Origin of the sequence: Streptococcus rupicaprae, from assembly GCF_040545225.1 — a bacterium.
GTDB lineage: Bacteria > Bacillota > Bacilli > Lactobacillales > Streptococcaceae > Streptococcus > Streptococcus rupicaprae.
In genome coordinates, this window is the sequence record NZ_JBEPLO010000007.1 from 57672 (window position 1) to 100614 (window position 42943).

Sequence of the window (42943 nt, forward strand, 5' to 3'; positions counted from 1 at the left end):
AGAGGAAATCATGAGCAGGGCCCGGGAAAGAGGACCTAGATTTGCTTAGTTCCTTTGTTGTAACCTTTAAAACATTAAATAATCAGAAAACTTTAATAAATGGTTGCGCTTTTTTCTATTTTTTGTTATGGTTAGAGAGAAGCAGAACAAAAAGGAGCCATAGTGATTCGAAAATATCCATTCATTCTAACGATTATCTTAATAGGTCTAATAATATGTTCCTTAACAATAGGAGTTTCTGAAGACTTTTCCTGGTGGAGCTTATTCAAGGGCGAGTCTGCTAGCTGGCTAATTTTCACTGCTTCCCGCCTTCCTAGGACCCTCAGTATCCTCCTTGCAGGATCTGCCATGGCTGTAGCAGGACTTTTGATGCAGGCGGTTATGCAGAATAATTTTGCAGCGCCCTCGACAGTTGGAACAATCGAAGGAGCTCAGCTGGGAATATTGATCAGTCTGTTTTTATTTCCGTCAGCTACTTTAGTGCAGAAGATGACCTTGGCCTTTGTGAGTTCGATCTTCCTCACCTTCTTATTCTTGAGATTAACTAGGGCTTTGCGCCTACAAGAACGGTGGTTACTGCCTTTGATTGGCCTTGTCTATAGTGGGATAATCGGCTCATTTGCGGGGATCATGGCTTACCATTACAACCTGGTTCAATCGTTTTCATCTTGGTTGCAGGGATCATTTTCAATGATACAGAAGAATCAATACGAATGGCTTTTTTTCAATCTCCTGATTTTGATCTTGGTGTGGCGTCTATCGGCCAGTTTTACCCTGATGGGACTTGGAGAAGCCTCCAGTCAAGTGCTTGGTTTGGATTATCGTAAATACGAATGGCTCTCTATTTCTTTGGTGGCGCTAACGACGAGTGTGACGGTTATTACGGTTGGTTCGCTACCTTTTTTGGGAGTCATTGTGCCCAATATCGTTAGAATCTATAAGGGAGACCATCTTGAGCAGACTCATCTTTCGGTAGCACTCATTGGTGCAATTCTGGTGCTTGTCTGCGATTGTTTGGCACGCTGGCTGATCGCTCCTTATGAGCTTCCAGTCAGTTTGATTTTGGGAATTATCGGTAGCGGTACCTTCGTTCTCCTGTTATTATGGAAGGGACGTTTTTATGAACAAAATGACTAATTCATCTCAAAAACGAATCCTTTTGCTAATGACTCTAGTGATCTTAGGAATTGTTCTTTATTATGCTCCGATTAGCCAAGTCTTAACCCCATATGCACTGAAGGCAAGGACGCAAAAATTAGTGGCCTACCTCTTGGTAGCTGTGGGCGTTGGTTTTAGTAGCATTAGTTTTCAAACAATCACAGGCAATCGCCTCTTAACACCGGGGATTCTGGGGCTGGAATCGTTCTATGTCCTCTTGCAGACGCTCCTCTATTGGTTTTCCTGGCGTTTATTTGGGCAATTAACCCTCCATCCCATCCTGTCTTTTCTGGCCTTGATCGCAATCCAGTCTGGTCTCTTTCTTCTTCTGCAACCGGCTTTTACTTACCTATCCAAGCAGGGGGTATTGTTACTTCTTTTGGTTTGCATGTCATTGGGAACCTTGTTTCGGAGTTTGTCAACCTTTTTGCAGGTGACTATGGATCCCAATGAGTACGACCAATTGCAAGCCCGATTATTTCCGAGTTTCCAACGCGCCAATATGGCGATTTTAAGCATTAGTGCCATTATTTTAATCCTTGTCCTGGTTCTTATCTGGAAAAAAGCGGCCATTCTTGATGTCTGGCATTTAGGACGAGACAATGCGGTGCTGCTTGGAATTGATGTGCAAAGAGAAGAGAGAAGCCTACTCTGTCTGATTGTCCTGATTGTAGCGGTTCTGACGGCCTTGGTTGGCCCTTTGACCTATATTGGATTTTTGATATCCAATATCAGCTACCAAATCAGTCGGACCTATCGCCATCAGGAATTATTTATCCTTTCTAGTTTGATAGGTTTTTTGGTTTTGTTAGTGGGGCAATTCATTGTCGAGCGTTTATTTGGCTATCGGCTCAATATCAGTATGGTGATTGAACTGTTGGGCGGTTTGCTCTTCTTTTACTTGATTTTTAGGGAGAAAAAAAGCTTATGAAGTTAGAGGCTATTTCGAAACGGTTTCGAGACGACCCTATCTTAAAAGAGGTATCGTTAGAAATAACTCCAGGGAGTTTTACGGCCTTTATAGGGCCAAATGGAGCAGGCAAATCAACGCTTGTTAACATCATGAGTCGATTGATCACTAAGGATGGCGGAGCTGTTTGGATCAAGGGGCAGGAGATAGAGCATTGGAATAACAAGGAGTTAGCCAAGGAACTTTCTCTCTTGAAGCAATCTCAACACCTTCAAAGCAAGCTGACTGTTGAAGAATTGGTCGGATTTGGACGCTACCCCTATAGCGGGAACCGGCAGGCTGCTGAGGATCGGGTGAAGATTCAGGAAGCCCTGCGCTACGTGGCCTTAGATGCGATGCAGCAGCGCTATATCCACAGCTTATCTGGCGGACAGTTGCAACGGGCCTTGATCGCCATGGTTTTAGCGCAGGATACGGATTTTATCTTATTGGATGAACCCTTAAATAATTTAGATATGAAGCAGAGCCTAGCCATCATGACCATTCTTCGTAACATGGTAGATCAACTGGGGAAGACAGTGGTCATGGTCATTCACGACATCAATGTGGCTGCTCGCTTTGCTGACGAAATGGTAGCCTTTAAAGAAGGACAAGTCTTTTTCAAAGGGAAGACGCAAGAAGTGATGAAAAAGGAGGTGTTGGATGCCTTATATGATATGTCGGTTACCTTGGTTGAGGTAAATGGAAAACAAGTTTGTGTGTATTGAGAATGAAAGGAAATTAATATGAAACACTATTTTAAATCGATTTTTGGCGCTGTAGCTCTTCTTTTAATTCTTGTGGGGCTGGCAGCCTGTGGGACCAAGACGACACAGCCAGCAAAGGAGAGCGCTGAGGAAGCACCGACAGAAGTAGTGATTGGAGAAGTCCGTGTTCCAGTCAACCCTAAAAAGATTGTCTCCTTTGACTTGGGAGCCGTAGATACCATCCGTGCTCTAGGGAAAGAAGACAGTATTGTCGGTTTGCCGACGCAAGGTCTGCCAGCCTACCTATCTGATTTTTTGGATAGACAGAGTGTAGGAAACATGAAGGAGCCTGACCTGGAGGCTGTGGCAGCCCTAGAGCCTGATTTGATTATCGCCTCTGGCCGGACAGTTGAATACATGGAACAGTTCAAAGAGATTGCCCCAACGATTGTTTTTGAAACAGACAATGCCAATTATTGGTCGTCGGTCAAGGAAAATATTGCCAGTTTAGCGGCGATTTTCGGGGAAGAAGCTGTGAAAGATGCAGAGAAACAATTGGCAGATTTGGACCAGCAAATTCAAGAGCTAGCTGCAGCCAATCAAGCGTCGAATAAAAAAGCCCTCGCCATGATTTTAAACGAAGGGAATATGGCCATCAATGGAGCAAATTCTCGCTTTGCCTTCTTGTATCACACTCTTGGCTTCCATCCAACGGATGCTAAAATTGAAGAATCACGTCATGGCCAGGAAATTAGTTTTGAAGGGATCAATGAAATCAATCCAGACCTGATTTTTGTCCTGAATAGAACCGTCGCAATCGGAGGGGATAACTCAAGTAACGAAGCGCTTTTGAGGAATGAATTGATCCAGTCAACAAATGCTGGTCAAAATGATGGAATCATCACTTTAACATCAGACCTGTGGTATCTAAGCGGAGGAGGCTTAGAATCCATCCAGCTGATGGTTGATGATGTGAAAGACTATGCCAAGTAGTTCTGTTTTTCTGAAAAAGTGTGAAAACTTGAACATTGATTTAAAATTCAGCTAGCCTTTTTCTAAAAATAATGGTAAAATAGGGGTGTATGGGAATTAAGCCCAAAAAATAAAGGAGGCTACACAATGCCATTAGTTTCAGCAGCAGAATTTGTCAAAGCAGCTCGTGAAAACGGCTATGCGGTCGGCGGATTTAACACAAACAACCTTGAGTGGACTCAGGCTATCTTGCGTGCAGCAGAAGCCAAACAAGCTCCAATCCTTATCCAAACCTCTATGGGTGCGGCCAAATACATGGGCGGTTACAAGGTTGCTCGTAACTTGATCGCCAACTTGATCGAGTCTATGAACATCACTGTACCAGTTGCTATCCACCTTGACCACGGCCACTACGAAGACTCACTTGAGTGTATCGAAGCTGGTTACACGTCTATCATGTTTGACGGTTCACACTTGCCAGTGGAAGAAAACCTTGAGAAAGCTCGCGAAGTGGTTGCCCTTGCTCATGCTAAAGGTATCTCAGTTGAGGCTGAAGTGGGTACCATCGGTGGTGAAGAAGACGGTATCGTTGGTAAGGGCGAATTGGCACCAATCGAAGACGCTATCGCTATGGTTGAAACAGGAATCGACTTCTTGGCAGCTGGTATCGGTAACATCCACGGTCCATACCCAGCAAACTGGGAAGGTCTTGACCTTGATCACTTGAAGAAATTGACAGAAGCTGTTCCAGGTTTCCCAATCGTTCTTCACGGTGGTTCAGGTATCCCTGATGAGCAAATCCAAGAAGCAATCCGTCTTGGTGTTGCAAAAGTAAACGTGAACACAGAAGGTCAAATCGCCTTCGCAGAAGCTACTTTGAAATTTGCTTCTGAGTACGCTGCAGACAAGGCTGGTTACGACGCGAAGAAACTCTTCGACCCACGTAAGTTCTTGGCACCTGGTATCAAGGCTGTTCAAGACGCCATCGAAGAGCGTATCGATGTCTTCGGTTCAGCCAACAAGGCATAATTTATACAGAAAAGAGTTCCTTAGTGGAGCTCTTTTTCCTGTTCATTTTTTCTATTCTGTCAGTTCTGAGAGTTAGCTGACTAGCGAGCAAATAAAGTATCATAATTTAGGAAAGCAGTCTTCGGATTGCTTTTTCGTTTCAAGACTTGTCATCCTTACGGATTTTCTGCCAACCAAAGTCTGAATTTGAGCACCTAAAGCTTTAATCATTTAGGAAGCGCTAGTTTTAATAAGAACAGTTTGATTGGAGGGGAGAGAATGGGTCCTTAGGGAACATAGCTAAAGGAGGTGGTTTGAGCAGGACTTGGATCAGGGGGCTGAACCTTTTTGTAGGCGTTTTCTTATAGTTAGGTTGGTTTTTCTCGTAAAATATTGATAAAACCCACTTGCTAAATAAGTGGGAATCTGATATACTGTGTAAGTATGTGGTGCTAGCACATCCTTATATAGACTACGTAGGAGGAAATACAAAATGGCTAAAGTATGTTATTTTACAGGTCGTAAGACTGTATCAGGCAACAATCGTTCACACGCCATGAACCAAACCAAACGTACAGTGAAACCAAACCTTCAAAAAGTGACTGTCCTTATCGATGGTAAACCTAAAAAAGTTTGGGCTTCAGCGCGTGCGCTTAAATCTGGTAAAGTAGAACGCATTTAAAAGGCAGCCTTGAGGCTGTTTTTTTGTGCCTTGAAGGTTAGGAATTGTCAGTTTTTTAGAACTCAAGAAACAGCTAAGCCTTTGTGGTCAAGTCTATATTTTGCAGGCTTAATTTTTACACTTGCTTCTAAATATGGTAAAATGAAGTATCAGACTAAATGAGGTAGTAAAAATGACTGTAAAGATTAACACAAAAGATGGTCAAATCGAATTGACAGATGATGTCATTGCGACTGTTGTTGGCTCTGCGACAACAGAAATTTTTGGTGTGGTTGGGATGGCTAGCAAGGCAGCTATTAAGGACAATTTCAATGCTTTGTTGCGCCGTGAAAACTATGCCAAGGGTGTGGTGATCAAGACTGATGAAGAAGGCCGTATTGCAGTTGATGTTTACACGGTGATGAGCTATGGTGTTAAGATTAGTGAGGTTTCTAAGAATATTCAAGAAAGTGTCAAGTTTCACTTACAAAATCATTTAGGGATTTCAGCTGAGACAGTCAATGTCTTTGTTCAAAATATCAAGGTCGTAGGAGAGTAATCGTGTCAAAAATCACAACCAGTTTATTTCAAGAAATGGTTCAGGCGGCATCAACGCGTCTGAACAAACAGGCAGACTATGTTAATTCGTTAAATGTTTTCCCAGTGCCAGATGGTGATACAGGAACCAATATGGGAATGACCATCACCAACGGTGCCAAGGAAGTCGCTAGTAAGCCTGCGTCAACAGTAGGAGAGGTGGGACAAATTCTCTCAAAAGGCCTGTTGATGGGAGCGCGTGGTAACTCAGGTGTGATTACATCTCAGTTATTCCGTGGATTTGGTCAAGCGATTCGTGATAAAGAAGAACTCGATGGTAAAGACTTGGCTCGTGCTTTTCAAAATGGTGTAGAAGTCGCTTATAAGGCGGTTATGAAGCCTGTAGAAGGGACTATTTTGACCGTTTCTCGTGGCGCCGCGACTGCTGCCTTGAAGAAGGCTGAAGAGACAGATGATGCTGTTGAGGTTATGCGGGCAGCGCTTGAAGGAGCCAATCGTGCGCTCAAGAAAACACCTGATCTCTTGCCGGTTTTGAAGGAAGTTGGTGTGGTTGACTCAGGTGGTCAAGGTCTTGTATACATCTACGAGGGCTTCTTGTCTGCCTTGACAGGTGAATACATCGCATCAGAAGACTTCGAAGTAACGCCGGCTGTGATGAGTGAGATGATCAACGCAGAGCACCATAAGGCGGTCGTTGGTCATGTGGCGACAGAAGATATTACCTTTGGCTACTGTACTGAAATTATGGTAGCATTGCGTCAAGGGCCAACCTACATCAAAGAGTTCGACTACGAAGAATTTCAGGGCTATTTGAGTAATTTGGGAGATTCTCTTTTGGTGGTCAATGATGATGAAATCGTTAAGGTCCATGTCCATACCGAGGATCCGGGACTTGTCATGCAAGAAGGTCTTAAATATGGTAGCCTTGTCAAAGTCAAGGTTGATAACATGCGTGAGCAGCATGAAGCCCAAGTAGAGCGTGTAGCTACTCCAGTAGGTCCTCAAAAGGAATATGGAATTATTGCTGTTTCGGCAGGAGATGGACTGGCTGAAATCTTTAAAGCCCAAGGTGTGGACTATGTTATTTCTGGTGGACAGACCATGAATCCGTCCACGGAGGATATTGTCAAGGCGATCGAAGAAGTTAATGCAAAGAACATCATTCTCTTACCAAACAACAAAAATATCCAAATGGCGGCAGAGGCAGCAGCAGAAGTTGCAGAGCAACCAACGGTCGTTGTAGCTTCGCGGACCATTCCGCAAGGGCTAACAAGTCTTTTAGCCTTTGACGATAGTAAGACGCTTGAAGCTAACCATCAAGCCATGACCCAAGCCTTGTCGCAGGTTATTAGTGGCAGTATCACGACTGCTGTGCGTGATACCACCATCGATGGCCTGGAAATTCATGAAAAGGACAACCTGGGGATGGTAGACGGCAAGATTCTTGTGTCTGAGCCGGATATGGCTAAAACTTTAGCGGATACATTTGACCATATGTTAGATGAAGATAGCGAGATTGTGACCATCTATCTTGGCGAAGGGTCAGATCAAGCACTTATTCAGGACTTAGCTGATCAATTACAAGAGAGGTTTGAAGATCTTGAAGTAGAAATTTACCAAGGCGATCAGCCAGTTTACCCTTATTTGTTTAGTGTAGAATAATTTAGGAACTCCTCTCTCTTATTGGGTGAGGAGTTTTTTGTCATTATATGGTAAAAAATAGTTGCATTTTTTCGAAAACATGGTATCATATTAAGAAAGTTTTGGAATTTTTAGAAAATAGAGCAAAGGAGGGAATATGGCGAAAGATAAGCTCAATGAGCCTAAGAAGGGTTCGCAACTGGTTCTTGAAACCTTACAAGGGCTAGGAGTGGATACGATTTTCGGCTATCCAGGTGGTGCTGTTTTACCACTTTATGATGCAATTTATCAATTTGAGGGCATTCAACATGTCTTGTCAAGGCACGAACAAGGATCTCTCCATGAAGCTGAAGGTTATGCTAAATCAACTGGGAAAATTGGCGTTGCCCTGGTAACCTCTGGTCCAGGTGCGACCAATGCTATCACAGGTATTGCGGATGCCATGGCAGACAGTGTCCCCTTGCTTGTCTTTACTGGTCAGGTAGCGACACCAGGAATCGGTAAAGATGCCTTTCAAGAAGCAGATATTGTTGGTCTGACCATGCCGATCACCAAGTACAATTATCAAATTCGCCACACAGAAGATATCCCTAGGGTTATCACAGAGGCGATCCATATTGCGACGACAGGTCGTCCTGGTCCGGTTGTTATTGATATCCCTAAGGATATTCAGGAACGTGAAGTGATAGCAGTGACCAATCCGACGCTTGACTTACCTAGCTACCAGCCGACTATCGAGCCGAATGGCCTGCAACTGAAACGATTGGTAGACCAGCTTACAGCTGCCAAACGCCCAGTCATTTTAGCTGGTGGAGGGGTGGCTTACGCTGGTGGAGCAGATGCCTTGCGTCTCTTTGCGGAGCGGTATCAAATCCCTGTCGTAACCACGCTCTTAGGTTTGGGTGTTATGCCGCATGACCATCCTCTGAATCTGGGCATGGGAGGCATGCACGGCTCTTATGCGGCCAATATGGCACTGACAGAAGCAGACTACATGATTAACTTTGGGTCGCGCTTTGATGATCGTCTGACGGGTAATGTGACGACTTTTGCCAAGGATGCTTTTGTGGCCCATGTCGATATTGATCCAGCAGAGATTTCTAAAATCATTCGGGCGGATATTCCTATTGTGGGTGATGCTAAGAGGGCACTTGAGGGGTTGCTGAAACTAGAAACAGTTGAGGTGGATACGTCTGCTTGGATCAAGCAAGTGACCTTTAACAAGAATCGCGTGAAGCCGTATCATAGGTCCCTAGACTTTATTCAGCCCCAGGAAGTGATCGAAGTGATTGGTCAATTGACCAAGGGTGAGGCGATAGTGGTGACGGATGTCGGTCAGCACCAGATGTGGGCGGCCCAGTATTATCCTTACAAGCACGGGCGTCAGTTGGTCACATCAGGTGGTCTTGGGACCATGGGCTTCGGTATTCCGGCAGCCATCGGAGCTAAATTGGCCAATCCTGATAAGGAAGTGATCCTCTTTGTCGGGGACGGAGGTTTCCAGATGACCAACCAAGAAATGGCCATCTTGAATGGTTACGGTGTGCCAATAAAAATTATCCTGCTCAACAATCACTCCTTGGGAATGGTTCGCCAGTGGCAAGAATCCTTCTACAGTGAGCGTCGAAGCGAGTCAACCTTTGACGCTGAGCCTAATTTCCAGCTCCTGGCTCAGGCTTACGGGGTCAAATCTTACCACTTTAAAGATCCAAAGACCATTGTCAAAGATTTAGAAGTGCTTACGGAGGATGTCCCGATGTTGATAGAGGTTTCGATTTCAAATCGTGAGCGGGTTTATCCGATGGTTCCGAGCGGTAAGAGCAATTTTGAAATGTTGGGGGTGGAATTCAATGCGTAGAATGTTAACAGCAAAACTCCGTAACTCAACAGGTGTTCTCAACCGATTCACAGGTGTCCTTTCTCGTCGCCAGGTCAATATCGAGTCCATCTCAGTCGGTCATACCGAAGACAAAACGATTTCCCGAGTGACGCTCATCATTGATGTGGCAACCTTTGAGGAAGTCGAACAAATCATCAAGCAACTGAATCGTTTGATTGACGTTGTGCGAGTCAGGGATATCACAGACCTTCCGCATTTGGAGCGGGAAGTGATCCTGGTTAAGATTTCGGCGCCTCCTATCAAACGGGCAGAAATCTTGGCTATTATCCAGCCTTTTAGGGCATCGGTAGTGGACGTGGCACCCAAGTCAATCACGATTCAGATGACAGGAGGCTCTGAAAAAATAGAAGCTCTCCTAAGAGTGATCACACCTTATGGTATAAAGAACGTTGCTCGCACAGGGGTGACAGGCTTTACCAGAGACTAGCCAGCACAGGCTTAAAAAGCAGAATTTATTAAAAAGAAAAGAGAAACAATATGGCAGTTCAAATGCAATACGAAAAAGATGTTCAAGTCGCAGCCCTTCAAGGCAAAAAAATCGCCGTAATCGGTTATGGCTCACAAGGCCATGCCCACGCACAAAACTTGCGTGACTCAGGCAATGACGTCATCATCGGTGTACGTGCAGGGAAGTCATTCGATAAAGCAAAAGAAGATGGCTTTGAGGCTTATTCTGTCGCAGAAGCGACTAAGTTGGCAGATGTTATCATGATTTTGGCGCCTGACGAGATTCAAGCGGACACCTACAAAGAAGAAATCGAGCCAAACTTGGAAGCAGGGAACGCTCTAGGCTTTGCTCATGGCTTTAACATTCACTTTGAATTTATCAAGGCGCCTGCTGATGTGGATGTCTTCATGGTAGCGCCAAAAGGACCTGGTCACTTGGTGCGTCGGACTTATGAGGAAGGTTTTGGGGTTCCTGCACTTTATGCAGTTTACCAAGATGCGACAGGAAATGCCAAGAACATTGCGATGGACTGGGCTAAAGGAGTGGGTTCTGCGCGTGTGGGTCTTCTTGAGACTACTTTCAAAGAAGAAACGGAAGAAGATTTGTTTGGTGAGCAAGCGGTTCTCTGTGGTGGTTTGACAGCCTTGATTCAAGCTGGTTTTGAAGTCTTGACAGAAGCTGGTTATGCACCAGAATTGGCTTACTTTGAAACTCTTCATGAGATGAAATTGATTGTGGACTTGATCTACGAAGGTGGCTTCAAGAAAATGCGCCAATCTATTTCAAACACAGCCGAGTTTGGAGACTACGTTTCAGGTCCACGCGTGATCACAGATCAGGTTAAGGAAAACATGAAAGCTGTCCTCGCGGACATCCAATCTGGCAAGTTTGCCAATGACTTTGTCAACGACTATAAGGCTGGTCGTCCTAAGCTTCAAGCTTACCGTGATGCCGCTGAAGGTCTTGAAATTGAAAAAGTAGGTGCTGAATTGCGTAAGGCTATGCCATTCGTTAGTCGCAACGACGACGATAACTTTAAGATTTATAACTAAAAAAGATGCTTGTCAGTTGTTGCCCTTGATCTAGGACCAAATGCTTGATAAGACAAAACTTGCTTAAAAAGACTAGGCCTGGCCTAGTCTTTTTGCGGATTTATTTAATACTCAAAGAAAATCAATCTAGCCTAGGAAAGGAAGTTGATATTAGAACTGGAATTTATCGAAGCGGGTTGAGGGTATCTTCAGTTTTCAAAGAGTATTAGCCTAAGAGAGACAGGATATTTTACACCAAACAAGTGATCTATGTTTCGCCTGTTACAATTCTTTAATTGTTTGTCACCAAATAAACTTGTAGTTGACACAAAGCTCTGTTTAAATAGAATTAGCTAAATGGTTTAAGGAGGACAACCAAATGAAGAAATGTTTTACTTTCTTTCTAACGCTATCTATTTTGTTATGGCTAAAAACCAGTCAGGTGACTGCCGAATCGCAAGGTCAAGATAAGGAGGTTCTGATTCAACGCCTTTATTTGAGTAGGGCTCAAGGAGAAGACGCTATCGACCTTGTCAAGCAGTGGGAGCTCTTTCGTGTGAATGTTGATTTCGTAATCCCCGAGGATATTGCTCAGGGCGGTGGAAAAACGGAGATTGTTTTACCTACAGAGTTAAAATTTGGAAATCTGGGAGATTTTGATGTTCAAGATGAAGAGGGTAACGTTATTGGGAAGGCTCGGATGAATCCAGGGACCAAGACGTTAACAGTAACTTATACAGACCAAATACTCAATCGACCGAGAGCGGAAGGGACATTTTTCTTCTATGCTCAAGTGGACCATCATAAGGATATTCCCTATATGATTCCGGTAGATTTTACAGTAGATGGTCAAAGGCTGTCTGCAGGAGAATTAAATTTTGCAGGCAAGGAAGAGCAGGTGGAAACACGTATCAACAAGTCTGCTTGGCAAGAAGATGCCAATCTCAACCAAGCAACCCATGTTGTGTCCCTCAATCGTAGTCAGGAGTCTATGGAGGATCTTGTCGTTTCTGAACAGTTACAGCATCAAAACATGGTCTACTTGTTAGATAGTTTCAGGGTCTACAAGGGGCAATGGTCTTGGCAGAATCATGAATGGGTGTTGATTGATTCGGTAGATATTACAGATCAGGTTTCACTGAGTACCAGCTCTCAATCGTATGAACTTTCCTTGGGAGATTTATCGCCGGAAGAAGGGGTTAGAATTGTGTACAAAACAGAATTGACTGCACTACCTGAGATTGGTCAGCGTTTGGAAAATCAAGTGCATCTTGATAGAGCTGGCCATCTGAGAGAAACAGTAAATGGCGGTTATACCTATAAAAAGGCCGGTGGCTTTTCTCAACAAATGATTTATGGGTTAAGTATTCAGGTTCGAGATAAACAAGGCCTGCCAGTGACAGGGGAGTTTGTTCAGCTCTTTAGAACAGATACCGGAGAATTTGTGTCTTCTGGTTCTATGGACAAGGAAGGTCACTTGATTTTTAGAGACCTCCCTAAAGCTAACTACACGATTCGTATGACAATCATAAAAGATGGAGAAGCAAAAAAGACAGAGTATTTTATTGGCAAAGAAGAGTTTAGTCAAGAAAATCCTATGCTGAACTATTCTATTATTACGAAGGAATAGAAGTATTTCATTTTTAAGAGTGGGGCAGGCAGTCATGATGAAGCTATTGTGATTGTTTGTCTCACTCTTTTTGCTGAAATTTAAAAGATATAAGGAAATGACTCACGATATTTGAATAAAAGATGAAAAATTCAGACTTTTTTGATATACTAGGAGATATTTTAAAAAAGGATGGGCAGTGATGATTGAAGCAAATGATATTGTAAAAGCCTACCATGTACTGAAGGATGTAGCGGTTGAAACACCTCTTGACTATGACCGCTACTTATCGGAGAAATATGGTGCGACTATTTATTTAAAACGGGAAAATGCGCAGAAGGTTCGCTCCTTTAAACTACGGGGGGCCTATTATGCTATCAGTCAGCTGACAGATGAGCAAAAAGCACTCGGAGTGGTTTGTGCCTCTGCGGGCAATCATGCCCAAGGGGTTGCCTATACCTGTCATGAGATGGGGATACCTGCCACTATTTTCATGCCAGTCCCCACTCCTCAGCAAAAAGTTTCTCAGGTCCAATTTTTTGGAGGAGAAACTGTTACGATTCGCTTAGTAGGCGATACCTTTGATGAATCGGCCCAAGCCGCATTAGCTTATGCTAAAGACAAAGGGATGACCTTTATCGATCCCTTTGATGACGCCCATGTCCAGGCAGGACAAGGGACGGTGGCTTATGAGATCATGGCAGTGGCTGAAGATGAAGGGATCTCCTTTGATCACATTTTTATTCCTGTCGGAGGTGGTGGCTTAATTTCTGGCATGTCGGCCTATTTGAAAGAAACGGCTCCAGAGATAAGGATTGTCGGTGTCGAAGCCAGCGGAGCGGCCTCTATGGCGGCTGCCTTTGTAGCTGGTCGGCCTGTTAAGTTAGAGCAAATCGACAAATTTGCAGACGGGATTGCGGTTCAGCAAGTCGGTCAGTTGACCTACCAGGTAGCCAGACGCTATGTTGACCAACTGGTTGCGGTCGATGAGGGCTTGATCTCTGAGACGGTGATTGACCTTTATTCCAAACAAGGGATTGTGGCAGAGCCTGCTGGAGCAGCAACAATTGCTGCTTTGGAGCTACTACGCGAACAAATCAAGGGGAAAACCATTTGTTGTGTGATTTCAGGGGGGAACAACGATATTAACCGTATGCCTGAAATGGAAGAACGTGCCCTGATTTATGACGGGATTAAGCATTACTTTGTGGTTAATTTCCCTCAGCGTCCTGGAGCTTTGCGGGAATTTGTCAACAATATCCTGGGTGAGCATGACGACATCACCCGATTTGAGTACATCAAGCGGGCTAGCCGTGGCAAGGGGCCGGTCTTGATCGGGATTGCCCTTGGTGACAAGGCAGATTACGACGGCTTTATTGAGCGCTTAAGCTCCTTTGATCCTCACTTTATCAATTTACAGGGCAATGAAACCCTCTACGGCTTACTAGTCTAAGCAAAATATCCCTCTGAATTTAGTTTAGGGGGATTTTTTTGTGAGCAATTTCCTTGCAAATATCACTAACTAAAGATATTATAAAGAAAATGGAGGTTATAAGGATGAAAAAAATTGAACTAGGAATCTCAACCTTTGGGGATACAACTGAGCTAGAAAGCACAGGTCAAGCCATCAGTCATGCCCAGCGTCTACGGGATCTGGTTGAGGAGATTGAGTTGGCTGATCAGGTCGGCTTGGATTTTTATGGCATCGGTGAACACCATCGGGAAGACTTTGCCGTGTCTGCGCCAGAAATTGTCCTGGCTGCGGGTGCTGTCAATACCAAAAAGATTCGCCTGAGCTCAGCGGTTAGTGTCCTGTCTTCGATGGACCCTGTTCGCCTTTACCAGCAGTATGCGACTATCGATGCTTTGTCAAATGGCAGAGCAGAAATTATGGCAGGGCGAGGTTCATTCACAGAGAGCTTCCCACTGTTTGGTTATGACTTGAAGGACTATGAAGAACTGTTCGATGAGAAGTTAGACATGCTCCTGGAAATCAAGAAACAAACCAACCTCACATGGTCAGGCAAGCACACGCAGGCTGTTGAGAATAAGCCTGTCGTGCCAAGAGCGGTCCAGGAAGATTTTCCAATTTGGGTAGCGACAGGGGGCAACCTGGACTCTACTGTGAAAATCGCTGAGAAGGGACTGCCGATCGCCTATGCCATTATCGGTGGCAATCCCTTGGCCTTTGGCCGACTGATCCAAGCTTATCGAGAAATCGGACGCCGTTCGGGGCACCAGCCAGAGCGTCTCAAGGTCGGAGCCCATTCCTGGGGCTGGTTGGCTGAGACGGATGAAAAGGCTGTTGCAGACTATTACCATCCGACCAAGGCCATGTCCGATGGCATCGGCAAGACCCGTCCTTACTGGCGTCCGATGACCTATGATTATTATCTGCAAGCTGTCGGTCCAGATGGGGCCATGTTTGTGGGGAGTGCTGAAACGGTGGCCAATAAGATCATCCGTTTGATAGAAAATCTCGATCTGGACCGCTTCATGATGCACCTGCCAATCGGGTCCATGCCCCATGAGGAAACCTTGAAAGCCATCCGCATTTATGGGGAGGAAGTGGCTCCGAGAGTGAGGGCTTATTTTGAAAAAGGCTAAAAATTTCAGTTTTTTTGGCCATAGAAGGACAAAAAGTACATAAAGTAGATAAAAAACAGATTTTAGACAGAGATCTAATAGAAAATTAAACTATAATTTAGCTATCAAATAGTGAAGGAAGGTTTTTTTCTATGGAGTCACGTAAACTAAGAAAATTATGTAGAGTTGCACTAACAGCTGCGCTCTTGGGTGGGATGGCGATTAACCAAGTGCCGGTCTTAGCTCAGGTGAGTGATGCTGGGACAACGGGTGCTGCGAATGAGATTATTTCAAGGGACCCTAATGCAAAGAGATTGACTGAAGTTCTTAAGAGTAAGGACTTTAAACCTGAAGATGTTAAGTTAGTATTGAAAGACTTGTTGCCTGAAACCTTGGCTTATTACTACGATAAGACAGATATTCTTTCTATTTTAGTTGATTCAGATGATGAGGCTATCAAGCGGTTAAAGCAGCTTTTCTTGGAAGAGATTGGCACACGTTTTCCTAATGTGCTGAAGAAACAACCAGATCAGAAAGCTGATGAACTCCAAAAGCAAGTGTTGGAACAACAAAAGCAGATTGAGGAATTGCAAAATGAGCATCGCGAGTTAATAAAAACTACTGACGAAGAGAATAAGAAGCAAGTCGAAAAGCTTAGCATGGCTTTTGATGAATTGAATCGAATTAAAGCCGAGAATGAAAAGCTTAAAGAAGACTTGGCAGCTAAAGATGGGACACAGAAAGCTAGAGAACTAGAAAACCGTCTCAAAGAAACCGAAAATAAACTAGAGCAAAGTAAGTCAGAACTAGAGGAAGTTAAAAAAGAACTCGCTAAAAAAGAATCAGAAGCTGAACAGCAAAGTAGAGACTTAGAAGCTCTTCGTAAGGAGAAAACAGGCTTAGATCATACGAACAAGGACTTAGAATCAAAAAATAAGAAATTAGAAGAGCGCCTAGAAAAATCTGAACAAGATAGACAAAGCTTACAAGAACAGCGAGAGAAAGCTTTGAGTGAAGCTGAAGCGCTTAAAAAAGAAAAAGAGGACATCGAGGCTGAAAGAAATAATCAGAAGCATCAACTGGAAACCTTAGAACGCCAGAAAGCTGAGCTTGAGAAAGAAAAAGGTGCTATTGCTACTAAGATTGCTGAATTAGAAGAGGCGCTTAAGAAAGCTCCAAATGGCAGCGAGTTACTTGATAATGTCCAACTGAAAGCTGAGAAAGACAGGCTTGAACAAGAGCGTCAAGCGTTGCAAGAAAAAGCAGAAGACCTTGCTGAACAGTTGGAAGCGTCTAAAAACCAAGCAGAAACGCTTAGTCAAGACAAGGCTCGCCTTGAGAAAGAAGCAACTGATAACCAACAACGGTTGACAGAGCTGCAAGAAAAAGAAAAAAGCTTGAGCGCGGAAAAGGCTAGCCTTCAGGAAAGGATTAACACCCTTCAACAGCAACTCGAAAACAAGGTAGTTCCTGAAGAAAAACCTCAAGTCCCTACGCCTAACGCTGAGCTTGACCAGCTTAAGGCTCAACTGGTGACATTGGAAGCGAAACAACAAGCTCTTGAGACCGAGAAGGCTACCCTGCAGCAGCAAGCCCAAGAACAAGCTCAACAATTGACTCGACTACAAGAAGAGCTTGCCAATAAAGTGGCTGAAGTTGAGAAAGCTCAAGGAGACTTGCAAGCAGAAAAGGCAGCGGCTGAAAAAGCCCTAGCTGATAAAGATAGAGCGCTAGAAAACGTGACTCTTGAGCTTCAAAAATCTCAAGCGGCCAATCAACAATTGGGAGAGGACAAGGCTCAACTTGAGCAAGAATTGGCTTCCTTGAGGATGCGTCTTGAAGATGCTAATCAAAAAGTGAACAGTTTGCAACAAGAAAAAGCGGCGTTAGTCGAAAAAGAGCAAGAGCTACTCAAGAAAATAGAAGCCTTGCAGAACGGTATGCTTCCAACACCGAAAGCGGAAAGCACGCCTGTTCCATCTGAGCCAAAAACTCCAAGTCTCCCAGAGAAGCAAGAGAGTGTGCCGACAGAACGGACACAACCAGCTCTTCCAGAGAAAGCAGAAAAAGCCCCTTCAGAAACAGAGACGCCAAGCCTTCCAGAGAAGAAGGAGCATGTGCCGGCAGATCCAAAACAACCAGGTCAACCAGAGAAGAAAGATAATCTTCCTTCTGAGCCGAAGAAGGAGATGCAACCAGATGATCCTCAATCTAAACGGTTGAAACCAAACTATTCACCGCTACCATCCTCTCCTAAGGCAAAAGAAGATAAAACAGTGAAGAAGAGCGAATCGCAACAAGAAAAAGCGCCAGATGTTTCCTTCCCAACCTATCGAAAAGGGATGATGCCTGATGCTAAAGCTTCTTCTAAGCCTGTAGCAAGCCCTAAAAAATCATCAGAAATGGCCAAAAAACAACTACCTCAGACTGGTGATAGCGTTCAAGGCTTCTGGCAATTTGGATTGCTGACAGCGATTGCTGGAATGGTTGTATCATTTCGAAGGAAAAAAAGTGAAGATTAACTAGGCATGAGGTATCAAGGAGGAAGAAAATCACAAAACAATCTTACAGCGTTCGGTCTTAGTGACTTGTGTTTAGAACAGCCATAAGTTGTCGATTTTCTTTCAACCGTCTCATCAATGGTGGCGATAAAATAAATGGATCGGAAAAACTTGTATCTAGTGTCTCAGGATATTTTATCCTTACTTTGGCAGATATAGCTCCATATCTCTTTACATTTTTTTACTTGTTTGCTATACTATACATATAAACTATCAATAGGGGGCTTTGTAGTGGAAGGTTTTATGAGTTTAATTATTTTCGTTGTTCTACTGACTATTCTGTTCTTAGTTTTGCTATCCTGTCTTTATGTAGTCAAACAGCAGACAGTGGCCATTGTTGAACGGTTTGGGAAGTACCAACGAACAGCAACGGCTGGGATTCAGTTCAAGCTACCTTTTGGGATCGATCGCATTGCGGCCCGTATCCAGTTGCGTGTTTTGCAAAATGACATGATTGTAGAGACGAAAACCAACGATAATGTTTTCGTAACAATGAATGTGGCAACTCAGTACCGAGTGGATGAACAAAATGTCACAGACGCCTACTACAAGCTGATGCGGCCTGAAGAACAGATTAAGTCTTACATTGAAGATGCATTGCGTTCATCAGTTCCAAAACTAACCTTGGATGAGTTGTTTGAGAAGAAAGACGAAATCGCTCTTGAAGTTCAAAAACAGGTGGCCGAAGAGATGTCTACCTATGGGTATATCATTGTAAAAACTCTGATTACTCGGGTTGATCCAGACAGTGAAGTTAAGCAGTCCATGAACGAGATCAACGCGGCTCAGCGCAAGCGTGTAGCAGCTCAAGAATTGGCCAATGCTGATAAGATAAAAATCGTGACGGCAGCCGAAGCGGAAGCTGAGAAAGATCGCCTGCATGGGGTTGGTATTGCTGAACAACGTAAGGCCATTGTAGATGGTTTGGCGGATTCTATTCAGGAATTGCGTGATGCAAATGTTTCTTTGGATGAGGAGCAGATTATGTCTATCCTCTTGACTAACCAATACTTAGACACGCTTAATCAGTTTGCTGAAAAAGGAAACCAGGCAATCTTCTTGCCCAACAGTCCACAGGCTGTTGATGATATTCGGACACAAATTTTGTCAGCTTTAAAGGTTAAGTAACCTTAAAATTGGAAAAAAGTGATTGATTCGTCCAACTTTGTATGCTATAATACATAATTAGGAAATTTTAAAAAAAGGAGGCTATCAAGCGTGACTAACTATGAAAAAGTCGAAGCAGTTGTCAACTGGGTGCGTGAGAAGAAATTAACGGGGTACCGTATCAGTAAAGAAACAAACGCACGTGAGATGTCAATTATTGCGTTGGCTCAAGGCCGTGCAAAGATTGACAACATTTCATTTGCAACAGCGCTAGGTTTGATTGATTTTTACGATAAAAATCATGAAAAATACGATGATTAATTAATTATAAAAAGGCTGGAACCAAGGTTTCGGCTTTTTTTGCTACGGAGAACAGTTTTTGCTTGCTTTTTAAGAAGTAAGGGGTTACAATTGATTTGTAGACAAAAATCATTTTTTAGAACTTTGTCAGGAGGTGATTGACGTTTTAAACGAAAAAGAACAGGCAATTCTAGAAGTGATCCGCCAGTATCCCTTCTACTCGCAACAGGAGATTGCTGACCAGCTGGGGATGTCTAGATCTAGTATCGCTAATATGATATCTGATTTGATCAAGCGGAATTATCTTCTAGGTAGGGCCTATGTGATCAATGACGATGCTCCGATTATCTGTATCGGAGGGATGAATGTTGACCGTAAGTTCTATGCCTGCCAAGAGTTGATTTTAAAGACATCTAACCCCGTTCGAAGCGAGGTATCAATAGGGGGTGTAGGACGCAATATTGCTGAAAATTTGGGACGTTTGGGCGAAAATGTCCTCATGCTATCCCGAGCTGGCAATGACCAAGATTGGGAATTGATCAAAAATCAATCGCAGTCCTATATCAATCTAAGGCAGGTGGATATTGACCCAGGTCAGACGACAAGTTCCTATACGGCTGTTATTGATTTGGACGGAGAAATGAGTCTAGCCTTAGCCAATATGGCTATTTGCGATACCATGACGGTATCCTGGCTCCAGCAGTACGAGGACCTGATCAGCCGTGCAAGTCTCTTGGTTGTGGATCTGAATCTTCCCAAGGAAAGTCTGGCTTATCTGATCGCCTTGGCCAAGGAGCGAAAGGTTGCTTTGGCTCTTATTCCTGTGTCGGCTCCCAAGATGGCCCATCTGCCCAAGGATTTGACAGGTGTAGAGTGGTTGATCGTTAACCAAGATGAGAGCGAGTTTTTCTTTGACCGGAAGGTTGGGTCAGAAGCTGATTTTGAGGCACTGGCTGAGTCTTGGCTGGCTTGTGGTGTTGGGCAGGTTCTGGTCACCAGAGGCGCCAAGTCCATGCTCTATGCTAGGGCTGGTGGCGAGAAGCTCATGATTTCGCCCAAGGTCGTTCCCCAGATGGTGGACGCAACAGGAGCAGGTGATTCCCTGTCTGCTGGAGTTCTCTTTGCTTGGTTAAATGGTTATGACCAAAAGGAAACCTTAGAGTTTGGCCTGACCAATGCCTACCACACCATTTTATCTTCGGATACGGTTCGTAAGACCCTATCCCGTCACAGTTTTTTACAAGAAAGAAAGGATTTATTTGATCATGACAATTGAACGTTATTTAGAATTTTCTCCAGAGGTAGCTGAAGCCAAGGCTAGTGGCAAGCCGATTGTGGCCCTGGAATCCACCATTATTTCACACGGCATGCCTTACCCTCAGAACGTTGAGATGGCCAAAACAGTAGAACAGATCATCCGTGACAACGGCGCAGTTCCAGCCACCATTGCTATTATGGATGGGAAATATAAGATTGGTTTATCCGAGGCAGACCTTGAACGTTTGGCTACAGAGGAGAATGTCGCTAAGGTATCCCGTCGTGATTTGGCTGAAATCATTGCGACCAAGCGTATCGGGGCAACAACGGTTGCGACTACTATGATCGGCGCTGCTTTTGCAGGCATCAAATTCTTTGTGACAGGTGGTATCGGTGGTGTCCATCGTGGCTTTGAAGAGACTATGGATGTTTCTGCGGACTTGGACGAATTGGCTCAAACACCAGTTACTGTTATCTGTGCAGGGGCTAAATCGATTCTTGATTTGCCACGTACTTTGGAGTATTTGGAAACCAAGGGTGTTCCAGTGATCGGCTATAAAACCGAAGTTTTACCAGCCTTCTACACAGGGACCAGCCCTTACAGCTTGAACAGCCATACCGATTCTGTCGACACCTTGGCTTCGATTGTTAAGACTAGTGAAGATCTAGGCCTTAATGGAGGTCTTCTGGTAGTTAATCCAATTCCAAAAGAACATGAATTGGAAGCAAGTTATATTGACAGTATCATTGAAAAAGCTGTGGCAGAAGCAGAAGAAAACGGCATTGTCGGCAAGGATATCACTCCGTTCCTGCTTGGGAAAATCGTTGAGTTGACCGACGGCAAGAGTCTGGCGGCTAATATTCAATTGGTTTACAATAATGCTAAGGTAGGAGCTCAAATCGCTAGTAGCTACAATCAGTTGTAGGAAGAATACGTTAAAGACTGGGAGTTTATCGTCCTGGTCTTTTGGTTTTCAGGAAAAACCTGAAATATGCCCTAGAATGAGTAGAACTATCGGGTAGCAATGGAGACCCGCAAGAAAATCTGGTATAATGAACTGATTGGATTAATTTTTGGAGGTTGTGATGTTACTGGAATTGATAAAAGCTGTCTTGTATGGGATTGTCGAAGGGATTACAGAGTGGTTGCCAATATCTTCGACGGGACACTTGATTCTTTTAGAAGAGTGGGTCAAGTTCCGTTCGGCGACGCCAGACTTTATGGAAATGTTCAATGTCGTGATTCAGCTGGGAGCCATTTTAGCTGTCATGGTCATCCGTTTTGATCAACTCAACCCTTTTAAGCCGTCTAAAACAGCGACTCAGGTCCGTTTGACCTGGCAGTTGTGGGCCAAGGTGGTCATCGCCTGTTTGCCTGCTTTGATCATTGGTCTGCCTTTGGATGACTGGTTGGATGCGCATTTTCACAATGTTCCTGTCGTGGCGACGACCTTGATCTTATACGGTCTGGTCTTCATTTGGATAGAACGCTACCGTAAGATGGAGCCTAGGGTAACTAGTGTGGCCAAGATGTCCTACCAGACAGCGCTTATGATCGGTTTCTTTCAAGTTTTGGCCCTCGTTCCAGGGACTAGCCGTTCGGGAGCGACCATTATCGGCGGAATGCTGATGGGAACGAGTCGTCCTGTTGCGACAGAATTTACCTTCTATTTGGGCATTCCTGTCATGTTTGGGGCCAGTCTTCTCAAGGTGGCCAAGTTCCTGTTGTCGGGGACGGCCCTAACTGTAAGTCAATTGGCTGTGCTTGTGGTTGCGATGTTGGTCGCTTTTGGCGTTTCTATCCTTGCCATTCGCTTCTTGACCGATTATGTTAAACGCCATGATTTTACCTTGTTTGGAAAATACCGGATTGTACTGGGGGTCTTTCTCTTAGCCTACTCTGGTATCAAGTTCATCTTGTAAAGACAGCTGCTGGGAACGTGTTGGTTGACTAAAGAGCCGTTTGACAAGTCCTTTAAGCTTTGTTAAAATAATCTCAGCTATATATTGGAGGTAAAGGGGACATGAACAACTAAAAAAACAATCAACGATAAGACCTTATCAAGTTTGTTTTTTAGTGTGTCCTTTTTTGAATTCGCCCTATGGGGTTTCTTTGTGCATGCTTTTAGAACTTTCTACTTGATAGGGTAGGAAGTTTTTTGATACAAGGAGGCCTTATGTTACAACTACGAGATATCACCATCACCCACCTCAAGGACTTGCAGACCCTGATAAAAAACCTCAACCTAGTCGTCAACCCTGGCGACAAGCTGGCCATCATTGGTGAGGAAGGGACAGGCAAGTCTACCCTCATCCAAGCCCTGCTTGACCCCGCCAGCATCCGCTCCTACGCCCAGATGGAGGGCCAGGTCATCAACCGCTTTAATCAAGTTGCCTACCTGCCCCAGCAAGCACCTGCTGACCTGCTGGAGAAGACCGTGACCGACTTTATCTATGCGGATTTGGACTACGACCACTTTGATTTCCAGCTCTTCTGGACGACTGCCGCCCGCTTCGGTTTAGATGTGGAAGGTTTTGAGGAAAAAGGGCAGAGCTTATCTAGCCTGTCTGGCGGTGAAAAAATCAAACTCCAACTCCTCAAGTTGCTAGCGACTGACCCAGACCTGCTAATCTTGGACGAACCCAGCGGGGACTTGGATATGGAGACCCTCATCTGGCTGGAAGACTTTATCCGAGAAACGGACAAGACAGTCATCTTTATCTCCCACGACGAAGCACTTCTGTCCAAAGCTGCCACCAGCATCCTCCACCTGGAGCTCCTGCAAAAGCGCAAAGAGCCCCGCTGGACCGTTTACAAGGGTGACTATGACAGCTACAAGACGGACCGCCAGCACCAGTTTGACAAGGACTTACAAATCGCTAATAAACAACGAGAAGACCAGGCCAAACGCTTGACGGAGAATCAACGGATCCAGCAACGGGTTGAACACCAGTTGAGAAACACTAAAAATGATGTTGCAGGTCGTCTCTTGGCCAAGAAAATGAAAAGCCTCCAGTCACAGGAGAAACGGTTTGAACGAGAAAGCAAGGATTTTACGGCCATTCCTCAGGACATGGACCGCATCAACCTCTTCTTCTCTGGTGTTGAGCCCCTGCCAGCTCAAAAAGTCCTGCTGGCCTGGGAGAGCAAGACCTTGCCAACGAGGCAGATTCTCGATCTGACTTTGCGTGGACAAGATCGGCTGGCCATTATTGGTAAAAATGGTATCGGCAAGACCAGGTTGCTCATGGCCATCCGAGAAGACCTACGCCAGCGTGAGGACATCTCCCTGGGCTACATGCCACAAGATTACCATCAGATTTTACCAGAAGACCAGTCTGCCTTGGACTTTCTGACCCAGACCATCTCAGACCAGGAAGCTAGAACGCTGTTAGCCAGCCTCCAATTGACCAGAGAGGAAATCCACCACCCTGCCAGAAAACTTTCTGGTGGTCAAAAAGCCAAACTTTGCCTGGCCAAGATGGTCTTAGACCAAAATAATGTCCTCCTACTAGATGAGCCGACCCGTCACCTGTCACCGACTTCTCAGGAGGAATTTCGGGAAATCTTGCAGACTTACTCAGGCGCAATTGTATTGGTGACCCATGATAGAAGTTTATTAGAGGCCATGGAGTGGAAGCTAATGGACATGACGCAGATGAAAGACTAGAAGGCACGAAAGGTTTGACCTTATCAGATTTCTGGTGTAACACTTTTAGAACTTCTTTCTCTTTGAAAAATCTGGATAAATTAGATATAATAGTAAGACACGCAAGAATGCACGAGGTAGATAATGGAAATCAAACAAATTAGTGAGTCAACCTTAAAAATCACTATCAAAATGGATGATTTAGAAGAACGGGGCATGGAATTGGCTGATTTTTTGATGCCCCAAGAAAAGACAGAAGAATTCTTTTACAGCATTTTAGAAGAACTGGACATGCCTGACCACTTCAGGCAATCAGGCATGCTGTCTTTTAGGGTGACACCCAAGCCTGATAAGCTGGATATCTTTGTGACCAAGTCAGACATTGATCAGGAACTGGATTTCCAAGATTTGGCTGATATGGCTAATGTAGAGGACATCTCGCACCTATCGCCAGATGAATTTTTCAAGACCCTGGAAAAGACCTTAAAGGGCAAGAGCTCTGCTGATGAAAAGGCTGTAGCTGCCTTGGAGTTGTTGGAAAATCAATTAGAAGATCAGGAACCCTCTGCTGCTCCCCTTGGCCGGTATATCTATTTTACCTTGCGCTTTTCAGATCTAGGAGAGGCGGTGTCTTTTGCCAAGGGAGTGGACTATCCTGTGGATACTTCGGAACTCTATAAGTATAATGGGACCTATTACATGACGCTTTTGATTGATCTTTTGGATGAGGAACCGTCCTATGCTGGTTTTATTCACTCTAGGATTTTAGAGCATGCGGAGGATACAGGCTATAGCAGGCCTTACCTTCAGGAGCATGCTTATCAGCTTCTTCAGGTTAATGCCATCGAGCAATTGAAAAAGGTTCACAACGAATGATTCCATTTGCCTTACAATATGTTTTAGTCTTCATTGGGACTTTTTTGATCGCTGTAACGATGACACCGCTGGTTCGCTTTTTATCTTTTAAGATCGGAGCGGTCGATCGGCCCAATGCCAGGCGAATCAATAAGGTGACCATGCCAAGCGCAGGTGGCTTGGCTATCATTATTGCCTTTACGGTTGCTTGCCTGGTTTTTTTGCCCTTAATTATCAAAACGACAGATATTCACGGAAGAGATTATCTGTCCTATGTTTGGCCGGTGGTGGTTAGTAGTCTCATTATCGGGATAACGGGTTTGGTTGATGATATTGTCGAGTTATCTGCCAAAAAGAAATTAATCGGTCAGTTTTTAGCAGCTGGCGTGATATACGGTTTTACTGATTTTCATTTTGATAAGTTTAAGCTCCCTTTTGGAGGGCCCTTTATTGAATTTGACCCTATTCTAACCTTTTTGTTGACTACTATCTGGATTATTGGCATCATGAATGCGGTCAATTTGATGGATGGTCTGGACGGGCTTGTGGCAGGGGTCTCGATTATTTCCTTGACCACCATGGGGATAGTCTCCTACTTTTTCCTGTTTGACAGCAATCTATTTTTGACCATGCTCATTTTTTTGCTGGTTGCAGCGATTTTGGGATTTTTGCCCTATAATTATCACCCGGCCATTATCTATATGGGGGACACAGGGGCTTTGTTTATCGGTTTTTTGATTGCGGTGTTCTCTCTTCAGGGCTTGAAAAATTCAACAGCAGTTGCTGTTGGGACACCGATGTTAATTCTGGGAGTACCGATAACCGATACGCTGATGGCGATTATTCGAAGAAGTTTGTCTAAACAACGGATTTATGAGCCGGATAAGATGCACCTCCATCACCGCCTGCTCTCGTTGGGACTATCCCATCGGGGGACTGTCTTGGTCATCTATGCCATCGCTTTTATTTTTTCCAGCATCTCGCTCTTGTTCAATATTTCTAGCCGAATCGGTGGGATTTTATTGGTCATCGGCCTGGTGTTTGGGGTCTGGCTCCTAGCAGAATTGATTGGGATTTTAGGTGAAAAGCGAACCCCTATTTTAAATCTCTTGCGCTTTATTGGCAATAGTGGTTATCGTGATCAGGTCTTGGCCAAGCGCCGAAGCAAGGGCAAAACCCATCAGAAAAAAAACAAAAGGAAAGCCTAGACAGGCTTTTTCTGCTATAATAAACTAAGCTAGGGAGAGCATGTTCTCGATTGTAAGGGATAGGCTTCTAAACCATAGTTTATAAGAGAAAGGAATCATCATGTCAGTTTTAGAAATCAAAAATCTTCATGTTTCCATTGAAGACAAGGAAATTTTAAAAGGTGTTAATTTGACGCTTAAAACAGGGGAGATTGCGGCCATTATGGGCCCCAACGGAACAGGGAAATCAACCCTTTCTGCCGCCATCATGGGCAACCCTAACTATGAAGTAACTGAAGGAGAAGTCCTCTTTGATGGGGTCAATGTCTTGGAGTTAGAAGTGGACGAGCGTGCCCGTATGGGGCTTTTCCTGGCCATGCAATATCCGTCAGAAATCCCTGGCATTACCAATGCGGAATTTTTACGTGCCGCTATGAATGCTGGTAAAGAAGATGATGAGAAAATCTCTGTTCGTGACTTTATCACCAAGTTGGATGAGAAGATGGAATTGCTCAACATGAAAGAAGAAATGGCTGAGCGCTACCTCAACGAAGGCTTCTCTGGTGGTGAGAAAAAGCGCAATGAAATCCTCCAGCTCCTCATGCTGGAGCCGACCTTTGCCTTACTGGACGAGATTGACTCTGGTCTTGACATCGACGCCCTCAAGGTTGTGTCTAAAGGGATCAATGCCATGCGTGGTGAAGGTTTTGGGGCCATGATTATCACCCACTACCAGCGTCTGCTCAACTATATCACACCTGATGTAGTGCATGTAATGATGGAAGGACGTGTGGTGCTTTCAGGTGGACCTGAGTTGGCCCTGCGTCTTGAAAAAGAAGGTTACGCTAAGATTGCAGATGAGTTGGGTCTCCATTACGAGGAAGAAGTTTAAACCCCTAATCTCAAGGAAGGAAATGGAAGAGGAGGAGACATGACAAGAGAAGTAATTCAAGCTTATTCTGCAGGTCTAGGAGAGCCCTCTTGGCTCACAGACAAACGCTTAGCAGCTTTTGATAAACTGGATCAATTAGATTTACCAGTCATCGAGCGGGTGAAATTTCACCGCTGGAACTTGGGTGATGGCACGATTGCTAGCAACGAAGAACTAGGTGCGGTGCCAGATTTTACCCAGCTTGGGGACAATCCCAAGCTGGTTCAGGTGGGCACGCAGACGGTCTTGGAACAATTGCCGATGGATTTGGTTGAGACTGGCGTGGTCTTTACCGATTTGATGGGGGCTTTGGAGCAGATCCCAGACCTTGTCCAGCAGTATTTGTCCTCGGCGATCCCTGATGATACCCACCGATTAGCGGCATATAACAGTGCTTATTTTAACAGTACGGCGGTGTTATATGTCCCAGATGGTGTCGAGGTTTCAGAGGTCATTGAAGGGATTTATTACCAAGATGGGGCTAGCGCTGTACCTTTTAATAAACGGGTCCTGATTATTGCAGGCAAAAACAGTAAGTTCACCTACCAGGAGCGGTTTGAAACTTTGAATGCCTCTGATATACCGGTGACAGCCAATATTGCGGTTGAAGTCATTGCTCTGGCAGGCAGTCAGGTCAAGTTTGCAGCCATTGACCGTTTGGGCAACCAAGTGACCACCTACATGAGCCGTCGCGGTCGCCTGGCTAATGACGCGACCATCGATTGGGCCCTAGGCGTGATGAATGAAGGCGATGTCATTGCAGATTTTGACAGTGATTTAGTCGGTAACGGCAGTCACTCTGATCTCAAGGTGGTTGGCCTGTCTTCTGGACGCCAAGTGCAAGGGATTGATACCCGTGTCACTAACCACGGGAATCATTCGATTGGCCACATCCTCCAGCATGGGGTAATCTTAGAGCGAGGGACCTTGACCTTTAACGGCATCGGCCACATCTTGCGCGGTGCCAAAGGGGCGGATGCCCAGCAGGAGAGCCGTGTTCTGATGCTGTCTGACAAGGCCAGATCCGATGCTAATCCTATTTTATTGATTGATGAAAATGATGTCACGGCAGGCCATGCGGCCTCAATTGGCCAGGTGGATCCGGAAGACATGTACTACCTGATGAGCCGTGGCTTGGACCGTGCGACAGCGGAACGTTTAGTTGTCCGTGGTTTCCTCGGTGCTGTTATCACCGAAATTCCTGTCAAGTCGGTGCGTGAGGAGATGATAGCGGTCCTAGAAGAAAAATTACAAGCGAGATAAGCAGATGCTAGATGATTTGAAGTCTTTCCGCCAAGATTTTCCAATTTTGGACCAGCTGGTCAATGATGAACCCTTGGTTTATTTGGACAATGCGGCGACCACCCAAAAGCCCAAGCAAGTCCTCGAAGCGGTTCAGGCTTACTACCAGAAGGACAATGCCAATGTCCACCGGGGTGTCCACACCTTGGCAGAACGGGCGACCCAAGCCTACGAAGGGGCCAGGGAAACGGTCAGGAGCTTTATCAATGCGGCTTCTTTAAAAGAAATCGTCTTTACCCGAGGAACCACGACCAGCCTCAATTGGATTGCATCCTACGCAGGCCAGTGGTTATCGCCTGGAGATGAAGTTTTGATTTCCATCATGGAACACCATGCCAATCTCATTCCCTGGCAGGAAGTGTGCCGGTCTGCAGGAGCGACCTTACGCTATGTTTACCTCAAGGATGGGCAGCTAGACATGGATGGGTTCCAAGCTGCTTTGACGGAAAGGACTAAATTAGTCGCCCTGACGCACATCTCCAATGTCCTAGGCGCCATCAACCCGATTAAGACCATTGCCCGACTCGCTCATGCCAAAGGGGCCTTGGTTGCGGTAGATGCGGCCCAGTCGATCGCCCATTTGCCTGTTGATGTGCAAGACTTGGATGTAGACTTTTTGGCATTTTCGGGACACAAGCTCTATGGGCCGACCGGTATCGGCGTTATCTACGGCAAGGAAAGTCATTTGAAACAGCTGACTCCTGTTGAATTTGGTGGTGAGATGATCGCTACGGTAACTGAGCAATCGGCTACTTGGAAGGAATTACCTTGGAAGCTCGAGGCTGGGACTCCCAATATGGCAGGGGCAATCGGACTAGGAGCTGCTATTGATTACATTAGTCGGATTGGCCTATCTAAAATAGCAGCGCATGAAGCAGAACTGATGGCTTACACCCTGCCCAAGCTAGCTGCTATTGACGGCGTGACGATCTATGGTCCAAAAGCCCCAGAAGACCGTGCGGGGGTTATTGCCTTCAACTTAGACGGCTTGCACCCTCACGATGTGGCAACAGCCCTGGATTACGAAGGGGTGGCTGTGCGAGCGGGGCATCATTGTGCTCAGCCTTTGTTGACCTATTTGGATGTTCCGACAACGGTAAGAGCCAGCTTTGCCCTCTATACGACCAAGGAAGATTGCGACCGCCTGATTGATGCGGTGATCAAGACAAAGGAGTTTTTCCATGGCACTCTCTAAGCTAGACAGTCTTTATATGGCAGTGGTGGCAGAGCATTCGCGTTCACCCCATCATAAGGGCCGCTTGACCGATGCAGAAGTCTTAGAACTTCACAACCCTACCTGCGGAGATATGATCCAACTCTCAGTCAAGATTGAAGGAGATATGATCCGAGCGATCGCCTTTGATGGGCATGGCTGTAGCATTTCAACTGCCTCAGCCTCCATGATGACCGATCTTGTTGTAAACGAGAGCGTGAGTCACGCTCTCGACATGGCAGAGCTTTTTTCCGAGATGGTACAGGGACAGAATGACCCTAGGCAAAAAGAGCTGGGAGATGCCGCCTTCTTAGCAGGTGTTGCCAAATTCCCCCAGCGAATCAAGTGTGCCACCCTGGCCTGGAATGCCCTCAAAGAGGTCGTGGCCCGTCATCAAGCATCTGAATAAGAGTGATGATCAACTAAGAAAATGAAAGGAAGCGTATGTCTGAAAACGAAAAAGTAGAACCGACACCGATTGACCTCGGTGAGTACAAATACGGGTTTCACGATGATGTAGAGCCTATTGTCTCGACAGGGAAGGGCTTGTCCGAAGAAGTTATCCGTGAAATGTCCAGGATCAAGGGGGAGCCTGAGTGGATGCTGGACTTCCGTTTGAAATCTTATGAAGCGTTTAAAAAGATGGACTTGGAAACTTGGGGTGCAGACCTCTCTCAAATCGATTTTGATGAGATTATCTACTACCAAAAACCATCTGATAAGCCAGCCCGTTCTTGGGATGAGGTTCCTGAAAAAATCAAGGAAACCTTTGAACGGATTGGGATTCCTGAGGCTGAGAGAGCCTATTTGGCGGGTGCCTCAGCCCAGTATGAGTCAGAGGTGGTTTACCACAATATGAAAGAAGAGTTTGAAAAGTTAGGTATCATTTTTACCGACACTGACTCTGCTTTGAAAGAATATCCAGACCTCTTCAAGCAATACTTTGCTAAGTTGGTACCGCCAACAGATAATAAGTTGGCAGCGCTCAATTCGGCTGTTTGGTCTGGTGGAACCTTCATTTACGTGCCCAAAGGGGTCAAGTGTGACATTCCTCTCCAGACCTATTTCCGGATCAACAACGAAGGAACAGGTCAGTTTGAACGCACCCTGATTATCGTTGATGAAGGGGCTAGTGTCCACTATGTTGAGGGCTGTACGGCTCCGACCTATTCGACAGCTAGTCTCCATGCGGCCATTGTTGAAATTTTTGCCTTGGATGGTGCTTACATGCGCTATACCACTATCCAAAACTGGTCGGACAATGTCTATAACCTGGTGACCAAACGAGCGCGTGCCCTGCGTGACGCTACTGTTGAATGGATCGATGGAAACTTAGGCGCCCATACGACCATGAAGTACCCGTCGGTTTACCTGGATGGCGAAGGGGCGCGTGGAACCATGTTGTCTATCGCCTTTGCCAATACTGGTCAAAATCAGGACACAGGGGCCAAGATGATCCACAATGCGCCTCATACCAGCTCCTCCATTGTTTCTAAGTCTATTGCAAAAGGTGGCGGTGCGGTTAACTATCGTGGCCAAGTAACCTTTAATCGCAATTCCAAGAAATCCATCAGCCACATCGAGTGTGACACCATCTTGATGGATGACATTTCCAGATCAGATACCATCCCTTTCAATGAAATTCATAACTCACAGGTTGCCCTTGAGCATGAGGCCAAGGTCTCTAAGATTTCAGAAGAGCAACTCTACTATCTTATGAGTCGTGGTTTGTCCGAAGGTGAGGCGACTGAGATGATTGTCATGGGCTTTGTCGAGCCGTTTACGAAAGAACTTCCGATGGAATATGCTGTTGAGCTCAATCGCTTGATTGCCTATGAAATGGAAGGATCTGTAGGATAAGAAAAAACTGAAACGTGATTCATTTGGAATCCTGTTTCAGTTTTTTTATATTTAACTAACGGTGCAGGCTTGATTGTTTTTTTGTGGAGCGATTTGGAGCTTATGCTCATAGCTCTTGTCAATTCGCTTGGATGAATTCCAGTTCTATCATCAGTTTCCTTTCCTAAGCGAGATTGATTGTCTTTGAGTATTAAAGCTCCTCGTTGACCCATTTGACAAAGTTATTCCACCAGACCTTGAAGAAGATGGCGCGTTTGACTTCTTCCTTAGCGACCATGGTCATTGTCGGTGGTTTATCCAGGTAGCCGTCGTCGTCGAAGCTTATCTGGCCCACAGGTTGCCCTTGTTTTATAGGAGCTTCAGGCGTTTCTTTGGCTGCTTTGAAGGTCAGGCTCAGGTTGGGCTCTCCCATTTTTTGGACAACATTGAAGTCGGCTTTGGTTACGGCTGTGGCATGGCTTTTGTTGCCATTGAAAACAGCAGTTTTGCTTCCCTCGTAGGCCTTGCCCTCTGGGAGAATGGTCCAGAAGTAGTAGGAGTCTTTGATATGATTGAGCAGTTGATTGGTTGCCACAAAGCGTGCCGAAGGATCTTCTTCCCCTCCATGAGCGCCTAGTAGTACAGTAATAACGCGCATACCACTTTCAGTGCTGGATGCGACCAGGGATGACCCCGATTTTTCAGAGGTCCCTGTCATCAGCCCGTCCACACTAGGTCGAGAATACATGGCCCCTCTCAAGAGCAAGTTCCAGGTGAAGATGGTTGTGTAAGACCAATTGGCAGATAAGAGTGAAGTCGTCTCAGTCACTTGGGGATAATCCTGGAGAAGTTTGCGAGCAATGATAGCCAGAGAACGAGCACTCATCGTGTTTTCATCCTCTTCCTTGCTGTCAGGATAACGATGGTCTCCTAGATAGCGATTGCTGATGCCGGTAGCGTTAACTAACTTAGCATCATCAATGCCCCATTCCTTGACCTTGGCAGACATGGCATCAACAAAGCGAGGCTCGGTACCGGAGATGTGCTCAGCAAGCGCAACAGCTGCACCGTTAGCAGAAGAAATCAAAACGGCATCCAAAAGCTCTTTGACGGTATAGAGTCTAGCGTCCAAAGGGACATTGGCAATTTCGGTATTTAGCGAAAGCTCATAAGCATAATTAGAGACGGCAACAGGATCAGATAAGGTGATTTTACCGTTTTCGATAGCCTCGTAGACCATGTAGGCAGTCAATAGTTTGGAAGTTGATGCAGTTCCTGTAACAGTTTCACTCTCTTTTTCATATAAAATTTTTCCGGTTGTTGCCTCAACGACCATGACATGGTTAGCAGCAACGTCGAAGCTTTCTTGTTCTTGGGCCTTGAGCGGATGTGAATGGCTGATAAAGCAGAGCATAAGGATTGTAGCTAAACGCCATTTAAGCAATGATAATTTCATGTCTAATAACCTCATAGTTCCTATTATAGCACAAAAGAGACAGACGAGCGTTTAGAAGATAAATGAATATATTGTATTCTTTGTGACTAAAAAAACATGTTCTAACATTTATAAAATAAAAAAAATCAGAAAATTTAGTTGACAAAGGAAAGGGCTGATGATATAATAAAATCTATAAGGATTTAGGGATAAATCCCGAACAAAAAGGAGATTGTTATATGAAAGCGAAAAAATGGTTGGCCCTGGCAGGGGTGACGCTTCTATCAACTGCTGTTTTAGCGGCTTGTAGTGGTAATAATAATGCATCGGGTGGCGGTTCAGTAGATGCAGACGCGCCGACAACTTACTCTTATGTCTACGCTTCTGATCCAGAAACCTTAGACTACCTTTACGATAACCATACGACAAGTTCAGACATTATCACAAACTTGGTAGATGGTCTTTTGGAAAATGACCAGTATGGCAACTTGATTCCATCATTAGCAGAAGACTGGAAAGTTTCTGAAGATGGTTTGACCTACACCTATACCCTTCGTGAAGGGATTAAGTGGTATACAGCCGACGGTGAAGAGTATGCAGACGTCACTGCTCAGGACTTTGTGACAGGTCTTAAGCATGCAGCAGACAAACAATCTTTAGCCCTTTACATCGTTCAAGACTCTATCAAAGGCTTGGATGCCTATGTCAAAGGGGAAACAAAAGACTTTAGCACAGTAGGTATCAAAGCACTTGATGACCGTACGGTTCAATACACCCTCAATAAACCAGAAACTTTCTGGAACTCTAAAACAACGATGGGGATCCTCTTCCCAGTTAATGAAGAGTTCTTGACCGCTCAAGGCGACAAGTTCGGGACGCCGACAGACCCATCAACGCTTCTATATAACGGTGCATACTTCCTGACTGCCATCACCTCTAAATCTTCCATCGAATATACTAAGAACGAAAATTACTGGGACGCTGACAATGTTCACATCAAGGATGTCAAATTGACTTACTTTGATGGATCAGATCCAGAAAGCCTAATTAAGGGCTTGACCGACGGTGCCTATACAATGGCACGTGTGTATCCTAATAGCTCAAGTTATGCAAGTGTTAAGGAACAGTATGGTGATAATATCGTTTATTCACAACAGGGCACATCAAGCTACTACGCTATGTTGAATATGGGGCGGACCAAGTATGATCATACCTCTAAGACGAGCGATGATGAGAAGAAATCGACAGCTGCTGCTCTTCAAAACAAGGACTTCCGTCAAGCGATTTCCTTTGCCTTTGATAGAGAAACCTACAACGCACAAAGTAAAGGTGTTGATGGCGCAGCCTATTCACTCCGTACCATGATTGTTCCAGCTGATTTTGTAACGGCTGGGGAAAATAACTTTGCAGACTTGGTTGAGAAGGAAATCGTCACTTACGGTAAAGAATGGGAAGGCGTCCAGTTAGATGACGGTCAAGACGGTATTTTCAACGTAGATAAGGCTAAGGAAGAATTTGCCAAGGCCAAGGAAGCTCTTGAAAAAGAGGGTGTAAGCTTCCCGATCCGTCTGGATGTGCCAATTGATCAGGCAAATGAAATTGGTGTGCAACAGGCCCAATCCTTCAAGAAGTCTATCGAAGATGCCCTTGGTGCTGATAATGTCCAAATTGATATCCAAATGTTGGATGAGGATGGCTACTACGCTGCGACCTACTATGCAGCTAACGCTTCTCAAGCGGACTATGATATCTCCCTTGCTTCAGGTTGGGGACCAGACTTCCAAGACCCATCAACTTACCTAGATATCTTCAATACCTCCAAAGAAGGAAGCATGACCTACACTATCGGTATTGATGGTGGTTCTGACAGTGAAGTTGCGAAAAAAGTTGGCTTCGACGATTACATCAAACTCTTGGACGAAGCTTCTGCCGAGACATCTGATACTGCCAAACGCTATGAGAAGTATGCTAAGGCTCAAGCTTGGTTGACGGATGAAGCTGTTGTGATTCCTTACACTTCAAATGGGGCACTTCCATCTGTTCGCTATACGGTGCCATTCTCATCAGCTAATGCAACAGTTGGTGCCAAGGACGGCGTAGGCTTCAAGTACTTGAAACTTCAGTCTGAATTGGTGACTCAAGAGCAGTATGACAAAGCGCTTGAGACTTGGAAGAAAGAAAAAGAAGCATCTAATGCCAAGGCTGAAAAAGCTTTAGCAGACCATGTAGAATAATTTCAGTCCAGTTTATCATTTTAGAGTGTTCTTCGGCTTAGTTCGGAGAACACTTTTTGTGAAAAGAGAAACCTTAACAAAACATTCAGAAAATTTCTTACTCAGATGGTTTACATTCTAAAAAAAATTTGATATAATCTACCTTATCAGCTAACTTGCTGTAGTTAGTGAATTAAAGGAGATTATCATGCAAAAAAGAAAAATGTTCGCGCTTGCAGGTGTGACTTTGCTTGCAGCAGGTGTATTGGCAGCGTGTGGTGGTGGTAATTCATCATCAAGCGGTTCATCTTCTGCTCCATCAACCTATTCATATGTTTATTCGACTGATCCGGATACTTTGAATTATCTTTTAGCCAACAAAGCGGCAACATCAGATATCACTTCTAACTTGATTGATGGTTTGCTTGAAAATGATCAATACGGCAACTTGATTCCGTCTCTTGCGGAGGACTGGAAAGTCTCTGAGGATGGCTTGACCTACACTTATACCCTTCGTGAAGATGCCAAGTGGTTTACGGCTGATGGCGAAGAGTACGCGCCAGTAACTGCTCAGGACTTCGTCACTGGTTTGAAATATGCTGCTGACAAGGAGTCAGAGGGGCTTTACATCGTCCAAGACTCTATTAAAGGCTTGGATGCTTACCTAAAAGGCGAAAACAAAGATTTTGCATCTGTTGGTATTAAGGCACTCGATGACAAGACGGTTCAATACACGCTTAAGCAACCAGAACCATTCTGGAACTCTAAGACAACGATGAACATCTTGTTCCCAGTTAACGAAGAGTTCTTAACAACGCAAGGAGATGCGTTTGGTACAGCTACTGACCCGTCTACGATTCTTTATAACGGACCGTATCTGTTGAGCGCCTTGACAGCGAAGTCTTCAATTGAATTTACAAAGAACGAAAATTATTGGGATGCTGGTAATGTGTTTATTGACACCATCAAATTGTCCTTCTTTGATGGCTCTGATTCAGACTCCCTCTTCAAAAACTTTGACAGTGGCGACTATACCCAAGCACGTGTTTTCCCTAATTCGTCTCTTTACTCTACAGTAAAAGAAAAGTATGGCGACAATATTATCTATAGCCCACAAGGTTCAACAACCTACTACGGCTTGTTTAATACCGATCGTCAAAATTATGACAACACCTCAAAAACGACGGATGAAGAAAAAGCAGCTACTAAAGCAGCTATCTTGAACAAAGATTTCCGTCAAGCCATTACCTTTGCTTTTGACCGTGAAGGGTATAACGCTCAATCTGTCGGTGAAGATGCAGCGCTTAAAGGGGTTCGTACGTCATTGGTACCATCTGCTTTTGTAACAGCTGGTGGTGAGAACTTTGGCGATATCGTTGAAAAAGAATTGGTTAGCTACGGAACAGAATGGGCGGATGTTCAATTAGATGATGCCCAAGATGGCTTGTATAATGTTGAGAAGGCTAAGGCAGAGTTTGCGAAGGCTAAGAAAGAATTGGAAGCTCAAGGCGTGAAGTTCCCGATTCGTTTGGATATCCCTGTAGATCAAGCGTTTGAAGTTGGTGTAGCGCGTGCCCAGTCCTTTAAACAATCTATCGAATCTGCTTTGGGTTCGGATAATGTTGTGGTAGACTTGCAAATGATGGATGAAGATGCTTATAATAATGCAGCTTACTTTGCGACTAACGCGTCTCAGTTGAATTATGACCTTTCTCTGGCAACTGGCTGGGGACCAGACTTCCTAGACCCATCTACTTACCTTGATATCTTTAACACAGCTCTGGATGGCTCTCACTCTTACGTGATTGGTATTGATGGTGGTTCAGACAGTGCTGCTGCGAAGACTATTGGATTTGAGACCTATGATAAGTTATTGGACGATGCAGCAAAAGAAACAACAGATGTTGTAGCGCGTTACCAAGGCTATGCCAAAGCACAAGCATGGTTGGTTGATGCTTCAGTCGTTATTCCATACTCTTCTAACGGAGCCCTGCCATCTGTTCGTAAGACGGTACCATTTACAGGTGCTTACGCTCAAGTAGGGAACAAGGGTGCTGCGACTTACAAGTATCTCAAGTTACAAGAAGATACAGTTAAAACAGCAGATTATGAAAAGGCTTATGAAGCTTGGTTGAAGGAAAAAGCTGAATCTAACGCTAAGGCGGAAGAAGCATTAGCGGATCACGTAGAATAAAATTGATTTCAGGAGAACTTTCTCTAACCCTTTAGAGAAAGTTCTTTTGGAATTTGGAGGACACCTAATGAAAAAGTACATTTTTAGCCGTATTTTGCGCTCCTTGGTGTCTATCTTCTTGGTAACCACTTTAATCTATACCATCGTTTATACTTTGGTACCAAGAAGACAGATTTTCAAGAATGACACAAACTACACAAAAATGACCAAAACCCCGGACACAAAGGCGGAGTATGAAAACACCATCTTTGAGCGTATGGGCTACATTGATTACTACACAACGAAGGAGCTTCAAGACAAGGCCAGTAGCTTTGATAGTAGCGTGACGGTTGAAGGAACGGAAGCTAACAAAGCGATTTATGAAGCTTATTTGAAACAGTTGGGCAATGGCTGGAAATTGCACCAATTTCAAGAATCTGGTCAATTTTATGCAACCCGAGAAGTGCCTATTTTCCAACGGGTCTTTGAGTTTTATACTAACTTGATTGAAATAGATCATCCTTGGAAGGTGAAAGACGCCAGCAATAAGGACCTTAAACGCGGTCTTTCCATCGAAAATGACCCTTCAGTTGGTTGGTCTGTTGTAGGTTCAGGAACCAAGCATAAGTATCTCTTATACTTTAACGGCAAGTTTCCATTTATCCATCAGAATTTTATTAATCTCAATCTAGGAACATCCTATCCAACCTACCAAAACACGCCTGTTTTGCAGGTCATTACCCAAGGGCAAGGACGTAAAAAAATGTCTGAAGTGACCTTCCCTAGCGGTCAAACGAAGAATTCGTCTGTGGATATCTATAGCCGTACTTATCGCTCTCCTGACAAGGCTGATTCTCAAACGGTTGCAAACTTTGGGGCAGGCGATGCCTACACGGTGACTGTGAACAACTACACGGATCCGTCTATGATTGTCAGCTCGGCTATTATCGGAATTATCGGGGTCATTATCGGTTATGCGATTGGTATGCCCCTTGCTATTCTCATGTCACGGTATAAAGGGCGTCGTTTCGATAGTATCTCAACAGCGGCACTAACCTTCTTGATGTCTCTGCCATCTGTGGCCTTGGCTTACATTGTGCGGACGGCCGGTTCAGCAGTAGGGTTGCCGAATGCCTTCCCTATTTTAGGAGCTCAGGATCCTAAGTCTTATGTCTTACCAGCACTTATTTTGGGGATTCTCAGTGTGCCTGGTCTAACGGTTTGGGTGCGTCGCTATTTGATTGACCAACATTCAAGCGATTATGTGCGCTTTGCTCGTGCCAAAGGCTTGTCTGAGAAGGAAATTTCCTACAAGCATATCTTTAAAAATGCCATGGTGCCAATTGTTGCCTCTGTGCCAAGTTCTATTGTTGGGGTCATTGTTGGTGCAACCTTGACGGAATCTCTCTTTGCCTTCCCAGGTATGGGTAAGATGATGATTGACTCTGTTCGAGCTTCTAACAGTGCCATGGTTGTTGGTTTGACATTCATTTTTAGTTCTCTCTTTATCTTTGCTGCTATGGCAGGGGATATCTTGATGACTGTCATCGATCCACGTATTAATTTGTCTGTTAAGAAAGGAGGTAAATAATGTCAACGATTGATAAAAGTAGATTTGAATTTGTTAAACGGGATGATTTTGCCTCTGAAACGATTGATACCCCGACCTATTCTTATTGGAGCTCTGTTTTTAGACAATTTTTCAAGAAAAAATCCACTATTTTTATGTTGGGACTTTTGTTGGTCATTGTCTTGATGAGTGCCATTTATCCATTTTTCTCTGATTATGATTTCAATGATGTAAGTAACATCAACAATTTTTCAGCACGTTATAACTGGCCTAATGCGCAATATTGGTTTGGTACAGACGCCAATGCCCATTCTCTGTTTGATGCGGTTTGGTTCGGTGCGAGAAACTCTATTTTGATTGCTGTTATTGCAACAGTGATCAATATGGTTATCGGTGTTATTGTCGGTGGTATTTGGGGCGTTTCCAAGTCTTTCGACCGCATCATGATGGAAGTCTACAACGTTATTTCAAACATTCCGTCGCTTTTGATCGTTATTGTCTTGACCTATGCTATCGGCTCAGGTTTCTGGAATTTGATTTTTGCCATGACAGTGACGAGCTGGATCGGAACGGCCTTTGGAATTCGTGTTCAGATCATGCGCTACCGTGATTTGGAATATAACTTGGCTAGTCAAACTCTAGGTACGCCAACCTATAAAATTATCGCTAAAAACCTTCTGCCACAGTTGGTTTCTGTAATCGTGACCTCTGTTTCGCAAATGTTGCCTGGATTCATTAACTATGAGGCTTTCCTATCTTATTTCGGTTTGGGTTTGCCAGCAACGGTTCCTAGTTTAGGGCGTTTGATTTCCAAATACGCTCAAAACGTGACAACCAATGCTTATCTTTTCTGGATTCCGTTGACAGTGTTGATTTTAGTATCGCTCTCGCTCTTTATCGTTGGTCAAAACCTTGCCGATGCCAGCGATCCACGTACCCACAGATAAGGAGGCTTTATGACCAAAAATAATGTAATCTTAAGCGCCAAAGATGTGGTTGTGGAATTTGAAGTCCGTGATCGTGTCTTAACAGCAATCCGAAACGTCTCTCTTGACTTAATAGAAGGCGAAGTTTTAGCAATCGTGGGAGAATCAGGTTCTGGGAAGTCGGTTTTGACCCGCGCCTTCACAGGAATGTTGGAAACCAACGGCCGTGTGGCTAATGGTAGTATTGACTATCGTGGTCAAGAGTTGACCGAACTTAAAACGAATCAAGATTGGGAAAAAATCCGCGGTAGAAAAATCGCAACCATCTTCCAAGACCCAATGACCAGTTTGAACCCAATCGTGACCATTGGAAAGCAGATCGTTGAAGTAATCGTTAAGCACCAAGGAAAAACCAAGGAAGAAGCGAAATCTTTAGCGATCGATTATATGGAAAAAGTTGGCATTCCAGACGCAGCAAGACGTTTCAACGAATACCCATTCCAATACTCAGGTGGTATGCGCCAACGGATCGTTATCGCAATCGCTCTGGCTTGCCGTCCAGATATTCTGATTTGTGATGAGCCGACGACTGCTTTGGATGTGACTATCCAAGCGCAAATTATTGACTTGTTGAAGAGTTTGCAGGAAGAGTATCACTTTACAACTATCTTCATCACCCATGATTTGGGTGTGGTAGCGGCCATCGCAGACAAGGTGGCGGTTATGTATGCTGGTGAAGTGATCGAGTACGGAACGGTTGAAGAAGTCTTCTACGATGCCCGCCATCCCTACACATGGAGCTTGCTGTCTAGCTTGCCGCAGTTGGCAGACGAGTCTGGAAACCTCTTTTCTATTCCAGGAACACCGCCATCTCTTTACACGCCATTGAAGGGTGATGCTTTTGCCTTGCGTTCAGACTATGCTATGAAGATTGACTTTGAAGAACATCCGCCTGCATTCCATGTGTCAGATACTCATTGGGCTAAGACATGGCTCTTGCATCCAGATGCACCGAAGGTTGACAAGCCAGAAGCTATCCAAAATCTTCACGAAAAAATCAAGCAGAAGATGCTAGCAGCAAAATAGGAGGAAGGAAATGACTGAAAAATTAGTTGAAATTAAAGATTTAGAAATTTCCTTCGGTGAAGGGAAGAAGAAATTTGTTGCTGTTAAAAATGCCAATTTCTTTATCAATAAGGGAGAGACCTTCTCGTTAGTTGGTGAATCTGGTTCCGGGAAAACAACAATTGGCCGTGCCATTATCGGCTTAAATCCTACCAGCTCAGGTGAGATTGTCTACGATGGAAAAACCATTAGTGGCAAATTGTCTTCGGAAGAACGTAAAAATGTCATCCGCAAAATCCAAATGATTTTTCAAGACCCAGCTGCCAGTCTGAACGATCGGGCGACGGTTGATTACATCATCTCAGAAGGTTTGCATAACTTCAAACTCTATGCGAATGAAGAAGAACGCCGTCAAAAGGTTAGAGATATCATCACTGAAGTAGGGCTTTTGGAAGAACATTTGACACGTTACCCACATGAATTTTCAGGTGGCCAACGTCAGCGGATTGGGATTGCACGTGCCCTTGTCATGCAACCAGAGTTGGTTATCGCTGATGAGCCGATTTCGGCCTTGGACGTATCTGTTCGTGCCCAGGTATTAAACCTTTTGAAGAAACTTCAAAAAGAGTTTGGCTTGACGTATTTGTTCATCGCTCACGACCTTTCTGTTGTGCGTTTTATCTCAGATCGTATTGCCGTTATCTATAAGGGAGTGATTGTAGAGGTTGCTGAAACGGAAGAATTGTTCCGTAATCCTATTCATCCTTATACCCGATCACTGCTGTCTGCTGTTCCGATCCCGGATCCGCTCTTAGAGCGCCAAAAAGAGTTGGTTGTCTATGATCCGGACCAGCATGATTATAACGAATCTAAACCATATATGGCTGAACTCAAACCTGGTCACTTTGTCTGGGGGAATGACTCAGAGATTGCAACTTATAAAAAAGAAATTTTATAACAGATATGAAGCTAATCCACTTGGAAAATTCCGAGTGGTTTTTTCGGCTTTTGATGGCCTGTAATGAACTGAAGGTCAGTCTGAAAGCCATATTTCTTTCGTAATTACAAACTTAGCTGATTACATTCTTAAAAAGTTCTAGTAAAAGGTGGGTTTAGCTTCATAAAAATGATGCTTCTCCAGTTGAAGCTGTCTTAAAAATATAGGAAAGAGAATCAATTTCATACTGTTGGGAGTCCCTATGCTACTTGACACTTGCTTCGATGTAAATGCCTCTTTAACCGTTCATGCTTAAAAACCGACCTTTTATGAAAAAGAAATCAAGTGATTTGGTAAATCGAATATAATTTGTTTATCACAAATATTAAGGAGGAAGTGATGCGATTTGAAACGATTTATGCCAAGGTAACAGGGATTGTCCACAAGACTCGTAAGGATTACTATATTCAGCTCTGGGACCAGTCGGACTGGGATCAGGAGGGGATGTTTGTGCTATCGCGCCTTTTGGTGGAGTGTCCAGGTATTGAGGAACGCGAAGGGGAACTCTATCGCTACTTCAAGACCAAGTTTCGTAACTATGTCCTTGATATGGTCCGTAAACAAGAGAGTCATAAGCGCCGGATTAATCGCCAGGCCTATGAAGAGGTCGGGGCTATCGCCCATAAACTTCACGTGCGGGAGATGGCCATGGACGAACGGTTGATTCTTCGGGACATGCTGGCTAGTTATCGGTCTCGGTTGCCTAAAGCAATGAAAGAAAACTATGATAAGTTGCTTGGAGGCGAGAGCTTCAAAGGACGTAAGCAGATGTTGCGGGAACTCAAGGATTACTTGAAGGATTTTAAAGGCTAAGTCGTAGCCATTTAGTAAGGATCAGAGAGTGATTTTTCGCTCTCTCTTCTTATTTGATTTGAAAGGTTTCACCGGAGGCGTAATCGGCCTGTTCCAAAAACCTCGGAAAAAGTCTTGACAAATTATAAATGAGATGATAGACTAGTGAAGTTGTCTCAGATGGATTAGTCAAGGCGAAAAAAGATTAAAAAAAGTTGATTAAAAGTGTTGACAAGAATCTGGAGAGGTGATATACTAAGATAGTTGTCTCGCAAGGAGGCGATGAAGACCATTGAAAATTAAAGAAGACGAACCAAACGTGCAGGGTGAAGTTATGAAGAT

General features: G+C 44.5%; 36 protein-coding genes. 35 read left to right on the top strand and 1 reads right to left on the bottom strand.

Annotated features, from left to right (window positions below; genetic code table 11):
• Window positions 1-165 precede the first annotated feature (165 nt).
• The 28 genes from ABID29_RS04285 (at window position 166) to sufB (ending at window position 31451) form a co-directional block, all read left to right on the top strand.
• Window positions 166-1137 (top strand): ABC transporter permease, encoded by a 972-nt coding sequence (locus tag ABID29_RS04285; protein ID WP_435533148.1) that lies wholly within the window; start codon window positions 166-168, stop codon window positions 1135-1137.
• On the top strand, window positions 1121-2089 hold the full coding sequence (locus tag ABID29_RS04290; RefSeq protein ID WP_354364630.1) for an iron chelate uptake ABC transporter family permease subunit: 969 nt from the start codon (window positions 1121-1123) through the stop codon (window positions 2087-2089). Before ABID29_RS04285 ends, ABID29_RS04290 begins: the two co-directional genes overlap by 17 nt.
• Window positions 2086-2835 (top strand): iron ABC transporter ATP-binding protein, encoded by a 750-nt coding sequence (locus ABID29_RS04295; RefSeq protein WP_354364631.1) that lies wholly within the window; start codon window positions 2086-2088, stop codon window positions 2833-2835. The genes ABID29_RS04290 and ABID29_RS04295 overlap by 4 nt, the downstream gene beginning before the upstream one ends.
• Before the next feature lie 18 nt (window positions 2836-2853).
• Complete coding sequence (locus tag ABID29_RS04300) at window positions 2854-3807, top strand: siderophore ABC transporter substrate-binding protein (RefSeq protein ID WP_354364633.1); 954 nt, start codon at window positions 2854-2856, stop codon at window positions 3805-3807.
• A gap of 126 nt (window positions 3808-3933) precedes the next feature.
• Window positions 3934-4815, top strand: a complete 882-nt coding sequence (locus ABID29_RS04305) for a class II fructose-bisphosphate aldolase (protein WP_354364634.1) — start codon at window positions 3934-3936, stop codon at window positions 4813-4815.
• A gap of 472 nt (window positions 4816-5287) precedes the next feature.
• On the top strand, window positions 5288-5476 hold the full coding sequence (gene rpmB, locus ABID29_RS04310) for a 50S ribosomal protein L28 (protein ID WP_277845443.1): 189 nt from the start codon (window positions 5288-5290) through the stop codon (window positions 5474-5476).
• A gap of 172 nt (window positions 5477-5648) precedes the next feature.
• Complete coding sequence (locus tag ABID29_RS04315; protein WP_168549748.1) at window positions 5649-6014, top strand: Asp23/Gls24 family envelope stress response protein; 366 nt, start codon at window positions 5649-5651, stop codon at window positions 6012-6014.
• Between the two features lie 2 nt (window positions 6015-6016).
• On the top strand, window positions 6017-7675 hold the full coding sequence (locus tag ABID29_RS04320) for a DAK2 domain-containing protein (protein ID WP_354364635.1): 1659 nt from the start codon (window positions 6017-6019) through the stop codon (window positions 7673-7675).
• A 136-nt stretch (window positions 7676-7811) separates the two neighbouring features.
• Entirely contained in the window at window positions 7812-9512 is a 1701-nt protein-coding gene (locus tag ABID29_RS04325) for an acetolactate synthase large subunit (RefSeq protein WP_354364637.1), read from the top strand.
• Window positions 9505-9981, top strand: coding sequence for an acetolactate synthase small subunit (gene ilvN / locus ABID29_RS04330; RefSeq protein ID WP_354364639.1), 477 nt, complete (start codon window positions 9505-9507; stop codon window positions 9979-9981). Before ABID29_RS04325 ends, ilvN begins: the two co-directional genes overlap by 8 nt.
• 50 nt (window positions 9982-10031) lie before the next feature.
• On the top strand, window positions 10032-11054 hold the full coding sequence (ilvC, locus tag ABID29_RS04335) for a ketol-acid reductoisomerase (RefSeq protein WP_354364640.1): 1023 nt from the start codon (window positions 10032-10034) through the stop codon (window positions 11052-11054).
• Window positions 11055-11412: 358 nt separating this feature from the next.
• On the top strand, window positions 11413-12663 hold the full coding sequence (locus ABID29_RS04340) for an Ig-like domain-containing protein (protein WP_354364641.1): 1251 nt from the start codon (window positions 11413-11415) through the stop codon (window positions 12661-12663).
• A gap of 181 nt (window positions 12664-12844) precedes the next feature.
• Complete coding sequence (gene ilvA, locus ABID29_RS04345) at window positions 12845-14095, top strand: threonine ammonia-lyase IlvA (RefSeq protein WP_354364642.1); 1251 nt, start codon at window positions 12845-12847, stop codon at window positions 14093-14095.
• Window positions 14096-14199: 104 nt separating this feature from the next.
• Window positions 14200-15249, top strand: coding sequence for an LLM class flavin-dependent oxidoreductase (locus tag ABID29_RS04350; protein ID WP_354364643.1), 1050 nt, complete (start codon window positions 14200-14202; stop codon window positions 15247-15249).
• Between the two features lie 131 nt (window positions 15250-15380).
• A complete protein-coding gene (locus tag ABID29_RS04355) occupies window positions 15381-17750 on the top strand; it encodes a hypothetical protein (RefSeq protein WP_354364645.1) in 2370 nt (789 codons plus the stop codon).
• Between the two features lie 282 nt (window positions 17751-18032).
• Window positions 18033-18917 carry an SPFH domain-containing protein gene (locus ABID29_RS04360; RefSeq protein ID WP_354364646.1) on the top strand — a complete coding sequence of 295 codons (885 nt, stop codon included), beginning with the start codon at window positions 18033-18035 and terminating at the stop codon, window positions 18915-18917.
• Between the two features lie 90 nt (window positions 18918-19007).
• On the top strand, window positions 19008-19217 hold the full coding sequence (locus ABID29_RS04365; protein ID WP_168549738.1) for a capsule biosynthesis transcriptional regulator: 210 nt from the start codon (window positions 19008-19010) through the stop codon (window positions 19215-19217).
• 133 nt (window positions 19218-19350) lie between these two features.
• Window positions 19351-20472 (top strand): carbohydrate kinase, encoded by a 1122-nt coding sequence (locus ABID29_RS04370; protein WP_354364648.1) that lies wholly within the window; start codon window positions 19351-19353, stop codon window positions 20470-20472.
• The gene (locus tag ABID29_RS04375; RefSeq protein ID WP_354364649.1) at window positions 20462-21379 is read left to right on the top strand and encodes a pseudouridine-5'-phosphate glycosidase; all 918 of its coding nucleotides are present in this window, start codon (window positions 20462-20464) and stop codon (window positions 21377-21379) included. Before ABID29_RS04370 ends, ABID29_RS04375 begins: the two co-directional genes overlap by 11 nt.
• A 157-nt stretch (window positions 21380-21536) precedes the next feature.
• The gene (locus tag ABID29_RS04380) at window positions 21537-22376 is read left to right on the top strand and encodes an undecaprenyl-diphosphate phosphatase (RefSeq protein ID WP_354364650.1); all 840 of its coding nucleotides are present in this window, start codon (window positions 21537-21539) and stop codon (window positions 22374-22376) included.
• Window positions 22377-22630: 254 nt separating this feature from the next.
• On the top strand, window positions 22631-24124 hold the full coding sequence (locus tag ABID29_RS04385; RefSeq protein WP_354364651.1) for an ATP-binding cassette domain-containing protein: 1494 nt from the start codon (window positions 22631-22633) through the stop codon (window positions 24122-24124).
• 123 nt (window positions 24125-24247) lie between these two features.
• Window positions 24248-24979: an adaptor protein MecA gene (gene mecA / locus ABID29_RS04390; RefSeq protein WP_354364653.1), complete on the top strand. Its 732-nt coding sequence runs from the start codon at window positions 24248-24250 to the stop codon at window positions 24977-24979.
• Window positions 24976-26166: a glycosyltransferase family 4 protein gene (locus ABID29_RS04395; RefSeq protein ID WP_354364655.1), complete on the top strand. Its 1191-nt coding sequence runs from the start codon at window positions 24976-24978 to the stop codon at window positions 26164-26166. Before mecA ends, ABID29_RS04395 begins: the two co-directional genes overlap by 4 nt.
• A 100-nt stretch (window positions 26167-26266) precedes the next feature.
• Window positions 26267-27037 (top strand): Fe-S cluster assembly ATPase SufC, encoded by a 771-nt coding sequence (gene sufC / locus ABID29_RS04400; protein WP_354364656.1) that lies wholly within the window; start codon window positions 26267-26269, stop codon window positions 27035-27037.
• Window positions 27038-27076: 39 nt separating this feature from the next.
• Complete coding sequence (gene sufD / locus ABID29_RS04405; RefSeq protein WP_354364658.1) at window positions 27077-28339, top strand: Fe-S cluster assembly protein SufD; 1263 nt, start codon at window positions 27077-27079, stop codon at window positions 28337-28339.
• Between the two features lie 4 nt (window positions 28340-28343).
• Complete coding sequence (locus tag ABID29_RS04410; protein WP_354364660.1) at window positions 28344-29573, top strand: cysteine desulfurase; 1230 nt, start codon at window positions 28344-28346, stop codon at window positions 29571-29573.
• Window positions 29560-30000 carry a Fe-S cluster assembly sulfur transfer protein SufU gene (sufU, locus tag ABID29_RS04415; protein WP_354364661.1) on the top strand — a complete coding sequence of 147 codons (441 nt, stop codon included), beginning with the start codon at window positions 29560-29562 and terminating at the stop codon, window positions 29998-30000. Before ABID29_RS04410 ends, sufU begins: the two co-directional genes overlap by 14 nt.
• A 35-nt stretch (window positions 30001-30035) precedes the next feature.
• Window positions 30036-31451: a Fe-S cluster assembly protein SufB gene (gene sufB / locus ABID29_RS04420; protein ID WP_354364662.1), complete on the top strand. Its 1416-nt coding sequence runs from the start codon at window positions 30036-30038 to the stop codon at window positions 31449-31451.
• A 190-nt stretch (window positions 31452-31641) separates the two neighbouring features.
• Here sufB and pbp3 read toward each other — a convergent pair whose 3' ends face one another.
• Window positions 31642-32886: a D-alanyl-D-alanine carboxypeptidase PBP3 gene (gene pbp3, locus ABID29_RS04425; protein ID WP_354364663.1), complete on the bottom strand. Its 1245-nt coding sequence runs from the start codon at window positions 32884-32886 to the stop codon at window positions 31642-31644.
• A 218-nt stretch (window positions 32887-33104) separates the two neighbouring features.
• Between pbp3 and ABID29_RS04430 the strand changes: the two genes are divergently transcribed.
• The 7 genes from ABID29_RS04430 to ABID29_RS04460 all read left to right on the top strand — a co-directional run bounded on the left by ABID29_RS04430 (window position 33105) and on the right by ABID29_RS04460 (window position 42622).
• Window positions 33105-35099: a peptide ABC transporter substrate-binding protein gene (locus ABID29_RS04430; protein ID WP_354364664.1), complete on the top strand. Its 1995-nt coding sequence runs from the start codon at window positions 33105-33107 to the stop codon at window positions 35097-35099.
• Window positions 35100-35286: 187 nt separating this feature from the next.
• Window positions 35287-37272, top strand: a complete 1986-nt coding sequence (locus tag ABID29_RS04435; RefSeq protein WP_354364666.1) for a peptide ABC transporter substrate-binding protein — start codon at window positions 35287-35289, stop codon at window positions 37270-37272.
• 67 nt (window positions 37273-37339) lie between these two features.
• Window positions 37340-38842, top strand: coding sequence for an ABC transporter permease (locus ABID29_RS04440; RefSeq protein ID WP_354364668.1), 1503 nt, complete (start codon window positions 37340-37342; stop codon window positions 38840-38842).
• Window positions 38842-39768 carry an oligopeptide ABC transporter permease OppC gene (gene oppC, locus ABID29_RS04445; protein ID WP_354364670.1) on the top strand — a complete coding sequence of 309 codons (927 nt, stop codon included), beginning with the start codon at window positions 38842-38844 and terminating at the stop codon, window positions 39766-39768. The genes ABID29_RS04440 and oppC overlap by 1 nt, the downstream gene beginning before the upstream one ends.
• Before the next feature lie 9 nt (window positions 39769-39777).
• Window positions 39778-40833 carry an ABC transporter ATP-binding protein gene (locus ABID29_RS04450; RefSeq protein WP_354364672.1) on the top strand — a complete coding sequence of 352 codons (1056 nt, stop codon included), beginning with the start codon at window positions 39778-39780 and terminating at the stop codon, window positions 40831-40833.
• A 10-nt stretch (window positions 40834-40843) separates the two neighbouring features.
• Complete coding sequence (locus tag ABID29_RS04455) at window positions 40844-41770, top strand: ATP-binding cassette domain-containing protein (protein ID WP_354364674.1); 927 nt, start codon at window positions 40844-40846, stop codon at window positions 41768-41770.
• 378 nt (window positions 41771-42148) lie between these two features.
• Window positions 42149-42622 carry a sigma-70 family RNA polymerase sigma factor gene (locus ABID29_RS04460; RefSeq protein ID WP_354364676.1) on the top strand — a complete coding sequence of 158 codons (474 nt, stop codon included), beginning with the start codon at window positions 42149-42151 and terminating at the stop codon, window positions 42620-42622.
• Window positions 42623-42943 lie beyond the last annotated feature (321 nt).

What these genes read in the sequence shown, in the direction of transcription:
- sufB (WP_354364662.1), top strand. Translation starts at nt 30,036, where the DNA reads ATGTCTGAAAACGAAAAAGTAGAACCGACACCGATTGACCTCGGTGAG.
- ABID29_RS04450 (WP_354364672.1), top strand. Translation starts at nt 39,778, where the DNA reads ATGACCAAAAATAATGTAATCTTAAGCGCCAAAGATGTGGTTGTGGAA.
- ABID29_RS04295 (WP_354364631.1), top strand. Translation starts at nt 2,086, where the DNA reads ATGAAGTTAGAGGCTATTTCGAAACGGTTTCGAGACGACCCTATCTTA.
- ABID29_RS04455 (WP_354364674.1), top strand. Translation starts at nt 40,844, where the DNA reads ATGACTGAAAAATTAGTTGAAATTAAAGATTTAGAAATTTCCTTCGGT.
- rpmB (WP_277845443.1), top strand. Translation starts at nt 5,288, where the DNA reads ATGGCTAAAGTATGTTATTTTACAGGTCGTAAGACTGTATCAGGCAAC.
- mecA (WP_354364653.1), top strand. Translation starts at nt 24,248, where the DNA reads ATGGAAATCAAACAAATTAGTGAGTCAACCTTAAAAATCACTATCAAA.
- ABID29_RS04315 (WP_168549748.1), top strand. Translation starts at nt 5,649, where the DNA reads ATGACTGTAAAGATTAACACAAAAGATGGTCAAATCGAATTGACAGAT.
- pbp3 (WP_354364663.1), bottom strand. Translation starts at nt 32,886, where the DNA reads ATGAAATTATCATTGCTTAAATGGCGTTTAGCTACAATCCTTATGCTC.
- ilvC (WP_354364640.1), top strand. Translation starts at nt 10,032, where the DNA reads ATGGCAGTTCAAATGCAATACGAAAAAGATGTTCAAGTCGCAGCCCTT.
- ABID29_RS04410 (WP_354364660.1), top strand. Translation starts at nt 28,344, where the DNA reads ATGCTAGATGATTTGAAGTCTTTCCGCCAAGATTTTCCAATTTTGGAC.
- ABID29_RS04340 (WP_354364641.1), top strand. Translation starts at nt 11,413, where the DNA reads ATGAAGAAATGTTTTACTTTCTTTCTAACGCTATCTATTTTGTTATGG.
- oppC (WP_354364670.1), top strand. Translation starts at nt 38,842, where the DNA reads ATGTCAACGATTGATAAAAGTAGATTTGAATTTGTTAAACGGGATGAT.
- sufD (WP_354364658.1), top strand. Translation starts at nt 27,077, where the DNA reads ATGACAAGAGAAGTAATTCAAGCTTATTCTGCAGGTCTAGGAGAGCCC.
- ABID29_RS04460 (WP_354364676.1), top strand. Translation starts at nt 42,149, where the DNA reads ATGCGATTTGAAACGATTTATGCCAAGGTAACAGGGATTGTCCACAAG.
- sufC (WP_354364656.1), top strand. Translation starts at nt 26,267, where the DNA reads ATGTCAGTTTTAGAAATCAAAAATCTTCATGTTTCCATTGAAGACAAG.
- ABID29_RS04375 (WP_354364649.1), top strand. Translation starts at nt 20,462, where the DNA reads ATGACAATTGAACGTTATTTAGAATTTTCTCCAGAGGTAGCTGAAGCC.
- ABID29_RS04305 (WP_354364634.1), top strand. Translation starts at nt 3,934, where the DNA reads ATGCCATTAGTTTCAGCAGCAGAATTTGTCAAAGCAGCTCGTGAAAAC.
- ABID29_RS04385 (WP_354364651.1), top strand. Translation starts at nt 22,631, where the DNA reads ATGTTACAACTACGAGATATCACCATCACCCACCTCAAGGACTTGCAG.
- ABID29_RS04300 (WP_354364633.1), top strand. Translation starts at nt 2,854, where the DNA reads ATGAAACACTATTTTAAATCGATTTTTGGCGCTGTAGCTCTTCTTTTA.
- ABID29_RS04355 (WP_354364645.1), top strand. Translation starts at nt 15,381, where the DNA reads ATGGAGTCACGTAAACTAAGAAAATTATGTAGAGTTGCACTAACAGCT.
- ABID29_RS04435 (WP_354364666.1), top strand. Translation starts at nt 35,287, where the DNA reads ATGCAAAAAAGAAAAATGTTCGCGCTTGCAGGTGTGACTTTGCTTGCA.
- sufU (WP_354364661.1), top strand. Translation starts at nt 29,560, where the DNA reads ATGGCACTCTCTAAGCTAGACAGTCTTTATATGGCAGTGGTGGCAGAG.
- ABID29_RS04290 (WP_354364630.1), top strand. Translation starts at nt 1,121, where the DNA reads ATGAACAAAATGACTAATTCATCTCAAAAACGAATCCTTTTGCTAATG.
- ABID29_RS04360 (WP_354364646.1), top strand. Translation starts at nt 18,033, where the DNA reads ATGAGTTTAATTATTTTCGTTGTTCTACTGACTATTCTGTTCTTAGTT.
- ABID29_RS04440 (WP_354364668.1), top strand. Translation starts at nt 37,340, where the DNA reads ATGAAAAAGTACATTTTTAGCCGTATTTTGCGCTCCTTGGTGTCTATC.
- ilvN (WP_354364639.1), top strand. Translation starts at nt 9,505, where the DNA reads ATGCGTAGAATGTTAACAGCAAAACTCCGTAACTCAACAGGTGTTCTC.
- ABID29_RS04430 (WP_354364664.1), top strand. Translation starts at nt 33,105, where the DNA reads ATGAAAGCGAAAAAATGGTTGGCCCTGGCAGGGGTGACGCTTCTATCA.
- ABID29_RS04395 (WP_354364655.1), top strand. Translation starts at nt 24,976, where the DNA reads ATGATTCCATTTGCCTTACAATATGTTTTAGTCTTCATTGGGACTTTT.
- ABID29_RS04325 (WP_354364637.1), top strand. Translation starts at nt 7,812, where the DNA reads ATGGCGAAAGATAAGCTCAATGAGCCTAAGAAGGGTTCGCAACTGGTT.
- ilvA (WP_354364642.1), top strand. Translation starts at nt 12,845, where the DNA reads ATGATTGAAGCAAATGATATTGTAAAAGCCTACCATGTACTGAAGGAT.
- ABID29_RS04350 (WP_354364643.1), top strand. Translation starts at nt 14,200, where the DNA reads ATGAAAAAAATTGAACTAGGAATCTCAACCTTTGGGGATACAACTGAG.